General features: G+C 60.0%; 47 protein-coding genes, 2 tRNA genes and 1 pseudogene (1 of these 50 running past the window's edge). 21 read left to right on the plus strand and 29 right to left on the minus strand.

The window, feature by feature from the left end:
• From RM533_RS10950 to RM533_RS10960, 3 genes and pseudogenes are all read right to left on the minus strand, one after another.
• Positions 1-766, minus strand: a pseudogene (locus RM533_RS10950) (hypothetical protein); the annotation flags it as partial.
• Positions 735-1,088, minus strand: a complete 354-nt coding sequence (locus RM533_RS10955; protein ID WP_311341273.1) for a nucleoside triphosphate pyrophosphohydrolase family protein — start codon at positions 1,086-1,088, stop codon at positions 735-737. The pseudogene RM533_RS10950 and the gene RM533_RS10955, both read right to left, overlap by 32 nt.
• Before the next feature lie 2 nt (positions 1,089-1,090).
• Positions 1,091-1,876, minus strand: coding sequence for a dCTP deaminase (locus tag RM533_RS10960; RefSeq protein WP_311341274.1), 786 nt, complete (start codon positions 1,874-1,876; stop codon positions 1,091-1,093).
• Between the two features lie 404 nt (positions 1,877-2,280).
• On the opposite strand from RM533_RS10960, the gene RM533_RS10965 reads away from it, so the two are divergent.
• Positions 2,281-2,571: a hypothetical protein gene (locus RM533_RS10965; protein WP_311341275.1), complete on the plus strand. Its 291-nt coding sequence runs from the start codon at positions 2,281-2,283 to the stop codon at positions 2,569-2,571.
• 26 nt (positions 2,572-2,597) lie between these two features.
• Here the strand turns inward: RM533_RS10965 and RM533_RS10970 are convergent, their stop codons facing one another.
• Positions 2,598-3,092 carry a hypothetical protein gene (locus tag RM533_RS10970; RefSeq protein WP_311341276.1) on the minus strand — a complete coding sequence of 165 codons (495 nt, stop codon included), beginning with the start codon at positions 3,090-3,092 and terminating at the stop codon, positions 2,598-2,600.
• Positions 3,093-3,525: 433 nt separating this feature from the next.
• On the opposite strand from RM533_RS10970, the gene RM533_RS10975 reads away from it, so the two are divergent.
• Genes RM533_RS10975 through mobF form a run of 5 tightly spaced genes read left to right on the plus strand, consistent with a single transcriptional unit; the run spans position 3,526 to position 9,416 of the window.
• Positions 3,526-3,717 (plus strand): helix-turn-helix transcriptional regulator, encoded by a 192-nt coding sequence (locus RM533_RS10975; protein ID WP_087910441.1) that lies wholly within the window; start codon positions 3,526-3,528, stop codon positions 3,715-3,717.
• Positions 3,718-3,760: 43 nt separating this feature from the next.
• On the plus strand, positions 3,761-4,276 hold the full coding sequence (locus RM533_RS10980) for a hypothetical protein (RefSeq protein ID WP_311341277.1): 516 nt from the start codon (positions 3,761-3,763) through the stop codon (positions 4,274-4,276).
• A gap of 21 nt (positions 4,277-4,297) precedes the next feature.
• Positions 4,298-4,852 (plus strand): hypothetical protein, encoded by a 555-nt coding sequence (locus RM533_RS10985; protein ID WP_311341278.1) that lies wholly within the window; start codon positions 4,298-4,300, stop codon positions 4,850-4,852.
• Positions 4,849-6,669 carry a type IV secretion system DNA-binding domain-containing protein gene (locus RM533_RS10990; protein ID WP_311341279.1) on the plus strand — a complete coding sequence of 607 codons (1,821 nt, stop codon included), beginning with the start codon at positions 4,849-4,851 and terminating at the stop codon, positions 6,667-6,669. The genes RM533_RS10985 and RM533_RS10990 overlap by 4 nt, the downstream gene beginning before the upstream one ends.
• Positions 6,669-9,416: a MobF family relaxase gene (gene mobF, locus RM533_RS10995; protein ID WP_311341280.1), complete on the plus strand. Its 2,748-nt coding sequence runs from the start codon at positions 6,669-6,671 to the stop codon at positions 9,414-9,416. The genes RM533_RS10990 and mobF overlap by 1 nt, the downstream gene beginning before the upstream one ends.
• A 16-nt stretch (positions 9,417-9,432) precedes the next feature.
• Here mobF and RM533_RS11000 read toward each other — a convergent pair whose 3' ends face one another.
• The 3 genes from RM533_RS11000 to dcm are packed head-to-tail and all read right to left on the minus strand — an operon-like array spanning position 9,433 to position 12,429.
• Entirely contained in the window at positions 9,433-10,752 is a 1,320-nt protein-coding gene (locus tag RM533_RS11000; protein WP_311341281.1) for an MvaI/BcnI family restriction endonuclease, read from the minus strand.
• On the minus strand, positions 10,753-11,205 hold the full coding sequence (locus RM533_RS11005; RefSeq protein ID WP_311341282.1) for a very short patch repair endonuclease: 453 nt from the start codon (positions 11,203-11,205) through the stop codon (positions 10,753-10,755).
• Between the two features lie 3 nt (positions 11,206-11,208).
• Positions 11,209-12,429, minus strand: coding sequence for a DNA (cytosine-5-)-methyltransferase (gene dcm / locus RM533_RS11010; RefSeq protein ID WP_311341283.1), 1,221 nt, complete (start codon positions 12,427-12,429; stop codon positions 11,209-11,211).
• 650 nt (positions 12,430-13,079) lie between these two features.
• Between dcm and RM533_RS11015 the strand changes: the two genes are divergently transcribed.
• The 5 genes from RM533_RS11015 to RM533_RS11035 all read left to right on the plus strand — a co-directional run bounded on the left by RM533_RS11015 (position 13,080) and on the right by RM533_RS11035 (position 19,547).
• Positions 13,080-13,268 (plus strand): hypothetical protein, encoded by a 189-nt coding sequence (locus RM533_RS11015; RefSeq protein ID WP_311341284.1) that lies wholly within the window; start codon positions 13,080-13,082, stop codon positions 13,266-13,268.
• Complete coding sequence (locus tag RM533_RS11020) at positions 13,265-13,648, plus strand: DUF3768 domain-containing protein (protein ID WP_311341285.1); 384 nt, start codon at positions 13,265-13,267, stop codon at positions 13,646-13,648. The genes RM533_RS11015 and RM533_RS11020 overlap by 4 nt, the downstream gene beginning before the upstream one ends.
• Before the next feature lie 300 nt (positions 13,649-13,948).
• Entirely contained in the window at positions 13,949-14,173 is a 225-nt protein-coding gene (locus RM533_RS11025; protein ID WP_311341286.1) for a hypothetical protein, read from the plus strand.
• Positions 14,174-14,544: 371 nt separating this feature from the next.
• Positions 14,545-18,228, plus strand: coding sequence for an ORC-CDC6 family AAA ATPase (locus RM533_RS11030; RefSeq protein ID WP_311341287.1), 3,684 nt, complete (start codon positions 14,545-14,547; stop codon positions 18,226-18,228).
• Positions 18,229-18,269: 41 nt separating this feature from the next.
• Positions 18,270-19,547 carry a DNA cytosine methyltransferase gene (locus RM533_RS11035; RefSeq protein WP_311341288.1) on the plus strand — a complete coding sequence of 426 codons (1,278 nt, stop codon included), beginning with the start codon at positions 18,270-18,272 and terminating at the stop codon, positions 19,545-19,547.
• 99 nt (positions 19,548-19,646) lie between these two features.
• Here RM533_RS11035 and RM533_RS11040 read toward each other — a convergent pair whose 3' ends face one another.
• The 6 genes from RM533_RS11040 to RM533_RS11065 all read right to left on the minus strand — a co-directional run bounded on the left by RM533_RS11040 (position 19,647) and on the right by RM533_RS11065 (position 27,018).
• Positions 19,647-20,837, minus strand: a complete 1,191-nt coding sequence (locus RM533_RS11040; RefSeq protein WP_432265065.1) for a tyrosine-type recombinase/integrase — start codon at positions 20,835-20,837, stop codon at positions 19,647-19,649.
• Between the two features lie 176 nt (positions 20,838-21,013).
• Positions 21,014-21,100, minus strand: a tRNA-Leu gene (locus tag RM533_RS11045).
• Positions 21,101-21,262: 162 nt separating this feature from the next.
• Positions 21,263-23,875: a methionine synthase gene (gene metH, locus RM533_RS11050; protein WP_311341290.1), complete on the minus strand. Its 2,613-nt coding sequence runs from the start codon at positions 23,873-23,875 to the stop codon at positions 21,263-21,265.
• Between the two features lie 16 nt (positions 23,876-23,891).
• A complete protein-coding gene (locus tag RM533_RS11055; protein ID WP_311341291.1) occupies positions 23,892-24,953 on the minus strand; it encodes a homocysteine S-methyltransferase family protein in 1,062 nt (353 codons plus the stop codon).
• Complete coding sequence (gene metF / locus RM533_RS11060; RefSeq protein ID WP_311341292.1) at positions 24,950-25,888, minus strand: methylenetetrahydrofolate reductase; 939 nt, start codon at positions 25,886-25,888, stop codon at positions 24,950-24,952. The genes RM533_RS11055 and metF overlap by 4 nt, the downstream gene beginning before the upstream one ends.
• A complete protein-coding gene (locus RM533_RS11065) occupies positions 25,885-27,018 on the minus strand; it encodes an ArsR/SmtB family transcription factor (protein ID WP_311341293.1) in 1,134 nt (377 codons plus the stop codon). Before RM533_RS11065 ends, metF begins: the two co-directional genes overlap by 4 nt.
• Positions 27,019-27,123: 105 nt before the next feature.
• Here RM533_RS11065 and RM533_RS11070 point away from each other — a divergent pair, with 105 nt between their 5' ends.
• Both RM533_RS11070 and RM533_RS11075 read left to right on the plus strand, forming a co-directional pair.
• Positions 27,124-27,429 carry a hypothetical protein gene (locus tag RM533_RS11070; RefSeq protein WP_311341294.1) on the plus strand — a complete coding sequence of 102 codons (306 nt, stop codon included), beginning with the start codon at positions 27,124-27,126 and terminating at the stop codon, positions 27,427-27,429.
• 25 nt (positions 27,430-27,454) lie between these two features.
• On the plus strand, positions 27,455-27,679 hold the full coding sequence (locus tag RM533_RS11075; protein ID WP_311341295.1) for a hypothetical protein: 225 nt from the start codon (positions 27,455-27,457) through the stop codon (positions 27,677-27,679).
• A 13-nt stretch (positions 27,680-27,692) separates the two neighbouring features.
• Here RM533_RS11075 and arfB read toward each other — a convergent pair whose 3' ends face one another.
• The 5 genes from arfB to RM533_RS11100 form a co-directional block, all read right to left on the minus strand.
• Entirely contained in the window at positions 27,693-28,109 is a 417-nt protein-coding gene (arfB, locus tag RM533_RS11080; RefSeq protein WP_311341296.1) for an alternative ribosome rescue aminoacyl-tRNA hydrolase ArfB, read from the minus strand.
• Complete coding sequence (locus RM533_RS11085) at positions 28,109-28,792, minus strand: RluA family pseudouridine synthase (RefSeq protein WP_311341297.1); 684 nt, start codon at positions 28,790-28,792, stop codon at positions 28,109-28,111. Before RM533_RS11085 ends, arfB begins: the two co-directional genes overlap by 1 nt.
• On the minus strand, positions 28,789-29,991 hold the full coding sequence (locus RM533_RS11090; RefSeq protein ID WP_311341298.1) for a pyridoxal phosphate-dependent aminotransferase: 1,203 nt from the start codon (positions 29,989-29,991) through the stop codon (positions 28,789-28,791). The genes RM533_RS11085 and RM533_RS11090 overlap by 4 nt, the downstream gene beginning before the upstream one ends.
• Complete coding sequence (pabB, locus tag RM533_RS11095) at positions 29,988-31,802, minus strand: aminodeoxychorismate synthase component I (protein ID WP_311341299.1); 1,815 nt, start codon at positions 31,800-31,802, stop codon at positions 29,988-29,990. The genes RM533_RS11090 and pabB overlap by 4 nt, the downstream gene beginning before the upstream one ends.
• A gap of 111 nt (positions 31,803-31,913) precedes the next feature.
• Complete coding sequence (locus RM533_RS11100) at positions 31,914-33,719, minus strand: aminopeptidase P family protein (protein ID WP_311341300.1); 1,806 nt, start codon at positions 33,717-33,719, stop codon at positions 31,914-31,916.
• Between the two features lie 232 nt (positions 33,720-33,951).
• Between RM533_RS11100 and RM533_RS11105 the strand changes: the two genes are divergently transcribed.
• Complete coding sequence (locus RM533_RS11105; RefSeq protein ID WP_311341340.1) at positions 33,952-36,039, plus strand: S9 family peptidase; 2,088 nt, start codon at positions 33,952-33,954, stop codon at positions 36,037-36,039.
• A gap of 60 nt (positions 36,040-36,099) precedes the next feature.
• On the opposite strand, the gene RM533_RS11110 is transcribed toward RM533_RS11105, so the two are convergent.
• The 7 genes from RM533_RS11110 to RM533_RS11140 form a co-directional block, all read right to left on the minus strand.
• A complete protein-coding gene (locus RM533_RS11110) occupies positions 36,100-37,866 on the minus strand; it encodes a GGDEF domain-containing protein (RefSeq protein ID WP_311341301.1) in 1,767 nt (588 codons plus the stop codon).
• A 66-nt stretch (positions 37,867-37,932) separates the two neighbouring features.
• Entirely contained in the window at positions 37,933-39,048 is a 1,116-nt protein-coding gene (gene ald / locus RM533_RS11115) for an alanine dehydrogenase (RefSeq protein ID WP_311341302.1), read from the minus strand.
• Positions 39,049-39,263: 215 nt separating this feature from the next.
• Positions 39,264-39,671: a DUF2382 domain-containing protein gene (locus RM533_RS11120; RefSeq protein WP_311341303.1), complete on the minus strand. Its 408-nt coding sequence runs from the start codon at positions 39,669-39,671 to the stop codon at positions 39,264-39,266.
• Between the two features lie 76 nt (positions 39,672-39,747).
• On the minus strand, positions 39,748-40,407 hold the full coding sequence (locus RM533_RS11125; RefSeq protein WP_311341304.1) for a DUF2382 domain-containing protein: 660 nt from the start codon (positions 40,405-40,407) through the stop codon (positions 39,748-39,750).
• 46 nt (positions 40,408-40,453) lie between these two features.
• Positions 40,454-40,912, minus strand: a complete 459-nt coding sequence (locus RM533_RS11130; RefSeq protein ID WP_311341305.1) for a hypothetical protein — start codon at positions 40,910-40,912, stop codon at positions 40,454-40,456.
• 269 nt (positions 40,913-41,181) lie between these two features.
• Complete coding sequence (locus RM533_RS11135) at positions 41,182-43,554, minus strand: FtsK/SpoIIIE family DNA translocase (protein ID WP_311341306.1); 2,373 nt, start codon at positions 43,552-43,554, stop codon at positions 41,182-41,184.
• A gap of 103 nt (positions 43,555-43,657) precedes the next feature.
• Positions 43,658-44,215, minus strand: coding sequence for a thiamine phosphate synthase (locus RM533_RS11140; protein WP_311341307.1), 558 nt, complete (start codon positions 44,213-44,215; stop codon positions 43,658-43,660).
• Positions 44,216-44,270: 55 nt separating this feature from the next.
• Here RM533_RS11140 and RM533_RS11145 point away from each other — a divergent pair, with 55 nt between their 5' ends.
• Entirely contained in the window at positions 44,271-44,972 is a 702-nt protein-coding gene (locus tag RM533_RS11145; protein ID WP_432265064.1) for a YggS family pyridoxal phosphate-dependent enzyme, read from the plus strand.
• A gap of 93 nt (positions 44,973-45,065) precedes the next feature.
• The gene (locus RM533_RS11150) at positions 45,066-45,374 is read left to right on the plus strand and encodes a GNAT family N-acetyltransferase (RefSeq protein ID WP_311341309.1); all 309 of its coding nucleotides are present in this window, start codon (positions 45,066-45,068) and stop codon (positions 45,372-45,374) included.
• A 35-nt stretch (positions 45,375-45,409) separates the two neighbouring features.
• On the opposite strand, the gene RM533_RS11155 is transcribed toward RM533_RS11150, so the two are convergent.
• Positions 45,410-45,484 (minus strand) — tRNA-Thr (locus tag RM533_RS11155).
• 113 nt (positions 45,485-45,597) lie between these two features.
• Here RM533_RS11155 and RM533_RS11160 point away from each other — a divergent pair.
• The 3 genes from RM533_RS11160 (at position 45,598) to RM533_RS11170 (ending at position 49,026) form a co-directional block, all read left to right on the plus strand.
• Positions 45,598-45,879, plus strand: a complete 282-nt coding sequence (locus tag RM533_RS11160; RefSeq protein WP_311341310.1) for a hypothetical protein — start codon at positions 45,598-45,600, stop codon at positions 45,877-45,879.
• Positions 45,880-46,056: 177 nt separating this feature from the next.
• The gene (locus RM533_RS11165; RefSeq protein ID WP_311341311.1) at positions 46,057-47,952 is read left to right on the plus strand and encodes a M1 family metallopeptidase; all 1,896 of its coding nucleotides are present in this window, start codon (positions 46,057-46,059) and stop codon (positions 47,950-47,952) included.
• Positions 47,953-48,009: 57 nt separating this feature from the next.
• On the plus strand, positions 48,010-49,026 hold the full coding sequence (locus RM533_RS11170) for a serine hydrolase (RefSeq protein ID WP_311341312.1): 1,017 nt from the start codon (positions 48,010-48,012) through the stop codon (positions 49,024-49,026).
• A 208-nt stretch (positions 49,027-49,234) separates the two neighbouring features.
• Here the strand turns inward: RM533_RS11170 and RM533_RS11175 are convergent, their stop codons facing one another.
• Entirely contained in the window at positions 49,235-49,504 is a 270-nt protein-coding gene (locus tag RM533_RS11175) for a hypothetical protein (RefSeq protein WP_311341313.1), read from the minus strand.
• Between the two features lie 255 nt (positions 49,505-49,759).
• On the opposite strand from RM533_RS11175, the gene polA reads away from it, so the two are divergent.
• Positions 49,760-52,642 (plus strand): DNA polymerase I, encoded by a 2,883-nt coding sequence (gene polA / locus RM533_RS11180; protein ID WP_311341314.1) that lies wholly within the window; start codon positions 49,760-49,762, stop codon positions 52,640-52,642.
• An 81-nt stretch (positions 52,643-52,723) separates the two neighbouring features.
• Here the strand turns inward: polA and RM533_RS11185 are convergent, their stop codons facing one another.
• Together RM533_RS11185 and RM533_RS11190 are read right to left on the minus strand one after the other, a co-directional pair.
• A complete protein-coding gene (locus RM533_RS11185) occupies positions 52,724-55,036 on the minus strand; it encodes a CDC48 family AAA ATPase (protein ID WP_311341315.1) in 2,313 nt (770 codons plus the stop codon).
• A gap of 392 nt (positions 55,037-55,428) precedes the next feature.
• A complete protein-coding gene (locus RM533_RS11190; RefSeq protein ID WP_311341316.1) occupies positions 55,429-55,896 on the minus strand; it encodes a COG3650 family protein in 468 nt (155 codons plus the stop codon).
• A gap of 167 nt (positions 55,897-56,063) precedes the next feature.
• Here RM533_RS11190 and RM533_RS11195 point away from each other — a divergent pair, with 167 nt between their 5' ends.
• A protein-coding gene (locus RM533_RS11195) for a M28 family peptidase (protein WP_311341341.1) crosses the window boundary here: on the plus strand, positions 56,064-57,671 show its 5' portion. Its footprint extends 84 nt past the window's final position; the window shows 1,608 of its 1,692 coding nt (coding positions 1-1,608); it begins with the start codon at positions 56,064-56,066; the stop codon falls past the right edge of the window.

The raw sequence follows: 57,671 nt of genomic DNA on the forward strand, positions 1-57,671 counted from the left end.
TGCTTTCAGCTAGTCTTCCTGCGACTACGTCTTCACGAGAAGGATAGATCAACCGCTTATTGATATTGTAAAATCCGGATGAGAGATCGACAAGATCGAAGGGCAGCTCAGCTAATGTGTCCTGCAGTTTCTCGGAGCCATTTCCATCAAAATCTATATTTCCCGTTCGCATCGAAATGCGAAGGGAAGTTTCTACACCTTGGTCGCGCAGGCCTTCGGAAATGCGAGCCAAACCCTCGCGAACTCGTTCTGCTTGTGAGCAAATTCGTTCGTCGATTAGCAGGCTCAGCAGGTATCCATGGGCAGCGTGAAATTGAATGTGCGCGAAGCCATGATCGACGGCAAGATTGGCGGCGGAGTTGAAGGAACTGAGCACGCCCTCAACCCCAGCAATACCAAAGTCGCGCACAAGGACTTTCGCCCGAGGTATCACCCGGTCGCCGTCAGCCGAAAGGAAATTGCGAGAGCCCTCGTATCCATCCCACGCAGTCGCGAGCTGTATACCCGGAAGGGTCCCCTTCTCGCATATCGCGTAGGCAAGTTCAGACCAAACAGGTTCTGGTCCAAGAAAAGCCGTCGATCGATTGCTCCCGTGGCCATTTGGCACCACGACGTTTCCAACTATCGCGCAATAAAGGCGCGCAGAACTGCGTTGGCGGTAGAAATCGATATATCGAGCATCAGGCTCCCCATCGGAGACGAAACCCGTATTAACTCCTAGAAAGTAAACGCGTTTAGCGTTCCAATGAGCGGTATCGACCGTCATTTTCGTCCATCTTTGAGAGAATGTCCTTTTCCAGATCGCCGCCAAGCCCTGCTGACAAACGCATGAGGTAAATCGCAGCGTCGGCGAGCTCCTCGCGCATGTGAAGGGCGGCCGCTTCGAGGCTCGGGCCGTCATACTTCGCGTTATCTAGCCCTAATCCTACTTTCTTCAGCTCGTTTGCAAACTCTCCGACCTCACCGACAAGACCCACGAGATCATGCGTCAATTGCTCATATTGCTGACGCTCCGTCTCAAAGCGAACAAGAAAGCCGCGTCGCTCATCTGCGCTGATTTGCCTCTCGATGATAGCAGAAAGGTCCATACTCAGGCTCCTCTGACGTGTTTAATCAACTGCGTCCCGATGGCGATTACGGCAGTGCCAATGAGACTGGCAATTATCCCAATTAGGCCCTCGATCACCTTCTCATTCACCAGAAAAATCAAAAGCGCGTTCAAAACTATCGCGACAAATAATCCGATGTTTGTCCAGAACTGGGTTGCTTCCATCTGCCTGATTACAGCTGCGGTTGCGGCAGGTAGAAGGTCGAGCGCTTCTTCCTTCTCCGGCTTCACGCGAGGGTCGCTGGCCACTTCACCGTGCGTTTTCTGTAGATGTGTTTTGATTGGCCAAATTTCCATCTGAAAGCCATGTTGCCCTTCATAAAGTCGCGTGGCTTCGCTTGTCAGCTCACTGAACTCCGCCTTGGCGATCGGTTCGCCTTGAGGAAGCTCGATATATTTATCGCTTATGTTTTGTGTGACAATTCCCAGCCGGCCTTTGAAGCCTGGGTCTGCGTATGTCGCGACAGGGCTTAGGCCGACTGCGAACAACGACCCTTTGCTGACTACACGAACAGCAATATCAGCTGGAGTGTCAAGCTCCTCCTCAGTGATCAAAACCACGCGATGGCCCGGCTTGATCAAAACCTTTTGTCCCGCCTGCAGTTTGAAGCGTTTGCTTCCTTCAGTCAGGTCATAATAGACGTCCCCCAAACGAAGCTCATAGGACGATCCGTCCAGCATATCTGTATTTGGGTTCCTGATCAGATTTCCCTGCTTAAACTCTTCTTCGAGCTCTTTGTCGCTTAGCGTTGTCATGATGCCCCCCAAGTGGTCTGTAAGACCAATTCAGCCTGTCTTCGCATTAGGACCTCGAAAGTTACGATAAAAGAGCCTAGGTGCGATTGGCACTTTGCATTCGAGGTATGTCCTCAAGCATGGCTCTCCGGCAACGTGGATGCGTCTACCCAACGTTTTCGTTTGAATGGTGATCTCCGGCTTGGGCCGTATGGCATCGCGCGGATCTCGCGTTCGACCTCGACACACGCGTCATAGCGCGTGCGAATGATCATGAGTGGGCGTTTCTGCAAGACAGAGAATGACTGGATGAAAGCCATCGCTGAGATTTATCCCGCAAATTTCCAGTTTTCGATATATGCGGGATAAATGCCCGTTGGCTCCACATTTCATCGACCAACCTTGCTTTGTCGATCCACGCGGATGCATCCTGCTCAGTGAGGGTTGATGAGGTCAGAGCTTCGATGAGCAAACTAACCGCAAAGGTGCTGGCAACAGTGAACGGTCCCTATCGGACCAGGCAATCCGCTGAACAGCTCGCAGCGCTAATTGCAGACCCTTCAAGCGCGCAGATACGTAATGCCGCTGCTTTTGCTTTCTTCTCGGAGATTGCACCGGCAGATCAATTGGCCTTTATCGCAGAAATGGATGTCGATGAGGCCAAGGTGAAGGCAGTCGCACGTCGCTTTGCGGACATGGCCGGGTACCCGTTACCTCTGGCACCCTGAAAGCCAGGGACAACTGAATTCGGGATTCACACAGTCCCAATATCAGCCCATTCAAGAACCAGCTTGTCACCTTTTACACGGGGCAAGGCCTTGCGTGGAATGAGCTTCCCGCGCACCTCGAAGTCGGAAGTTATCTTGACCAGAAACACCATGCTGAAGTTCCGTTTGAGGTTCAGCGTAACCCGGTCATTGCTCTTGAATGGCGTGATTGTCTTGACCTCGACCAGGTCATTGCCGAGCCGTCCGTCAGATCCTTGAGCGTAGTTGCGGTGCAGCCTTATGCCATGCGTGATCGCCCCGTAGAGTTCTCCGATATCGCCATACACCTGTAGGTGCTTGCCCGTGTGCATGTGATACTGCTCTGCGGTGCAGATCAGATCCTCGAATATCGAGACCAGCGACAGATCGGCATTGGGATATTTTGCCCGCCATTCCTTGTACTGGATTTGCTCATTGATCTCATCCCAGCTGATCCATTCGCCATCATCCCAGATGGCATTGTCCGGCCCAAGTTGCTGCATCCCAAATCCGCTAACGTGTAAAGATTTTCGCGTTTTCTTTGCATGTCCGCATCAACGTGCAAAGCGAAAGCGCGTTTGCTTGTCACATCGGCTCAAGCTGCGATTCGCGTGAAAACCGGTCTCCCGCTGCACCAGAACAGTAGAATCGGTCCTGCATTGGCCCGGAGCGGACACCAGCGGGAAAAATTCTTTCAGTCCCGGACTGTCCATAGCGATCCAACATCGTCCACCCGCCAATGCGGAACGGCATTTGTTCTATTTTTGTTCTTTCCTACATCATTGCGATTCGCATAGCGTTGCTCGCGTCACCGAAGCTTGGTGGCGCTGAGTTGAACGTCTTATCGCACGGTTCGCAACGGCAATTTGAAGGACAACCCATCGTCGTGGGGGAACACGGCTTCGGTGACAGAACCTTGAAGCAAAGGAATCTGTCGTGCCGAATACTGAACTACTCACCTGCCATGAGGTCATGCGCCTGACTGGCATTCGCAGCCGGACAACGATCTGGCGACGCATCCGCCGGGGTGCCTTTCCTCATCCGATAGACATTGGCGGCGGACGTATCCGCTGGCGTTCCACTGACATCGAGGAGTGGATCGAGGCCCTCCCCCTGCGCAGCTATTGACCCCCACCACGGCGGGCAATGGCCCGCAGAAAGCATCTCCCCCATGTCTATCCTTTCCCTGATCAACGCTGCCCTGCAGAAGCATGGCTGGCTGATCGCCCGCCTTCCGAGCGACGAAGAAGAGCGTACCGCAAAATTCGTCGAGCTACTTATTGAAGACAATGCCGATGGGCGCGCCCGCCGCCACACATTACAGCCCTGGCTCTGGTACGAGCGCCCGGTCCGCGAGCGGTTTGAGGGGCAAGATTGTTGTCTCACCGTCGAGGGACCGATCTACCGGAGCAGAGACGGAACCGGGTATCCCCTTGGCAGCCAGCTTCGCACCGAATTCGGGTGGCTGGATCTCACGCCAGAAGAGACCAACCAGCTTGCAGATGAAGTTCGGTCTGCCATCGATCTGGTCCTTTACAGCTGGTTTACACACCCGGATATGGCGGGTCGCCAATTGCCCCGCCGCCCGTCGCGCGACCGCTACTACGACGATCATGTAGCCAAAAATCTGATCCTGTCTGCGACGCCTCCAACGGCAAGCATGGAGCAAGACGCCCATGCCAAGTGACTTGAGAAAGACTGGAGAAATATGGGGCCACGATACTGCGTATCGGACCCGCAATTTTCATACACACCCCACGCACGGGTGCATCAAGGATTTCTGCGGTTTCTGGAGCGCGCGGATAGCGCGCTCGCTCAGGCAATGCGTTCAGACCGTCGCAATTCTGCCATTTCCGGAGCGCGCTTCGAGCGCGCCCGGGAGGTGGTGATGGCGAGCTACATCAAGCGCACCATCCGCCTCAATCCTTCGCAGGCTCGCTCGCTGTCCAGCATCGCCGACCGGCGTGGAGTGTCGGAGTATGCGATGCTCCTGAAGGTGATCGACGCGGGCTTCCTTTCGGTCCTGCACGGCACCGAAAAGGAGACCGATCTAGCCGAACTGGCGCGCGAGATCGGAGCCATATCGGAGCGACTGGCCGAGGCTGAACGGGTGCTCGACCGCACCCTTTTCACTGCCTGTGCGGCCTACGCTTACGCCCGCCATGCAGCGCTGGGGACGAAGAAGTCCGACGAGACAATTGCAGCCGAAGCGCGCGCCGCTTTCGAGCGCCAGCGCTCGCTTGCCCTGGAGATCGAGCCATGAATTCCAACGTTGATTTTGTCACCCGGGCGCACGCCTTATGGCGAGTGCGCATGGCGCACTGGCAGCAGCGCTTCGGCTTCTTTGCCAAGCTCCTTCTCTTCGGCTGCCTCGCAGGAGCGATCATCACCCCGCTGCTCCGGCTTGGTCCAGAAGAGATAGCTGCTGTGGGTCACTTCATTGGAGCAAAGGTACTCTCATTGCTGGGGGAGTTCGCCAGCAAAGACTTCGAGATGAGAATCACCGTCAACGGCGAAAGGCTGATCGTCCCCGCTTCCGTTATTGCCAGCGATTCCGCAACTGCCGCGAACTTCTTCTGGACTGTGAAGCAGGTGATTGGAGGTGCGCTCGCGGGGCTGGCCCTCGGTATTTTCCTGTCGTTTGTGGTCAAACGATCGATGTTTGAGCAGGGCAAGGATACCCTCGCCGACCGGGTGATCGGCGGCACGCGCCTGGCCGATGAGGAGGATGTCGCTGCGCAAACGACATTGCTTTGTGGCAGGAACGCATTGCGCATTGGGCCGGTCCCCGTTCCACGCCGGATCGAGACCCGTCACTTCGCCTTTCTTGGCACCACCGGCAGCGGCAAGACCACTGCCCTTCGCCAGATGCTCGACGGTATCGAGAGGCGCGGCGAAGCGGCGCTGGTCTACGACACATCGGGCGAGTTCATCGCCCACTATTACAACCCCGCGCGCGGCGACATCATCCTCAATCCCTTCGATGCGCGCTGCACCTTCTGGTCGCCCTTTGACGAGATATCGCACCCCGCCGATGCCGACCGCATAGCCCGCCAGCTCGTGTCCGAAACCGGCAGTCAGGATGACGATGTCTGGCTGGAGACGAGCCGCATTCTGGTCGCCAACATGATGCGCTCGCTGTGGGCTGAGAAGAACTGCAGCCTCGAAGCCCTGCTCGAAGCCTTGCAGGTCAAGAGCAAGGAAGAGTTGAAGGACTGGCTCGGCCATACTTCGTCAGCCCGCACTTTTGCCGACGACGCTGACCGCGCGACCGGCAGCGTGCTCTTCATGCTCGCCAAGGCAGCAAACCTGATCCAGTTTCTGAAGGTCGAAGATGAAGGTGACGACCGCTTCACCTTCCGCGAATTCATCACCAGCCTGGACAAATGCGAGGGCGCGAGACCGTGGATCTTCGTCCCTCGCAAGGAGGATTATTTCGAGGCGGCCAAGCCGCTCATGGCTTGCTGGCTCGAATGCGCCGCGAGCGCCGTCCTGGGCCTGTCGCCATCGCCAGACAGGCGCATCTGGTTCGTGCTCGACGAGCTGGCCGACCTTCCAAAGGTCGAGAACCTTGCCCGGCTTTTGCCCGAAGGTCGCAAGTTCGGTGCGGCGATCGTGCTCACCTTCCAGGCGCTCGGGCAGATGCGCCATCGCTATGGCGCGAACATCGCCGAGGCCATGCTCGCCTGCTGCAACACCAAGCTGTTCCTGCAAACCGTCGACCAGGAAACCCGCAAATGGGCGAGCGAGACCATCGGCCAGTGCGAGATCGAAATGCGCGTTGCCACCGACACGCTGTCGATTGGCAGCGAGGTGCCGCGCACGACTATTGCCACCCAACGACAATTCCGTCCCGCCGTCCTTGAAAGTGAACTGCGGCTCAGTCCGCATCAGGGCTATCTGCTGCTTCCCGATGGTCTGCCGGTCGCGCGTATCGGTCTGACCGCTGATCATATCACCCGGCGCGGCGAGCCTCGTCAGCCCGGTTACGTGCCAGGCGATCCGGCGGGCACTCTGTGGAGCCGGGTCAGCGAAATCGCGAAAGGAGCCGAGCCCGACGTGAAGCCGGGACCAGTATAGTGGTCGCATCGGTCTCGGCTCTCTCAAATGCCGGTCAGGCGGCGAGCTATTACGAAGCCGACGATTACTATGCTGAAGGCGGCATGGCTCCGTCCGAATGGTTTGGCGAGGCGGCGGAGAAGCTGGGCCTGTCCGGCGAAGTCGACCGCGAGAAGTTCGCCGAATTGCTCGAAGGAAGGATGGCCGGACAGCAACTCGGCACCACCCGTGATGGCAAGGTCGAACACCGGCCAGGCTGGGACATCACCCTTTCCGCGCCCAAATCGGTCTCGATCATGGCCGAGGTCGCTGGCGACAAGCGGCTCGTCAAGGCCCATGGCGCAGCGGTGAAACTGGCGCTCGCCCATGTCGAGAAGCACATGGCGGCAACCCGGATCAGGCAGGGTGGCGAAGTCCGGCGCGAGGCGACCGGCAATCTCGCCATCGCCACTTTCCGCCATGCCACAAGTCGGGCACAAGACCCGCAGCTGCACACCCATGCCGTCGTGATCAACGCCACGCAGGACAGGGATAGCAACTGGCGCAGCCTTGAGCCGCGGGCCTTCTACCAGTTGCAAAAGGAGATCGGCGCGATCTACCGGCAGGAGCTGGCGCATGGTGTTGCGGTGCTGGGCTATCGGATCGAGGAGAAGAAAGACTCGCTATTCGAGATTGCTGGCGTTCCGGACAAGGCCATCGATGCACTGAGCCAGCGCACCGCTGCGATCAATGCCCGGCTTGCCGAGCGCGGCACGAGCCGCGCGGAGGCGAGCGCCGCCGAAAAGCAGATCGCGGCGCTCGATACGCGGGAAGCCAAGAGCCATGCCGATCATCGCACCTTGCGCGCCGACTGGCGAGCAACAGCCGATGCCAACGGATTCGATAAGGCAGCGCAGGAAAAGCTGGTCGGCGAAGCGAGGGAGCGGGTCAAAAGCAGCGAAGCAACCGCCAACTTTGAATTGCTGGCGCGGCAGGCAGTGACATGGGCCGCTGCCAAGCTGTCCGAGCGCGAAGCAGTCTTCTCGGCCAGCACCCTCGCGCGGGAGGCAGGGGGTTTTGCTTTCGGCAAGGCCGGGCACGGCGCAATTAGCGCGGCAATTGCCGAGGCCGGAGAGCGCGGCGAGCTTGTCCCGCGCACCTTCCTCGACCGGCGCGGTGCGGAGTTTGCCGGGTTCACGACGCCTCAGGCCATCGCAACCGAGCGCACGATGCTGCGCCTTGCCGAAGCCGGGCGCGGCATGACCCAATCACTCGCAAGTCCGGTGACCGCAGCGCGAACCATCGAGCGCGCAGCGCGCCAATCGGCGCGATCCGGCCATGTCTGGACCGAAGAACAGAAGCGCGCGACCGCAGACTTGCTCACCTCACGCGACCGCATCGCTGCTGTCCAGGGCTATGCCGGGACCGCCAAGACCACGACCGTGCTTGCAACCTACGCCCGCGAGGCGCGGAGACACGGGCTTGCGGTTACAGCGCTTGCGCCAACCGCATCGGCGGCGACCGTGCTCGGGGAAGCGCTCGGCCTGCGCGGTGACACCGTGGCGCGACATTTGCTCGCACCCGAGGCGAAAACAGTGGGAAAGGATGCTGTCTGGATCGTCGATGAAGCCTCGATGCTCTCGGCGCACGACATGGCGAAACTCATGACCCGCGCCGACAAGGCAGGAGCCAGGCTCGTGCTGGTCGGTGATGTCAAGCAATTGGGATCGGTCGGTGCAGGTGCTGCCTTCGCGCAGTTGCAGCAGACGGGCATGGCGACCGCGAAACTTGCCGAGGTGGTCCGGCAGACCAATGCCGACACCCGCGAAGCCGTCATGGCCTCGATCGAAGGCCATGCGGGCAAGGCGCTGGCCGCGCTGGAACGCGGCGGCGGCAAGGTGATCGAAGGCCCAACGCCGGAGGAGCGCCTTGGCGCGATGGCTCGGCACTATATGGCCTTGTCGCCAGCAGAGCGTGCCCGAACGCTCGTAATCGAACCATCGCGCGAGGGCCGGGACAGGCTCACCGGCATAATCCGCGCAAAGCTGTTCGAGCGCCGCGAGCTGTCGGCAGAGGCGCTGCGGTTCGATGCGCTCGAAGCGAAAGGTCTAACCCGTGCAGAAGCGCGCGAGGCAGCAAGCTATGCCGTCGGCGATGTCGTCCGGTTCAGCCGGGATTATGCCGCCAAGGGCGTGCGCCGGGGCGAAAGCCTTGCGATTGTAGGTATCAATCCCGAGCGCGGGCGCATCGTTCTGGAAGGTCGCGGAGGCCGTTCGCTGGATTGGCAGCCCCGGCAGTGGGGTGCAGGCAAAGCCGAAGTGTTCGAACCGAAACCGATGGAGCTTCGCACCGGCGACCGCGTGCAGTTCACCTGCAATGACCGCAAGGCTGGGCGGGTCAACGGTCTTGGCGGTACCGTCAGCCGTATCGATTCCGACCGTGGCCGGGCAACGGTGAAGCTTGCCAATGGACGCGATCAAAAGCTCGATCTCTCCGATCCCCGCGACGCTCATTTGCGTCATGCCTATGTCCAGACAGCCCACGCCGCCCAGGGCCAGACCGCCGAGCGTGTCCTGATCCACGCGGACAGCCGCTCAACTAATCTGGTCGACCAGAAGATGCTCTATGTCGCGCTGTCGCGCGCCAAAGCCGAGGCCGTCGTTGTCACCGACGACAAGGACCGGCTCGTTCGCGCGATCTGTGAGCGTGCGGGCGAGAAGCAGACGGCCATGACCGCGAGCACTCCCGAGGCCGGAAAGTCGAAATCGATGGGCGCCGGACTGGGCTGATTTGCTGCTATGCAGCTTACAGACTGACCTTTTCAGACCGCCTGTAGAGTACGGTGAGGTCGTTGTGCGAAACGCGAAACTGGCTCCGGCGCTTGATCTCAGGTGTCATTGTAGACGCGTTCACCAGCTTGATGGCGGGATCGTAGTAGACCTGTCCTCTGGCAAAGGACTGGAGAAACATCAGGAAGTCTGTTTCCTCACACAGAAGGACCTCAGGACCGTAGCAATATTCGGGAGGCGGGGTGCGAAAGAGTGATGGCACATAGGCCGCCTGTGCATGTTTACGGTTCCAGTGCGCCATCATCCCCTTGAAGCTCCAGGTCGCTGCGACCTCATCCCGGTCGCTGATCAGAACGAGCTCTCCATCGAGATCGGTGATCTTCCCGGTTATCTCATCATAGCCCGTCAGCGTCATCCGCAGGCCGGTCAGCAAATGGTGCTTACGCTGGCAGTCGTACCGGCCACCAAAGTTGATGCGATCAGCTTTCCCGGACTGATCGGGATAGCCGAAGCGCCGCATGAAAGCATCGACACCCTCTGTGCGGTAAATGCCCCCGGTGGGCTCAGGCGTCATCAGCGTGACCGGCGATTTCGCCTTGAACGACAGGAAGTCGCGCACGCCGTATTGTTTTACTTCCCAGCCCAGATAGTCCGGCTCTGCATAGCCGTTGGGAGTGACACCAAGTTCGGCCTCAAGCGTATAGCCACCGCCATTGCGGGCAGCATAGGGAGCCTTGGTTCCGTCAGCCGCCAGCTTCTGCGATGCGATCCAGTTCAGCCGGTATATCCGGCGCAGTTCGTCAAGCAGCTGTTCGCGGGGGTCCCTCGCATCATCAAGCGAAAGGGGAAGTTCGAGGAATACGCCGATCATCGGCCATTCGCGGGCGACCAGTTCTCTCGCTACCGGGTCATCGCCAGATACCGCATAGCCCACGACTGAACCGGTGCGCGTGATGCCAAAGAACAGCACGCGGCCTTCATCCCTTACCCGCATGATATCCGATGGTGCTGCCTTGCAGCCCAGAAGAAAGCCCGACATGCGAACTTCGGGATATTTGGGATAGAGGATCAGGCCCGTGTTGGGGGCATGGTGAAGCCCGTCCCCGTTCACCCAGTAGAAGTCGACAGATGCCTTGGCACGGTCGCGCACGGCCCGGGCGACTTCGGTATCATCGCTGTAGATCTCGCCATGCGGAATGATGTTCAGAGCCGAGAAGTCACCGCCCAGATAGACCTGGTTTTTTGAATTGTCGTTTGGCGCGAGACGCTTTGCATAGATACGGGTTGCGCCGTGATGGCGAAGGAGGTCCAGCAATTGTGCAAGTGATCCGGCCAACTAATTGCCCCTGAGCGTGATCGATGGTTCAGCCGATCTTACCCACATGGCAAGTGCCTGCATAGTTTCAGCAAAATCAGGCTTCGTCCTGCCCTTTAGCGCGCATTCCCAGACTACGCCGATGCGCCATCCATCGGTCCGAAGTGCTGTGGCAGCCTTTTTATCGTTGGCGACATTGCGCCCGATCTTGTCCGCCCAGAATTCCTGCCGTGTCGCGGGCATCCTGAAGAGGTGACAATCATGCCCGTGCCAGAAGCAGCCATGGACGAAGATCACCGCCTTGTGACGCGGGAAAACGAGGTCGGGCTTGCCTGGCAATTCCTTCGCGTGAAGCCGGAATCTCAGACCGACCGCATGCAAAGCCTGGCGGACCTGAAGTTCCGGCTTCGTGTTTGCACCTCTGATCGCCGCCATATTCCGGCTGCGCGTGGCAACGTCGTGAACGTCAGCCATTCGTCAGGCCGCTTTGCTTCCCCTGACAGGCTCGACCAGAGCCTGAATATGGGGCTGCATAACGCTGGCTACGGCCTCAAAAACCGGCACTGCCACCGAGTTGCCGAACTGCTTGTAGGCCTGCGTGTCCGATACGGGGATGCGGAAATCGTCGCCATAGCCCATAAGCCGCGCGCACTCGCGGGGCGTCAGGCGTCGCGGATTGCTTTTCGGCCCCTGACTGACAAGGATTTCCGACCCGTCCTTGTAATACCGGGCTGAAAGCGTGCGCGCGACATCATCGGGTGTCACCAAACCAAAACCAAAGCCATTGCCCGCAGCTTTGTGCTTTGCGGCATAGCCCTGGAGATACTGCCAGAGCTTGTCGGTCAGCGTATACTTCCCGTTCACGACAGCATCCGGGCCAAGGGTGTACGGAGCCTCGGCTTTCTCCGAGCCGTCTTCCGGATGAAGGATGCTGCTCAGTCGTACTTTTCCTTTTGGCGGGAGTTTCAGGTCGTCCCAGCTGAACGGAACGGCTTCGCGGAAACCGACAATCACGATCCGCTCACGGTGCTGCGGCACGAAGTGCTGCGCATCGATCACCTGATGCCAGACCTTATAGCCAAGTTCCTCGGTCAGCGTTCGCAGGATGACATCGAAGGTGCGGCCCTTGTCGTGGCTTTTGAGGTTCTTCACGTTCTCCAGAAGGAACGCCGCAGGCCGCTTTGCCCTAATGATGCGGGCTACATCAAAGAAGAGTGTGCCCTGCGTTTCATCGAGGAAACCGTGCTTGCGACCCAGCGAGTTCTTTTTGGAAACACCGGCGATCGAAAACGGCTGACACGGGAAACCCGCCAGCAGCACATCGTGATCCGGAATCTCGTCAGTCCCGATGGCCGTAATGTCGCCATGCGGGGGATGATTGTCCCGGAAGTTCGCAGCGTAGGTTTCCTGGGCGAACTTGTTCCATTCGGAGGTGAACACACAGTGCCCGCCGATGGCATCGAAGCCCTTCCGGATTCCGCCGATCCCCGCGAAGAGATCGATGAAGTTGAACCGGCTGCCTGTCTGGACAGGGCCGACAGAAGCCATAGAGTGCAGCACTCTGACAGCTGCCTCTCTTGGCTTTCCGTCCCCCGCTTCCCAACGCTGCACGTGACGGACGCTATAGCCGGTCATTCGGGCAACATCGTCGAGAGACAGACCGGCGCGGACGCGGAGAGCAGCAAATTCGTTGAGCATGTTACCTCTGGGACAATTTACGACACAGTGTCGTTTTTAATCCCAGATGGCAACCCTGCGAAGCAATTTTGTTCGCAATTTGTTCGATGCGTGTCTGCCGAATCTGTGGAGCATTTTCAAGCTGGTTTTGAATGCTCGCTGTGAGTGCGTTGGAGTAGAGCCTTAAGGGGCTGCCCTTGCGGGCGACCTGCTCTATCCGCTGGCGCGAACCGGGCCTGTAGTCCCGTCCCGTCGGGGTGACGATCAGGAGCAGTTCGAATCGGAGCGGGAATTCCCGATGGACGCGCTCTGTCCCGCGCATTCTGCGCTCCTGAGGGCGCGGCATTCCTGAGCTAACCCGCAGGCACTCTTGCCTCTCTCATTGCCGGAGGCCCGCTGGCGCACTGATCGCGCGCGCAGGACCTCCGTCGGCTTCGCGCCGTTGCAAGGGTGCCGTTCTTGCTGGATCGCGGGGCGATCCCTGGCAGGAACACCAAAGGCTTTGCCCTCTCGTTCCCGAAACCGGAAATAGACGCCCCCGTGTGGCGGGCTGTGCCCGCTGGCCCGCGCCAGGGCATCGATTCCGGTTTTCCCTCCCCCTCCCATCCTCGCCGGAAGGCAGGCCGCATGCCGCGTGTCGGATGCGGCTTTCAGCCGAAGGAGGGCAGAAAATGGGCGACCTGATCTTGAACTACCGAGCTTGCGGGGCCGAGTGCCGCGAGGAGTGGTTGCGGATGCTGGCCAACGAGAACGGCTTGCCGTTCGGGACGGTGCAGCGTCTGGCCGAGGAACTGGGCGAGCGCGAGGATTTCGGCGAGCTGGTCGATATTTGTGAGCTTGGCGTGAGGGTGGTGCAATGACTGCTGGCAGTCTTTCCCGCAGCGAGCAGATAGCACAGCTCAATGACCGGGCGCGGCAGGCGATGGGCCTTGCGTGCGTTGCTGTAGCAACCGAAGGCTTCCGGGCCTTGTCAGATGAAGATCAGTCGCGTGTGCGCGAACTGGTCGAGACGTTTGACACCTTCACACCGGACAACGACCCTTACGGCGAACGTGATTTCGGGGCAATCTATCAGGATTGCGATGGCCGTTGGACGACCACGCGACCGGCGCGGCCTGCCGATACCGTGTTCTGGAAGATCGATGCCTACGACCGTGACTTGCGGTTCGGCAGCGAGGACCCGGCCGATCCTGCCGTTACGCGGCGGGTGCTGACGATGATGCTGGCATCGGAATACTGAAAAACGAGAAGCGCGCCGCAGGATGCGGTGTGCTTCTCATCCATTCCTTGGCGCTTGTTTGAACTGCAAACCGAATTCGACCGGTGTCCAGTCTGGTTTCGCGCGGTGCAGCACGTGCGAGAATTCGCCTCGCTATGTCGGCTTCGTTTTGGGCACCCTGACTGGCCGCACTCGGATCGCCTTCAATGTCCGGCCCGCGCCGGTTCGCTCCGCTCACCCGTGTTGGACATGAACCCTTTCCTTGGCCGTGCGGCCTTCCCGTTTGGTGCAACGAGCCACCAGATACGAAAGGAATTCATCATGGCACGCAGCAATACCGCACCCGTGCAGGAGACCAATCCGCCGGACTTCCTCGCCTGGCATGTCGCGAATAAGGGCAACAAGGCATTCTGGACTCGCATCGGAGCCGCGTGGTTCCATCGCGATCGTAAAGGCCTCTCGCTTCAGCTGGAAGTGGTCCCGATCAATGGCCGGATCGTCCTGAGAACGCCGCTGGACGACGAGAAGAAGGAACCGGGCGCTTAGCGCCCGGCCTTCGGCGCGAAGGGCGGCGATATGCCTATAGCCGTCAATAAGAAATTAAATATGGAAGGCGGAAAGCATGCGAGTCTACTGAGTACAGCAGCGTGTTTTGTCCTGCAGCGGGCAACCTCTTAATATATTCGCGCCTCATCGAACGAAACAATTCAGCCAGCATAACCTCTCCGGTCGCACCTGTATTCTGATCTTCCTTGTTCGACTTGGTTCGATAATGAGCCACGGCCAACGACTCGTGTCCGTTCGCCGCAAGAAAGGATTGAGCACGCAACCACGCGAAAACATTGAAGCTTCGATCAACAATGACCAAAAGGAGGCTGCCGGCGTAACGGAAGCGCCTATCGGCGTGGAGGTAGTCAGTGTCTGAGATCGGGAAATTTTGTTGTTTCACCTGCCCTGACTACAATCAGGAGATAAGACGCATCGACGCGGCCTGTCCTGATTGCGGCCGGACTTATGACTTTCCCTTGGTCTCATCACCTGTGCAAATTGGGAACTTCGACGTCGTGCAGCCTCTCGGCCGGGGCTTTTACGCCGCGACATTCATCGCCAAACCAAGAACCGGCCTGAACAGGGCGCTCCGAGTTCTTAAAGTGTCACCCGTGGCGATGTACACGAAGTTCGGGAAGGACTTTGCTGCCGAGGCTGAACGCCACGCAGCAGTGGCGGATGGGGCAGACCATGTTGTCGCGGTAGACGACATATTTGACGTCGACATCGATTTCTCTGGTTTAAGCCTGCCCTGCCACGTTGCGGTCTTGCAGTTTGCCGATGGCGACACGTTAAACCGGTACCTTTCGGGTGCACGCCCATTAACTGCGGCGGAAGCAGCACAGATCGCCTGCGACCTCTTCCGGATGAAGGAGGAGTTTGAGCAGAAGCTAGTCAACCACAATGACCTTCATGCATCGAATATCATCATCGAGACGCTTCCGCCTGGACGCCGGCGCGCGGACGCGATCGAACCAGCCATCCGAGCCGTAGCGATCGACCTCGGTTCTGCGGCCGGAGACCGCCGGTCGGGCGAGGGCTACACCGGTGACCTCCACTGGATCGGACGGCACATTCATGCGATGGCTGACCGGTTGCTGGCTGGCGGCGATACAGCACCCGACCTAGACAAGCGAGTGGGTCTGAAACTGCACGGAATCGCGCAAGGCTTAGCTGCAGCGACCGTCAATCAGCGGACGCCGTCAGCTGCCGACGTCATTGCGGAGATTAGAGAACAGTATCATCGCACGGCGGAGGCTTGGCGTCCGTGGCGAAATCAGACGGTACTGCGGACGTTTGCGGAATCCTACAACGCCCAGACGCTTAACGCGTGGTATGTGCCACAGCTAATCGTTGATCCCGATGGCGCCTGGCTGAAGAAGGTCAGCTCGCCCGGCCCTCTTGTAATGACCGGAATGAGAGGGTGCGGAAAGACGATGCTGCTGCATTCACTGCAGTTTCATGCTCGCGCTACAGTTCTTCCGAAGGAAGAGGATGCCGACGCACTCAAGAGGGTGACAGAGGACGGTTACATCGGACTCTTTGTTTCCGCGCAACGACTTATTCCGGTTGACCCAAAAGCCGACCGGCCTTCGACTGAGGAACTCTTTGCAAGACTTCTGGTCGCCTATGCAGTGCAGGCAGCGCGCGCTATGGCGCACCTGCAGGACCTTGATGGTCACGCCTTGGCACTTAATGCAGGATTAGGCCTGCTTCACGCGGTGTCCGAATCTCTCACACCACGACCAAGTCTACCGCAGCCATCGACCGTAGAGCAGCTCGAACGTTGCCTCAGTGATCTGCTAATTCGCGTAAGCCGCAGCGACTCAGGACTTCGGCTAGCTACGAACCCGAATACGGCTTTCCCACTACTTGCAGAGGCAATCCGGCGGGCTGCTCCAATCTGGAACGAGTCCCAAATTCTCTTCCTACTGGATGACGTCTCAACGCGCTACCTAGATCCTGATCGCATCGAGGATCTGCTCTCCGCACTGCTTTTCCAGCATCCCCTCTGTGCTTTCAAGCTGACGTCGGAGGCGCAGACCATTTTTCTGAGTCTTAAGTCCCCGGGCCAGGTGCATCCGGCTGCAGCAGGCCGGGACTTCACCACATTCGATCTAGGTGCGGAGGTTCAAACTCGGCTCAAGGCTCGAAGCGGCAAAACGTTCGTTACACAAATCCTCGATGCGCGCGCACGGCTTTTTCCAGGGCACCCCGGGCAAAGTTCCGCAGATGTCCTCGGAGATACTGATCTCGAATCCATTGCGCGAACTATCGCCGAAACGCAGACCCGATCCCGCGAACGCAAACGCCTGTATCACGGCCTTCGGGCACTGGCAGGTGTCTGCGTCGGAGACATCGGTGCCGTGATCCAAATCTATCAGGAAATCCTAACGGGCAGGAAGCTCGCGCTTCCCGTTCAGCCGGAACGGCAACACGAGGTCTTCCAAGATTTCTGTGCGCGCCACCTATACAGCCTCGACCGCCGCGGTAGCGATTTGAAACTGGTCGCACTGCAGTTTGCCGAGGCATCCCACCAACTGTTGATGGAGTCCGGTCGAGGGAAGCCCACTGGCCGAATCCGCCAGTATACTTCTCTGTACGTCCGGGTGACAGCAGGGAAGATGCAGGAGCAAATGAGCAGGCTGCGTGAGCTGGTGGACGCTGGTGTCTTTGTGTTCACCGGAGGCACCGCTCGAACCAAAACGCATGATTCGGACCCGGTTCAGCAGTTCAAACTTACGTTCAGGAAAATCTACGGCCTCGCGAACTTCATTGGCCTTTCCGACCGGGACAGATTCGAGCTCTCCGGCGAGGATCTCGAACGATGGCTCGAAGAACCGGGTTCAGGAAAGGAGGTGCTACTACGCAATCTTTCCACAGCTGGTCCAGAAAGCAGCAGCGACCAAGCGGAATCGGAGGAAGAGCCGCAAGTAGAAGAACCGCGACATCTCTCGGCCCATCTCGCAGAGGAAGTTTCATTAGGCCGACAGATGAACTTCTTGGAAAGCCTCCCGGATAGTCCTGTCGCGCCAGCTGACGACGTAGTCCCCATAATTCTTCCGCCAGCGCCAGCCGTCCGGGAGATTGATACGGATGGACTTGCCAATCTGCAGGTGGACGATCTCATAACCGGCCTAGGATTCGAGGACAGGACCCGCGAGTCTTTGTCTCGCACACTAGCGATCATGCGACCGTCGCGCATAATTGCCATAGCTTATGAGAATCCGGGACATGGTGACACCATGCGCGAGATGGCATCCGATTACGGAATTGACCTTGAGGAAGTCTCATATTCCGCGTTTGTCGCGGGATCCGGCCCGTCCTTGGCTGGTCGTACACTGGTCGATGTCACCGGCCTCGCAAAACCAGCGCTTTTTAGTGCGGTTCGGGCAGGGCTTCGTTCTCCACACGGTCTGGTCGTAGCCTACACGGGTGCCGCGGAATATTATCCCCTCGAGGATGACCTGCGCGTAGTCCTAGAGGCATATGGAGCCTCGGACCATCATCTGCTGCTGACCGAACTGCGGAACGTGCTGACGGGTGAGAGTGGGCCCTATCAATCCGTGCCTCTCCTTGAGGCTGAAACAGACGGAACGAGACTTCGTGCATTGTCAGCATTCGCATCACCTCGTCATGAACGGCTGCTGCACCTTGCCGCTGAAAGAGAATATGACGCGGTCCAAATCATTACGGATGCGGCGGCAACATCTCGCGCGCAAGTTGGCGGGATTGCAGCGCGAGTTGCGCTGGAGGATACTCCAGGTGGAATTGTCGTATCCGCCGATGCTGGAAATCTTGCCGAGCTCGTGGAGATACTCGCCCGCCAGCATGAGGGCTGGTTTGTGCATGGCGGCCTTGATTATGAGATAGGTTTAACAGGCAACAAGATGCAGGCGACCGCTGCGGCCATCGTAGCTGCGGCGTTGCCCGTCAGCCAAGTGTGGTACGTAAAGCCGGAGGCTTTCGACCAACCGCGTTTTACCAAGGGTGTCACTGCCACCCGCTACTACATAGTGGAGCGTAGCCTAAACCCAACCAGTGCCCTATGATGCTCGACAAAGCCCATAATTTCCACCAATGTTAGGGGTTCGTGTCGTTAACGGTCGGACAAGGGGGTAGTACGATTGGAAAGCGGGAACTTCCTGCACTGAGGTGTGTCGATCTGTTTGCTGGCGCTGGTGGTTTTTCCCTAGCCGCGCAGCAGGCAGGTTTTGAGGTGTCGCTAGCGATCGAACATGATCGCCATGCTGCCGCTACCTATCGCCGAAACTTGGTGCGTGGCCGTCGGGCCACGAGGCTCATCGAGGCTGATATCCGGAAGCTCGATCCTTGCCTCCTTGCCCGGCAGACACTGAAAAGGCGTGGTCCAGTTCACCTGATGTTGGGCGGCCCGCCTTGTCAGGGCTTCTCAAGTCATCGTCTGAAGGATGCCGGGGTGAGCGATCAGCGCAACGACCTCATCCACACCTATTTTGACTTCGTCAGAGCTTTCGAGCCGCGCGCTTTCCTTATGGAAAATGTGCCTGGAATGCTGTGGCCGCGGCACGATGCGGCCCTCGCCCGCTTCTACGACGAGGGTAGGGCTGCCGGATACCGTATGCTGGAGCCAATAGTGCTCGACGCCCGCAACCACGGTGTCCCCCAACGTCGCCGCCGCGTGTTCATCCTAGGTGTCACGCCGGATGCCGTACAGAGAGACCTTTCGTGGCCACCTCTGCCGACCCATGCTCCAAATGGGGAAAATGGCCTTTTGCCTTGGCGAGATTGCAACACTGCCTTTTTACCCGCCGCTGCAGGTGATCCGAACGATCTGCACATGAACCACAGCGCCGAGCTCGTCGCCGCGTTCGCCCGTACACCCGCCAACGGCGGAAGCCGCCATCAGTCAGGGCGTGTGCTGGAGTGTCACCAAGGTCATGACGGGCATAACGATGTCTATGGGCGAATCGATCCGGCAAAGCCCGCGCCCACGATGACCACTGCGTGTATTAATCCGTCGAAAGGTCGCTTTGTTCATCCAGTGGAGAATCACGGTATTACACTCCGGCAGGCAGCCAGAATCCAGACTTTTCCAGATTCATTCATCTTTACTGGCGGGCTGATCGCTGCTGGTAGCCAGATCGGCAACGCCGTTCCTGTAAATCTGGGTCGAGTGCTACTTGAGCATCTGAGGACGCAGATCAAATTTACTGCGAGTAAGCCGCATCCGGAAAATTTGTCGGGCTGTCGATCCGTCACGGACAAGGCTGACGGATTGTCATTCGGAAAGATTGCAGAAGTGCAGCTGCCACCCTTTGTTGGACCCATTGGGCCGGCTGATAATCAGCAAAAAGATGTCGAATACGAGACCGCTCCCGCCGCCGGTTGAACGGACGTAAGATCTTGGGCTCAGTATATTGTAAGACAAGCGACGGCTAAGCAGGGTCAAATCAGGTACCCGCTAATCAACGCGGCAGTAGCGGCTTATCTAACCTTCTCGAAGCCTGTCCAGATTATCGCTCCACCACTGAGCCATCTTGACGCGCTCATCCCAGTAGTTCCCGCGATTATAGACGCCCCGGATTGCATTGCTGTCGCCATGGGCGAGCGCCCGCTCGATGGCATCTGGATGCCACAAGCCGCTTTCGTTGAGCATCGTGGATGCCGTTGAACGCAAACCGTGCGCCGTCACTTCGTCCTTGGTGAAACCCATGCGGCGGAAGGCCGCGTTAATCGTGTTCTCGCTCATGGGCCGTTGCCGGGTGTGAAAGGCCGGAAAAATGTATCCCTTCCCGCCGGAAATCGACTTGAGCTCACGAAACAGTTCCAAGACCTGTCGAGACAACGGCACCACATGCGTGCGGCGAGCCTTCATCTTGCCTTCCGGAATCGTCCAGGTGGCTTTGTCCCAGTCGATCTCCTCCCATTCACCGTGACGGAGTTCGCCTGGCCGCACGAAAATGTGAGGCGCGATTTGCAACGCGAGCTTCGTAACCGGGTAACATTCGTAACCATCGATCGCGCGGAGCAGTTGACCCAGCTTCTCAGGTTCGAGGATCGCCGCGTAATGCCGGGCCTTTGGCGAAACAAGCGCGCCTTTCAGGATTGAGGTCGGATCAGTCTCGCAAAGTCCCATGGCCGCTCCGAACCGGAATACCCGGCTTGCAAACGACCGGCACTTCTTCGCCGTCTCCAGATTGCCTTTCGCCTCCAGCTTCTTGAGCGCCGCCAGCATCAGCTGCGGATCAACATCATTGAGCGGCATGTTTCCTACGGCAGGCTTGAGCAGATCAAGAAACCAGCGTGCCTTTCGAAGTGTCGCCTCGGCCCGCCCCTCCCGGACCATCTTTTCCTCGATGTAGGTCTGCGCCACAGATGCGAACGTGTTTTCTGCACCGAGTTTGATCTGCGCTTTCTCACGTTTGCGTTCCCGCATCGGGTCGATGCCATCCGCTATTGCCAAGCGCGCGCGATCCCTTTCGTGACGCGCCTGCGCCAGGCCGACTTCCGGGAAAGCGCCAATCGGCATCTTCTTTTCCCTGCCGCCGAAGCGATACTTGAGATGCCAGAGCTTTGAGCCATTCGGCTTCACGAGGAGGTACAGGCCTCTCTCATCGCCCTTCTTGTAAGGCTTTTCCTGCGGCTTGAACCCGCGAACCTGCTGAGTCGTCAGAGGCATCTGGGGGCCTCGCTCAGATTCGCGAACATACATTCGCCAAAATGAGCCCCCATTGAGGCCCCCAGTCGATGCAAAACACAGTGGAACAAAATGGGACTCCAATCACCAGGACCGGAGAAAAAATGGCAGAAATCCGCCATTTATGCAATATGCTTGGACATCGCTGAACGCTGAAATGGTGCCCAGAAGAGGACTCGAACCTCCACGCCCTTGCGAGCGCCAGCACCTGAAGCTGGTGCGTCTACCAATTCCGCCATCTGGGCACAGATTTCAAATGCGGCTTTGCGGCCAACCTTTGAGGTAGGATGCAGCCGTTAGCCAAGGAGCAGGCGTGTTGTCAATGCCCACGCGGAGATCTTAGTCACGCCGTCATGCTTTAATCCGGTTTTCATGTTGGCAGTCTGTTAAATGAAAGTTGAATCGCATCAATCCAGATTGGGGCGCAGCCAGCGTTCTGCCGTTGGCAGATCCACTCCACGCCGGCCTGCATAATCCTCCAGCTGATCAGGACCAACGCGCGCAACGCCGAAATACTGGCTTTCGGGGTGCGCGAAGTAGAACCCGCTTACCGCCGCGGTGGGCAGCATGGCCTGGCTTTCTGTAAGCGTGACACCGATCCGCTCCTGTGCCTGCAACAGATTGAACAGGATAGGCTTCAAACTGTGGTCGGGGCAGGCGGGATACCCCGGCGCCGGGCGGATTCCACGATATTGCTCTTTTATCAGCGCTTCATTGGTCAGTTGCTCGCCGGGTGCATAACCCCACAGGGTGGTGCGCACGTGCTGGTGCAGCCGCTCGGCAAAAGCTTCTGCGAACCGGTCGGCAAGGGCTTTGAGCAGGATATCGGAATAATCGTCATGATCCGCCTTGAAGCGCGCGATGTGCGGTTCGATACCATGGATTGCAACCGCAAAACCGCCGAGCCAGTCACCTGCCGGATCGATAAAATCGGCCAGACAGAAATTGGCCCGGTCACGCGATTTCTTCACCTGCTGGCGCAGGAACGGAATGCGCGTGCCGTCGTCGAGCAGCACGTCATCGCCGTCACGCCGGCATGGCCAGAAGCTGCAGACACCTCTTGCGGTAAACCATTTCTCATCGATTATGCTGCGCAACATGGCTTGTGCATCATCGAACAGCGCGCGGGCGCTTTCACCGACAATTTCGTCCTGCAGAATGGCAGGATAGGTGCCGGCAAGCTCCCAGGCACGGAAAAACGGCACCCAGTCGAATGTCTCGACCAGATCCGCCAGATCCCACTCATCGAACACGTGCAGGCCCGGGTCGGCAGGGGCGGGGGCCTTGTCTGCCATGTCCGCCGCAAAAGCGTTCTCCCGTGCCTCTGCCAGCGGCAGCAAGGCGCTCTGCCCCTTGTTGGCGCGCGTCGTGCGGATTTTTTCATACTCGCCCGCCGTGTCCGCGACGAACGGGTCGCGCTGCGTATCCGACAGCAATTGCGAGGCGACGCCGACTGCCCGGCTGGCGTCGAGGACATGGATCACTGGCCCTTGATAGGCAGGATCGATGCGCAAGGCGGTATGGACCTTGCTGGTGGTGGCCCCGCCGATCAGCAGGGGCATGGTCATTTCGGCTCGCGCCATTTCCTCGGCCACGGTTACCATCTCGTCCAATGATGGCGTGATAAGCCCCGACAGACCGATCATGTCGGCGTCGGCTTCCACTGCCTTGGCCAGAATGTCGGACCAGGGCACCATCACCCCCATGTCGATCACCTCGTAGCCATTGCATTGCAGGACCACGCCGACGATGTTCTTGCCAATGTCATGCACGTCGCCCTTGACGGTCGCCATGATGATCCGCCCCTTGGCGCGTGCACCCGGCTGCTTTTCCGCCTCGATATAAGGGATGAGGTGGGCGACGGCCTTTTTCATCACGCGGGCCGATTTCACCACTTGCGGCAGGAACATCTTGCCGCTGCCGAACAAATCGCCAACAACATTCATGCCGTCCATCAACGGGCCTTCGATGACCTCGATCGGGCGCCCGCCGGCCTCTGCCGTTGCCGTTCGCAGCAATTCGGTGTCGTCGACGACATGCGCGTCGATCCCCTTGACCAATGCATGTTCAAGCCGTTTCGCCACCGGCCAGCCGCGCCATTCCGCCGCCTGCTTTTCCGCCTCGGGCGAAGTGCCCTTGTAACTTTCGGCAAGCGCGATCAGTCGCTCGGTCGCGGACAAATCGCCGTCCACCGGGCGGTTGAGGATCACATCCTCGCATGCATCGCGCAGCACCGGATCAATCTGATCATACACGTCGAGCTGCCCGGCATTGACGATCGCCATGTCGAGCCCGGCCGGAATGGCGTGATAGAGGAACACCGAATGCATCGCGCGGCGCACGGTTTCATTGCCGCGGAAACTGAACGACAGATTGGACAGGCCGCCGCTGATGTGGACATGCGGGCAGGTCGCCTTGATCTCTTTCACCGCCTCCAGGAAATCGAGCGCATAGCGGTCATGCTCCTCGATCCCGGTCGCCACGGCGAAGATGTTGGGATCAAAGATGATGTCCTCGGCCGGAAAGCCGTTTCGGGTCAGCAGCGCATAGGCCCGCTGGCAGATTTCAACCTTCCGAGCGCGGGTGTCGGCCTGTCCCACCTCGTCGAATGCCATGACGACGACCGCCGCGCCATAATCCATGCAGATCCGCGCCTGCTCCAGGAACTGCTCCTCGCCTTCCTTCATGGAAATGGAATTGACGATCGGCTTTCCCGACACGCATTTCAGCCCCGCCTCGATGACGGCGAACTTGGAACTGTCGATCATCACCGGCACCCGCGCGATGTCCGGTTCCGCCGCGATGAGCTTCAGGAAGACCGTCATGGCCTCGACCGCGTCGAGCAGACCTTCATCCATGTTGACGTCAATGATCTGCGCGCCATTCTCCACCTGGCTGCGGGCGACTTCGACCGCGGCGGTGTAATCGCCGGCAAGGACCAGCTTCTTGAACCGGGCGGAGCCGGTGACATTGGTGCGTTCGCCGATATTGACAAAGCGCGAACTGTTTATCTGTGACATTGTCTTCTATTCCGGCTCAGGCAGCCATGATGAAGGGTTCAAGCCCCGCCAGCCGTGTTTCGACCGCAAGCTTGGGAAGAGGGCGGGGCCGCAGGTCGCGTACTGCTTCTGCCATGGCGGCAATGTGTTCAGGCCCCGAACCGCAGCATCCACCAAGCACGTTGACCTGCCCTGCTTCTGCCCATTCGCGCACGAACCCCGCAGTGGCATGCGGTGGTTCATCATATTCGCCAAGCTCGTTGGGCAGCCCGGCATTGGGATAGACCATGATGGCAGTGTCCGCGATTTCAGCCAGTGTCCTCACGTGCGGGCGCAACTGCGTCGCGCCGAAGCTGCAATTGAGGCCCACGGTCAGCGGTCGGGCATGGCGCACCGCATACCAGAACGCCTCGACCGTATGGCCCGACAGATTGCGCCCGGAAAGATCCGTCAGCGTCATCGACAGCATGATCGGGATTTCGCGAGCCAGCCTGCGTTCCACCTGCCGCACGGCCATTATGCCGGCCTTCGCATTGAGCGTATCGAAGATCGTCTCGATGAGGATAAAATCCGCGCCGCCTTCAATCAGCGCCGTCGCCTGCTCGGCGTAGACATCGACGAGGAAGTCGAAGTCGATCTCGCGAAAACCGGGATCGTTCACGTCCGGGGATAGGGACAGCGTCTTGTTCGTCGGACCGATCGCGCCGGCCACGAAACGCGGGCGTCCATCACGGGCAGAAAACTCATCTGCAACGCGGCGGGCAAGCTGTGCGCTGGCGTGATTGATCGCCTCGATCAGATGTTCCGCGGCGTAATCGGCCTGGCTGATGCGGTTGGCGCTGAAGGTGTTGGTGCTGGCAATATCGGCGCCGGCATCGAAATAGGCGCGGTGGATGGCTTCAGGCACTTCGGGGCGCGTCAGGGCGAGAATGTCATTGTTGCCCTTGGCATCGTGGGAAAGCCCAAGGTCGCCCATGTAATCGGCCTCGACCAGCTTGCGGTTCTGGATCTGCGTGCCGAAAGCGCCATCCATGATGAGAATGCGCTGCGCTGCTTCGCTTTCGAATGCGGCACGGGCGGCGGAAGGGGCGATGCTCATGCTGCCTGCTCCTGCGCGGCGCGAGCGAGCGGCCGGCGCCCAAGCATATGACAGATGGCATAGCTCAGATCGGCACGATTAAGCGTGTAGAAATGAAAGTCGCGCACCCCGCCTGCATACAGCCTGCGGCAGAACTCGGCTGCAATGGTGGCGGCGACCAGCTTGCGCTCGGCTGGCCGCTCGTCGAGCCCTTCGAACAGATGATCCATCCAGGCCGGGATATCCGCACCGCACAGCGCGGCAAATTTGCGGGTCTGCGCCACGTTGGACACCGGCAGGATGCCGGGCACGAGCGGCGTGTCGATCCCCGCTGCGGCAAGCCGGTCGCGAAATGACAGGAACGCCTCTGGACGAAAGAAGAATTGGGTAATCGCCCGATCCGCCCCTGCATCAAGCTTGCGTTTCAGATTGTCCATGTCGCTTTGCGCACTGTGCGCCTCGGGATGGATTTCGGGATAAGCGGCAACGGATATCTCGAAGGGTGCAATGGCTTTCAATGCCTGCACAAGTTCAGCCGCGCTGGCATGGCCCTGCGGATGCGGCTGGAACCGGCCACCCGGTGTGGTGGGGTCGCCGCGAAGGGCCACGATGTGGCGTACGCCCGCTTCCCAGTATTGTTCGGCGACCTGGCGGATTTCATCCTTGCTGGCTTCGACGCAGGTCAGATGTGCGGCCGCGGGCAATTGCGCATCCGTAATGATCCGCGCGACCGTTGCGTGGGTGCGTTCGCGCGTCGATCCACCCGCGCCATAAGTCACCGACACAAATTCGGGCGACAGGGGAGCGAGTTTTTCAACCGCTTCCCACAATTGCTGTTCCATCCTTTCAGTCTTGGGCGGAAAGAATTCGAACGAGACAGCAATATCGCCCGGAAGCGAGGCGAACAGCGGCGCTCCGTCAGGCGCGATCCGGTCGATGTCGATGGATTGGGTCATCTTGCGGCAGCTTTCCTGTCATCTTCGCCCATAGGCGCAATGGTGTGCACCGTAGGGCGGCGCGTGGCGATCCAGATACGGACGGTAAGTTCATGGCCGGCAAGCGCACTGTCGGCATCCGGGCAAAAACCCGCGTTCGTCAGCAGCGTCTGCATCTGTGCATCAGTGAAGCCCAATCGGGCGTGCGCGTGACGTTCCCGCAGTTCCTCCCGCGAGTGGGCAGCAAAATCGACAATGGCTATGCGCCCGCCGGTGCGGGTGACACGGGCAGCCTCGGCAAGCACCGTTTCGGGATCCTGCGCATAATGCAGCACCAGATGCAGGAGCACGGTGTCGAACCGCATCGGGGTGAACGGCAGCGCCCGAAAGTCGCCCTGCAGCAAGGCCAGCCGCGATGGCGGCACCTGCTGCAGGCGGACGCGGGCGATGCGCAGCATCTCCGGGCTCTTGTCGATTGCGGCCACGTGAGCGGAGGAGGGCAGGAAAAGTTCTGCCATGCGACCTGTTCCAGTGCCGATATCGAGCAGGTCGCCAAGCGGCGTGGTGCCTGCTGCGCGCTCTGTCACGCACAGCAGGCGCGCAAGCTCCGCTTCTACAGCGCCTTCGGCAATATGGAGGCTGCGCAGGCTGTCCCATTCGGCCGCATGATGCGCAAAATACCGCGCTGCGCTGGTTTCCCGCGTTGCGCGAACCGTGTTCAAACGGTCGCGATCTGTCTTGCAATCGAACGCAAACTGGCTGTCTTCGCGCTCTGCCGCTGCCAGCAGGCGATCGACTGCGCGCAACATCGCAGGTGTATCATGGAGCGATGCGGCCGGCGGGATGCCATCATGAGCATCTTGCCGGGCACCGGCCCGATCGGCGCCCGATTGATCGCCCGACGAACTGGTAGTGGGCCGCTCGTGCATGCCTGTGTTCAGCCGGCTGCGCAGGAAGACCCAATTGCCTTCCTTGCGCTTTGCCACCAGACCCGCTTCAGTCAGGATACGGATGTGCCGGGAAATGCGTGGCTGGCTTTGCTCCAGCACTTCGGCGATCTCCCCGACCGCCAGTTCCATGCGCGACAGCAGCCGCAAAAGCCGCAGCCGGGTCGGGTCGTCAAGCGCACGAAGAAGTTCGGCCAGTGTCATGGTGCAAACGCATATAAAGGATTCTTTATATGTTGGCAATCATTGCGACGACAGGCCGAACCGATTAGGGGCGCCTCTGAAGCATGTTCCACAAAGGATCAGATGATGACAAAGAAACTTGCCCTTGCCGCGGTTGCCAGCCTGTCCTTGTTTGCCGTTACGGCCTGCGGGTCCTCAGATGATGCAAATGCTCCGGCAGAGGCCGATACGGTTGAAATGCCGGCCGAAGAGGTGATGATGCAGCCGGGCATGGATGCCGATCCGGTTGTCGAGCCAACGCTGAACCAGGAAATGGGCACTTCTGCAGTCGATGACGGCGTTGTGCCACCTGCTCCTGCAGAGACCATGGCGGATGACGCGGCCGCTGCTGCAGATGATCTTACCGCTGCCATGAACGAGGATGTGGAATAATCCGCATCAGCCTGGTTCCTGGCGCGTGAAGCGTTCGCAGCACATCGCCGGTCGCCGGAGTCTGGCATTGGTCGCACCCTTCCTGGCCGCAGCGGTTCTGACAGGCTGCGGCGGGCGGGATGCGTCGCCTGCCATCTCGGCAGAGGATGAGGCTCAATTTCTCGCCGACGCTGCCGAAATGCTGCCGCAAGAGCGGGATGAGGACGCACAAGCAGACAGAGGCGGCGCGAATCAGCCGCAGGGCGAATAGGTATCGGTGCGGATCAGTCCCAGCGTGTGACGCGCCCGCGGGCGGCCTTGATGACGCCGCGCTCCTTCTTGCCCTTGATTCGCTGCACCTTGCCGATCCGGTTCACACGCGTCTTGGCGCGGCGTCGCGGCAAGGTCTGCGCTTCTTCGAGAAGTGCGCTCAATCGCGCGCGCGCATCGGCGCGGTTCGCCTCCTGCGTGCGGTGGCGGCGTGCATCGATCAACAGTTCGCCGCCTTGTGTAAGCCGGCTGCCGGCAAGCGTCTTCAAACGGGCGAACACTGGCGGTGGCAGCCGCAGCGCATAGATATTCACGCGCAACTGGACTGCGGTAGCCACCTTGTTCACATTCTGACCGCCCGGGCCGGAAGCGGCGATGAAGCGTTCCTGTGCCAGCGCATGCGCCCGATCGAGCAGGGTGTCGTCTTCCATCACCAGGCAGGCGGTGGCGCAGCAAAGCCGAGCCGGGCAAAATCAGCAGGGAAAGGCGCCAGCGCGGCTATATCGGGTTTGCCGTCCCGCTTCACGCGCAGCGCACTTGCATGCAGCATCGTGCGCGCTGCGCGCTGATCGGTGCTCCCCAGACTGGCGCCATAAACCGGATCGCCCAACAAGGCCGAACCGAGGCCGTGTTCGGCATGCACACGGATCTGATGCGTGCGCCCTGTTTCCGGGCGAAACTCCACCAGCGTCAAACCATCCTTGACGGCAAGCCGGCGCCAGACCGTCCGGGCAGGCTTGCCGCTTTTGGCCACGATCATGCGCCATCCTGCGCGTTCGCTGCTGATCTTGGCAAGTGACAGCATGATGTCACCGCTGTCCTCCTCCAGATGTCCTGCAACGATGCCCAGATATATCTTCTCGACCTGCCGCTCTTCGAAGGCGCGGGAAAAGCGCCGCAAAGCCTTCGGATTGCGCGCCAGCAGCAGACAGCCCGAGGTGTCGGTATCAAGCCTGTGCACCGCCACCGGCGCGCGGACAAAGCCCAGCCTCAGCAGGTCGAGCCGATCTGCCAATGACGCGCCGCCCGCGCGCGGCCTGTCCACGGGCAGACCGGCTGGCTTGTCGATGACGAGCGCTTCGCCGTCCTCGAACAGGATGTCAGGTCCACTCATGGCTGCTCCAGCGCAGATGCGATACGGGCAAGCGCTTCGTCCATAAGCGCTTCGTCGGCGGCAAAGCTTATGCGAAAGCCCGACAGCCCGCAATGCGCCGCGCCAAAGGCGGACGCCGGCACCACCGCCACGCCATGGTCGAGCAGGTGGAGGGCCAACGCCTGATCATCAGACCAGCGTCGGCCTGCACCCACATGCAGCGCAGCATCAACGAGGCAATAGAATGCGCCTGCAGGAGCCGGCGTGGCAAGTCCGTCTGTCGCGTTCACCTGCTGCACCACGCGGTCACGACGGCGGTGGTAAATGTCGCGCCATTCCCGCAGGAAGTCCTGCGAGCCTTCGAAAGCTGCCACTGCGCCTGCCTGACTGATGGAGCACGGGTTGCCGCTTGAGTGGGACTGCAGGCTTTCCATCGCCCGGATCAGCCATTCCGGTCCGGCGGCTACACCTATGCGAAACCCGGTCATCGCATGGCTTTTGGACACGCCCGATACGGTCAGGATCCGGTCTGCGAGGTCAGGGCGCAACGCGGCAAGGGTTGCGTGCGGCATTTCATCGTAGCGCCAGGGCGCATAGATATCGTCGCTCATCACCAGCAGCCGGGGATGGTCTTCAATGATTTTTGCCAGCATCGACAGATCCTGCGTGCTGTAAACCGCGCCGGTCGGATTTGCGGGGCTGTTCAGGAGAAGCCACCGGCTGCGCGGGGTAATCGCGCGTGCCAATTGCTCAGGATCGATCCGGAAGCCATCCTGAGCACCAGTTCGCATTGGCACGACTCTGCCGCCGGCAAAAGCGACAATTTCAGGGTAGCTGACCCACCAGGGTGCAGGGATCAGCACTTCGTCACCAGGATCGAGTGTTGCCATGAGGGCATGGAAAATTGCCTGCTTGCCGCCGGCGCTGACCGTGACATTGTCGTAACCTGTGGCAATGCCAAGGTCGCGGCGAAAATGAAGCATGGCTGCGCGCTTCATCGCTGCAGTGCCGCCAACAGGCGTATAATTGGTCTGTCCTTGATCAAGCGCCTGCTTGACCGCAGCCACAACATGCGCCGGAGTGGCAAGGTCAGGCTCGCCTACCGACAGTGAAACGACATCGCGGCCCGCTTGGCGCAACTGCGTGGCCCGATCGGTCATCGCGGCAGTTGGCGATGGCGCGATGCGGCCAATGGCGGTGGAAAGCAGAGGCGGGTTCATATCAGACGAGCCTTCATCACGCCGCGCAACGCGTTGGCAAGAAAAAACCCCTGGGCAAGATCGGCTGCGGTCAGCTCCGCTTCCTGGGCTATGCCTTCGTCGAGCAATTGCTGACGCATGACTCCCGGCAACAGGCCCAGCGTCGCGGGCGGGGTAAGCAGCCTGCCGCCGCGCTCGACAAAGATGTTGGTAAAGCTGCCTTCAGTCAGCAGGCCGTCTTCCCGCACCAGCGCGGCTTCTGTTGCGCCTGCCGCCTGCGCCGCTTGTCTGGCATCGTCGTAGAAATCACGCAGCGTCGTCTTGTGTGCCAGACGCCAGTCACCGGGCGACACGCCAAGCGGCTGAAGGCAGACAGGCACCGGCTCCTGCAGCACGGCAGGCATGCTTGCAGGTTCGATCTGCCAACGACCGGTTGTGTCAAGCAGGAGGCGCAGGCGCGTCCGCTCCTCGCAATGATCTGAAAAGTCCAGCAAAGCACGGCGCAGGGCCGGCATGTCGCAGGCAAAACCAAGCTGATCAGCGCTTCTGCTCAGCCGCGCCAGATGCAGGTCGAGCAGCGCAATACCGTGCGCAGGATCGACGAACATCGTCTCGATGAGACTGAACGCCGGCGTCGCTTGTGCGGCGAACAGGCCCTTCACGAGGCATTCGTCCCATTCATCACCGGCTTGCGAATCGTTCACGATCGCAGACCCCACGCCGAGTGTGGCGCACCCGTTGGATTGGAGCAGAAGCGTACGGATCGCCACGTTGAACGCAGCATTGCCGCCAGGCTCGAGATAGCCGATTGCTCCGCAGTAGACGCCACGCGGTTGCGGTTCTGCTGCTGCGATCAATTGCATAGCGCGGATCTTGGGCGCGCCGGTCACTGAACCACAAGGAAACAACGCACCTAGGATCTCAAGAGCACCTGTCCCCTTGTCGAGCTGCGCTTCGATGGTGGTGACCAGCTGGTGCACGGTGGGATAGGTTTCCACCGCGAAAGCCTTTTCGACCCTCACGCTGCCTGCTTTGGCGACACGGCTGATGTCGTTGCGCATGAGATCGGTGATCATCAGGTTTTCCGCGCGATCCTTGCCGCTGCTGGCTAGCTGCGCGGCAAGCTGTGCATCAAGCAGCGGATCCGTGCCGCGCGGTCGGGTGCCTTTCATCGGGCGCAATGTTACCTGCCCCTCGGATAGCGCAAAGAACAGCTCGGGCGAAAAGCTGAGCACCCAATCCTCACCATCGAACAGGATGGCGCCATGACCTGCTGCAGCACGCGGCCGCAGCAGGGCGTAAAGGCAAAGCGCGTCGCCCAGCCAGCGACCTTGCAGCGCAAAGGTGTAATTGACTTGGTAGATGTCGCCAGCAACAATCCGCTCCTGCAATTCGGCAAATCTATGGGCGTAGCGTGCCTGGGTCAGGTTTGGCAGCAGCGGTGACAGCATTGGCGGACCGTCTGCCATGTTGGCTTGCCTGTCGAGCCAGCCGGGCACGTCATCTCCCGCAATGGCTTCGAAGCTGTCAAAGACTCCCACCCGGATCAGCGGCCCGGCCTGACCGATGGCCGCAGGAAGGCTCGCCTCCAGCGCGGCGCCGAGTTCATAGCCGAACATGCCGGCGACATGGCAGCCATCCTCCAGTGCTGCTGCGATCTGCGCCAAGGCAGCGGGAACCTCGGCATTGGTGGCCGCCATGATGGTGCATCGCGGCTGCCGGTAGAGCCGCGCCATTGCTGCGCCAGCTGGTTTGCTGCCAACCGGTTCGTGCCGACTGGATTGCGCCGTTCGTGGCCGGGCATCGTCAATGAGGATGAAAGGCTCAGTCACACTGTGGTTCGATGCCCTGCCCGCAGGTGGCGAGCGAATGAAGGTGATGCATTCATTGCCGCCAATCCTGCATTTGCGACAGTTCAGCGCGGCTGGGGCAGCTTGTTCAGCTCAGACCCGCGCGCATTGCAGCTCTACCCAGGCGAGATCGGCGCCATCAAGTTTCTGCCGGGCAATCGCCAAGGTGCGGGCGTGGTAGCTGTTGAACCACTCCCGCTCCTGCGCGGACAAGAGGGCGGTATCGACCAGCTTGCGGTCGATCGGCACGAACGTAAGCGTATCGAAACCCAGCATGTCGAGCTCCGCGCCTGCAATCTCCCGCTTTACCGTCAGCACGAGATTTTCGATGCGGATGCCGTATTCACCTGCTTTGTAATAGCCCGGCTCGTTCGACAGGATCATGCCGGCATGCAGTTCCTGATCGGTTCCGGCCTGCCCACCGCGCGGCTTAGCGATGCGTTGCGGTCCTTCGTGCACGCCCAGATAGCTGCCGACGCCATGGCCGGTGCCATGTGCATAATCCAGACCCGCCTGCCAGAGGAACTGCCGGGCAAAGCTATCGAGTTGCGCGCCGCTGGTGCCTTGCGGAAACAGTGCAGTGTCGATCGCGATATGCCCTTTGAGCACACGGGTGAAGCGGTCCTTCACCAAGGCAGGAGGAGCATCGGGGCCGATCCAGATCGTGCGGGTGATGTCGGTGGTGCCGCCCGGATATTGTCCGCCGCTGTCCACCAGATAGACGCTGTTGGGCTCAAGCCTGCGATTGGTTTCCTGCGTCACCCGGTAGTGCGGGCTTGCGCCGTTCGGGCCAGCGCCGGAAATGGTTTCGAACGACATATCTTTCAGATCGCCGCTCGCCGCCCGCTCTTCATAGAGCCGGGCAGCGGCCGACAATTCGTCGATGCTGCCTTTGGGTGCCTCTTCGTCGAGCCAGCGCAAGAAGCGTGAAACTGCCTGCGTGTCACGTGCCTGCGCATCGCGATGCCCTTGCACTTCAGCAGGGTTTTTCAAGGCTTTTGGCAGCATGACAGGATCGGCAAGGGCAACAGGAGTGGCACCTGCCTCTTCGAGTGCAGCAAAGATAGCCGCAACGCCGCTGTCGGGATCGACCGCGACACGCTTGCCACCGAGTTCGGCAAGTCCCGCCTCGAACTCGTCCCGGTCGCGTAGCGTGACCTGATTGCCCAGATGGTCGCGCAGATCACCGCTGACCTTGGCGGGCGCGATGAACAATTGCGCGGTCCCGTCATCGCGGACGATCGCATAGGACAATGCCACCGGGGTATGCGCAACATCGCTGCCACGAATGTTCAGCAGCCAGGCAATGCTGTCCAGCGCTGCCACGACACCGGCTTCACAGCGGTTTTCCTTCAGCGCCCTGGCAAAGGCTTCGCGCTTGTCTGCCGATGCCTGTCCGGACAGGCTGTTGTCGTAAGTCTCTGCCTTTGCGGCGCTAGGTTGTGGTCGGTCCTGCCAGACAGCGTCGAGAGGGTTGCTGTCGACGGCAACCAGTTCTGCGCCTGCCTCGGCCAGCGCCGTGCCCACCTTGTCAGCCCAGCTGCGCGTATGGAGCCATGGGTCAAAGCCGATGCGTGCGCCCTTGCCTGCATTTTTGGCCAGCCAGCGGGCGTGATCTGTTGCCGGTACGCTTTCATAATCCCACAGGCGTCCGTCGACCTGATCGCGCACCTGCAGCGTATAACGGCCATCCACGAACATGGTCGCCTTGTTCTGGAGGACAATGGCGCTGCCCGCAGATCCGGCAAAACCGGTCAGCCAGGCCAGCCGCTGTGCATAATCGCCGACATATTCGCTCATGTGCTCATCGCTGATCGGTACGACAAAACCGTCGAGATCGCAGCGCTTCAGCTCTTCGCGTAGGGCTGAAAGGCGGGCTTCGTGGGTTTGCATCAGCATTGTGACATTACCTTGGCTTTAGTTCGCTCGCGCGCCTTGCAGGCAGGCCTGCGCGGCCATAGATGCACCAACATAGGCGAGATGGTCCGCGCTTTCCAGCACCCTGCCGATCTTGCCGCATCTGCCGATTCTGACAGAAAGACCCGCCTTGACCCATCAGCCCGCCGATCCGACACCAGCCGACGCGAATCCGGCCAATCCAGCGCCAGCCAGTCCGACTCTGGCCAATCCGCTGCACGAAGCTGCTCCGCCCGAGGCGCCGATTGCAGAGAAGCGCCGCGCAAGCGTAACGCATCACGGCATCGAGGTAACCGATGATTATGCCTGGCTGCGCGACGCAGGCTACCCCAAGGTCACCGACCCGCAGATCCTTGATCATCTCAAGGCGGAGAACCGCTGGTTCGAAACGCGGATGAAGTCAGCAGAGCCATTGGTCGCCACCTTGTTCGACGAGATGCGGGCCCGCATCAAGGAAGCGGATGCTTCCGTGCCGCAGAAGGACGGCAATTGGTATTACTGGGTCGAATATACAGAGGGCGCGCAATACAAGCAATGGTGGCGCAAGCCCGCTGCAAGTGGCCGTGACGGTGATGCGGGCAAGAAGCTTGTCCTGGATGAGGAGGCTCTGGCCAGCGGACACGATTATTTCCGCCTCGGCGCCTTCAGCGTCAGCCAGGATGGCACAATGCTTGCGTATGCAGTCGATACCGACGGGTCAGAGCGATATGAGGCGCGCTTTCTCGATCTGGATTCGGGTGAGGCTTTGCCAGACACCATCGCCGGCACATTGGGCAGCCTTGTCTGGGTCAAGGGCGATACAGGCATCGTCTACTCGCTCGCCAACGAGAACTGGCGGACCGACAATGCCCGGCTCCACTGGCTCGGACGCCCGGCGACAGAAGATGTCGAGCTGCTTCACGAGGATGATGAGGGGTTCCGCGTCGGCGCGGGCCTTTCTGCAAATGAGGACTGGTTGATCATCGCCACCAGCGATCATGAAACCAGCGAAGTGTACCTGCTGCCCACCGCCGATCCGCTGGCCACACCCACGCTGGTGCGGGCGCGGGAAAAGGGAGTGGAATATGACGTGGACGTGCGCGGTGACACGATCTTTGTTCACACCAATGATCAACATGAGAACTTCCGGCTGGCAACAGCGCCGCTTCACGATCCGGCAGACTGGTCCACGCTGATTGCGGGATCGGACGAATTCTATCTCACCGGCTTTGCCCTGTTTCGCGATTACTACGTGGTGGAGGGTCGCCGGGCCGGGCTCGACCGGATTGCGATCCACTCCTACGACGATGCCGGACAGGTGCAGGATATCGCCTTCCCGGAGGCAAGCTTTGTCGCCAGTCTGGGCGACAATCCCGAGTGGGCGACCGACACGCTTCGCCTTTCGTACAATTCCATGGTGACGCCGGGCACGGTCTATGATTACCACATTGCGGATCAGCGGCTTGAGGTGCTGAAGGTTCAGGAGATACCGTCAGGGTACGATCCTGCGCTCTACCGGACGGAACGCGTGATGATTGCCGCACGTGACGGGACTAAGGTGCCCGTTTCGTTGCTGATGCGGGCGGACATGCCGCGCGACGGTTCCGCACCGCTGCATCTCTATGGCTACGGCGCTTACGGCATGGCCATTCCGCCCGGCTTTTCGACAACGCGACTCAGTCTGGTTGATCGCGGCTTTGTCTATGCGATCGCGCATATTCGGGGCGGCGATGATCTTGGCCGGCGCTGGTATCTCGATGGCAAGCTCGACAAACGGACCAATGCGTTTGCCGATTTCGTCGATGTGGCAAAGGGGCTCATCGCGCTTGGCTATGGCGCAATGGGCCGGGTCACTGCGTCAGGAGGTTCGGCAGGAGGCGAACTGATGGGCGCAGTGGTCAATACCGATCCCGACATCTGGGGCGCGGTGGTGGCGCATGTCCCTTTTGTCGACGTGTTGAACACCATGCTCGATGCATCCTTGCCGCTGACGCCGGGTGAATGGCCGGAATGGGGCAATCCGATCGAGGATCGCGCCGCTTTCGAGCTGATCCGCAGTTATAGCCCCTATGATAACGTGCAGGAGCAGGATTACCCGCCGATGCTGGTGACAGCAGGGCTCAACGATCCGCGCGTTACCTACTGGGAGCCGGCTAAATGGGTGGCGCGGCTGCGCGAGATGAAAACCGACGATAATGATCTGCTGCTCAAGGTCAATATGGGCGCAGGCCATGGTGGCAAATCGGGCCGGTTTGATTCGCTGCGCGAGGTGGCAGAGGAATATGCCTTCATCCTGTGCCAGATGGACATGGCGTCCGGTTGAGCGGCTGCTTTTCACACGTGCCTGGCCACACGTGCCAGGGACGCAGCCGCTGGACAGGTTTCAGCTGGCGATCGGCTGATCCTCCTGACGTCGTCCGCGTGCCAGGCCTGAATTGCGGCGGTCCATCAGCATGCCTGCGGGAAGGGCTGTGGTGGCAGTTCCGCAAACCAGCCGGTCGCGGCCGTTATTCTTTGCCTGATACATCAATCGGTCGGCATGCGCATAAAGTTGGCGCATGGACAGCGCATGCAAACCGGAGCTTTCGACCAGGCCCATGCTTGCGGTGACAAGGCTGGTGAGACCCGGCACGTTTTTTTCCATAGCAGCGGGAATGGCGGCGCGCATCTGTTCTGCTCGTTCACAGGCATCCTTGCCACGGAACAGCACGATGAACTCCTCCCCTCCCATGCGGAAGGCGAGTGCGTCGCTGCTGTCTGACAGAACCGTTGCAACCTCTTGCAGGACGCGGTCGCCAAGGTCGTGGCCGTTCTCGTCATTCACTTTCTTGAAGTTGTCGAGGTCAATCACGGCCAGGGCGTCGTAACCGGCTGCGCGCAGTTCGTCGAACCGCCGGTCGAGAGCGCGACGGTTGAAAATTCCTGTAAGTTCATCACGATCCACCAGCGTTGACAGCAGGCCGACGCGTTTGGTCATGCCATCCCGCTCCTGCCTCAACCGGTTGAAGCGATCGACCACGCCTATGGCGGTAATCATCACCTCCAGCATCAAGGTTATGTTGAACAGTTGATCCAGCCAGATGGTGGCTGTGTAGCCGGTCACGCCACGCATGATCCGTTCCATGCCCATGATCATGACAGGCGTCCATGCTGCAATCTGGAACCATACCGCTCGTGATCGACGTCGCACTGCCTGTGCAAAGACAATGAGATAGACAACGACCATGGGAAAGAAGCCGATGTAGTAAATCCGCTTTACGTAAGGTCGCAGCGGTTCCACCGGCAGACAGGCGATGGTGACCAATGTAAAAGTGAACGCGATGGTCCAGAACAGCAGGCGGCGCACCGCCGGAGAAATCGCACCCGCCTCAAGATAGGAGAGCGTAAAGGCTGCTGACGCCACCAGCGGGACGAGAAAGATGAAGGGGATGACGAACGCCAGTGTCCGCAGGTCAAGCGGGACGAACAGGTTCACCAGACCGCTTGAAAAAAGCAGGTAGCCAAGCATGCCCAGCATGATGACGATGTGCCACAGGATGAACTTTTGTCGCAGCACCATGTAAAAAGCCGCATTGTAGAACAGTGGTACCAGGAGCAGGCCGCACATTGCCGCGTTTGCCAGCATGACCGTCCATGACCAGCCAAGGTCCCGATGATCCGCAGTGCCACTGGTCTGCAGCACGGCTTGCGCGCCAATCCCTGTGTTCCATGGCCGCTCGATCGCCACCAGCAATGTCGTGACGGTGCCAAGATCGGGAAGGGCTATGGCAAACCGTGGGCCGTTGGCGAACAACTCGATGTCGTCCATTACATAACTGCGAACGAGGAAGCCGCCACTGGCCTGTTCCGCAATCAGCCAGATGCGGTCGAACTTGCCGATCTGCGTTACAAGATGCGTAGCATTCGGCGCGCCGGCAAGATCATCTCTGTCGAACCGCAGCCAGCTGGTTGTGTGGTCGGCGTTGGGAGTACCCAGGCCGCACTGCCAGTCAGCGGCGCTTGGCGGCGTCGGTATCGCCTGCGCAGGTGCGTCGGTGTAACTGCGGCATGATGGCGCAACCGATGCAGCATGTGCCGGGGCGTGAGTAAGCCAGAAGCAAGCAAATCCAAGGCAGATCAGCAGCAATGTGGGAAGATGTCGCCAATTCATGCATGGAGTAGTGCACGACAAGTTTTGCTTTTGCGTGAACGACCACATCTTCGTGAGCGCTGATGATCAGGAAATTGCCTGGTCCACCGGCAGGTGTTCATAACCAAGTTCGTCTGCGACTGCCCGGTAGGTGACGTGCCCGTCATGAACGTTCAGGCCGGCAGCAAGATGCGGATCTGCCCGCAAGGCCGCTTTCCAGCCCAGTTGTGCAATCGTCAACGCATGCGGCAAGGTGACATTGTTGAGCGCGTAAGTGCTGGTGCGTGCGACGGCACCCGGCATGTTGGCGACGCAATAATGCACGATGCCATCGACCACAAAGGTCGGCTCGGCATGGGTGGTGGGATGGCTCGTCTCAAAGCAGCCGCCTTGATCGATTGCGACATCGACGAGCACAGCGCCTGGCTTCATCGAAGAAAACATCTCGCGCGTGACCAGCTTGGGAGCAGAAGCCCCCGGGATCAGTACCGCGCCGGTCACCAGATCTGCCTGACAGACGGAATCGAAAATATTTGCCTTGTTTGCAAACCGTGTCTTGGCGCGACTTTCAAAATGCGTACCGAGCCGTTCAAGCTGTTCGGGGTCGACGTCCAGGATCGTTACGTCGGCGCCAAGCCCCACGGCCATCTGCGCCGCATTGAACCCCACCACGCCCCCGCCGATAATCGCAACCTTGCCCGGCATGACACCCGGCACACCGCCCAGAAGCACGCCACGTCCGCCGTGCGCTTTTTCAAGCGCGGTCGCGCCGGCCTGAATGGACATGCGGCCTGCAACCTGGCTCATCGGTCGCAGCAGGGGCAGCGAATTGCCTTGTCCGGTGACTGTTTCATACGCGATTGCGGTGACGCCGGATTTCACCAGGTCGGCTGTCTGCTCCGGGTCCGGTGCAAGGTGCAGATAGGTATAAAGTACCTGACCGCGCCGCAGCTTTGCGCGTTCGACCGCCAGCGGCTCCTTCACCTTTACCACCAGCTCGCATTCGCCAAACACCGGGTCTGGTCCCGGAGCGATCCTGGCTCCTGCTGCAACATAGGCCTCATCGGACGCACCGATACCGAGCCCCGCGCCTGCCTCAACCAGCACGTCATGCCCATGCGCTACCAGCTCGCCTGCACTTTCAGGTGTCAGGCCGACACGATATTCATGGTTCTTGATTTCACGAACAGTTCCAATTTTCACGCTGCCAGTCTCCTGCCTTCAATTTTCATGCTGCACTGATCGTTCTGTTGTGCCGGCACTATTATCATGCCTGTGGCTGCGGCGGTGTAATGCTGTCGACCGGTCTGCATCAGAAAACCGGTTACGAGCCCCTCTTGCCCAGATCTCCGCAAACGTCTTCAGAGCGGATTGATTTCAAGACCTCGCGGTTCATGGCCAATGCCGCAGTGCATCGTTCAGGACGGCTTGTCATCGATATCCACTTCCATGCGGCGGATTGTCACATCCTGTTCAAAGGTTGTTGTAGAAGCCGAACGCCGCATGTGAACCTCTTCACGCAGGACAAGCTCCTTTGTTACGGTGACGCGTTCCTCGACTACGGGAATGATTGTGACCTCGCCATCTTCTCGTATCTGCGGAACCGTTTCTATTACCCGGTTTATCGGCACGCGTTCTACCGTAACGGTTTCCTGTCGCAGCTCTTCGCGTACCGCGACGTTATTTGTCACCGGGCGCGTAGTTACTGTTACGGTCGCGCCGTCAATGACCTGCCGATCGAGCACGAGGCGCTCCTCGACCACGGGAATGGCCACTTCCTCTACGATTTCGCGCGATGATCTGTTCTGCGTCTTGTCGTGTTCCATGATCTTTATCCCATCTGCCAAAACAAGAAGGGCCGGATGCGCGTTGCACCCGGCCCGACCAACTCAGGTGACTGCCTTAGCGGCGCCTGCCATCCTTGGTGACGTCCACATCGACCTCGGTCTTGCGGACCTCTTCTTCGACATGCTCGACCCGATCGGCAGCGGTCTTCTTGACCACCACTTCGTCGGTGACCACGGTTTCCTTGCCGATTACGACTTCTTCATCACGCTCGGTCATGGAAACAGAGCCGCCCTTCAGCAGTGCCTCGGCTTCTGCGCCGGAGACGGCGCGGTTGACAGGACGGCGATCGACGCTGACAGTCTCGTCGCGAAGATGGACATCCTTGGCGACCGTTTCGCCGACAACACGTGTCCGCACGTTGATTGTCTTGCCAGTATCCGCGACGCGCTTGCCGACAACGACGCGCTCTTCAACGACCGGCACCACTTCTTCGACCACTGCTGCGCCGCCTGTTTCGGCATGCGCGCGCGCAGCTTCGCCGTAGACCACGGCGTTGTCATGAATCTCGAGCGGCTCAACTGCACAAACGCGACCGTCTTCAAGGCGAATTGCCGCGACCCGGTTGTGATCAGGATCGACCAGCAGGTCCTTGATGATGCCGAACTTTTCGCCAGTCGTGCTCACGAGTGGGCGGCCCCGGATGTCCTGCGATTCATGCTCGAGTTCATAATGATCGAGCGTATCAAGTTTTTCGTAACGGGTGTCATGTCGCATAGTGTGTTCCTTTTATTGATAATTGAAATGCGTGTCGAACGCCAGATCAGTTGAGCATCTCGATGCTGTCGGCAAAGATGTACCGATCAGTGCCAGCGGGGATCTGTGCAGTCACGCCAGCAGGCAGCGGCGCATCTGCAGCGCGAACTTCACCTTCCATGTTCAGCATCGAACCGGGATTAATGTCATACTCGCCTTCGGTTGCGTCACCGGGGGTTGGAACCTGATTGAATACAACAAGCATGTTCTGTCCGTTGACATCGGCGTTGAACGCCATGTCGCCGGCGAGCGATGTTACCCGCACATTGTCGAGATCGACCCGTTCGCCGACGGCGAGCATGGCAGGTGCCATGGCTTCTGTGGCGACTACATCATTGTCTGCGGTCGCAACGACGTCATCGTCATCGGAAAAGATCCACCAGGCAAGCAACGCAAGTACGATAATTGCAAGGATGATCCAGAGCCACGACATGCTGGATTTTTTTTCTACCGGGATTTCGGCCATTCTATTCCCCCTTGATCGTTTCGGTTACAGTGAATGTTCATCAAATTGCTGAACCTGCGATTTGTTCCGGGATGCGTCGCGGCCAAGAAGCACGCGTCCTGCGCGATTGGTCTCGATAGCCGGTCGGCTCGAAGACGGGGTAAAGCGAGGATTCACCTGCCTGATCGGATCAGGTCTCGAGCATTGCTGACCGAGCTTGCTGCACGGCTCTGGAGCATCGGGGGAGCAGCGAGCGGCCCGCTGCGGCTAACGGGCAGCAGGCGCAGCAATCAGAGCGGCTGACCGTCCCGATCGCGATAGATTTCCCGCCTGCCGACATGATTGGCAGGACCGACAAGCCCGTCCTTTTCCATGCGTTCGATCCATTTGGATGCCGTGTTGTAGCCAACGCCCATCTGCCGCTGGATCCAGCTGGCCGAGGCTTTCTGCGCCTCAAAAACCATCTGGCACACCTGCATGTATTTGCGGTCCTCAGGGTTGTCGGAGGCATTTTCAAGATCATCGAAGCCGAAGCCGCCATCTTCCGGCTCTTCGGTGACGGAATCGACGTATTCGGGCGAACCCTGCGTGCGCCAATAATCAGCGACAGCCTCAACCTCCTCGTCCGAGACAAAGGGGCCGTGAACGCGGGTGATGGGCTTGGAATTGGCGCGATAAAGCATGTCGCCCTTGCCCAGCAATTGCTCTGCACCCTGTTCGCCAAGGATGGTGCGGCTATCGATACGACTGGTGACGTGGAAACTGATCCGGGTCGGCATGTTCGCCTTGATGACGCCGGTGATGACATCGACCGAAGGGCGCTGCGTCGCCATGATGAGGTGGATGCCCGCCGCACGCGATTTTTGCGACAGGCGCTGGATCAACACCTCGATCTCCTTGCCGACGGTAATCATGAGATCGGCAAGTTCATCGACGATCAGCACGATCTGCGGCAGCACTTCATAATCGAGCTGTTCTTCCTCGAACAATTCTTCGCCGGTTTCGGGATCGAAACCGGTCTGCACCCGGCGGCCGAGCGGCTTGCCTTTGGCGGTGGCGGATTTCACCCGATCATTGAAGCCAGTGATATTGCGCGCGCCGATGCTGCTCATCATGCGATAGCGCCGCTCCATCTCTTCTACCGCCCATTTCAATGCGCGCACCGCCTTGGCAGGTTCGGTGACGACGGGGGAAAGAAGATGCGGGATATCGTCGTAGCTCTTGAGCTCCAGCACCTTGGGGTCGATCAGGATCAGCCGGCATTCCGCTGGCGTCAGGCGGTATAGCAAGGACAGCAGGATGCAATTGAGCCCCACCGATTTGCCTGAACCCGTCGTGCCTGCCACCAGAAGATGCGGCATCGCTGCAAGATCAGCGACAATGGGATCGCCGGCAATGTCCTTCCCCAGAATGATCGGCAGAATGCCTGAATGATCGGCAAAGGCGGCAGACGTGATGAGTTCGCGCAAGGCGACCATCTGCCGGTCTGCATTGGGAAGTTCGATGCCCATCACGGTCTTGCCCGGGATGGGGGACACACGGGCGGAGATTGCGCTCATGTTGCGGGCGATGTCATCGGCAAGGCCAACGACCCGCGCAGCCTTGATGCCGGGCGCAGGTTCAAGTTCATACATGGTGACCACCGGGCCTGTCTTGACAGCGGTGATCTCTCCCTTGACGTTAAAGTCCTCCAGCACGTTTTCAAGCAGCCGGGCGTTGCGTTCAAGCGCCATCCGGTCGAGTTTGGGCGCGTTGTGTTCTGGAGCCGGTAACAGCAATTCAGCGCTGGGCAGCGTGAAAGTCGAGTTGAAGAAATCGCCTTGGGTAGGTTGCGTCCGAGCCTGTGCGGGCTGCGGCGGTGCCGAAGGATCGCTGATGATGGGTGCGCGGCGGGGCGGACTGGTCAGATCATCAGAACCTGCCATGGTGTCGGCCAACTCTTCAGGCAGCATGCGACCTGCCGCGACAGGTGGTTTTCGTGGCTTGGATGAGGCTGCGTTGGATGCACTGCGGCTGGCCACGTCATCGGGAAGATCCCGCCTGCGCTTCAGCAATGATGGCATGGCCAGCAAGCCTGCCCATTCGATTGCGAATACCCGCGCGACCAGCACGGCACCTGAAAGGAGGCACAGCAAGGCCACGCCGGTGATGATCCACTCTTGATATTGAGTGCCGCCAAGCTGCGCGAGCCGGCGAACCAGGCCGGCACCGCCCATCCCGGCAAGCCCCCCCATACCGGCGGGCAATCCGCCGAAAGGGCGTTCGAACACCAGCGCAAGCACGGTAGCAAGGAGGACCATGGCAGCGGCGAGCAGGACAAGCGGACGCCACCAGCGTGGCGACATACCTGTCTGATCATCAGCAATCTGCCACAACCGACGCGAAAACACATAAAGGAGCGGCAGCAGCAGAACCGCAATCGGCCCCACAAGAAACAGCAGCCGTTCGGCCGCATAGGCGCCGGGTCGTCCCATCCAATTGGCAATTTGCCCATCAGCCGCAGTGCTGGGCGATGGGTCTGTCTGGGCGTAGCTGACCAGGGCAAGCGCAAGGAACACGACGAGGGCAAGCAAAAGCACCGCGCCAATGATCTCGGCAGCGCGGCCGACGCTGCGTTGCAAAATCGCGCGCCAGTCCGGCGTGGTGTCGCCAATTGTCGCCATGAACCCCAATCCGAATTGAACAAAAGCAGCACGGATTATGCGCGGCCCGTGCCACCCGCGTCAAGCTGGCGTCCTGTGTGGACCCATCTTGGTTAAAAAATCTTTATGACACGCTTGGACAGCGCCCCAGCCCATCGATTGCCGCCCATTCGACTGACCCCATGCGCCTTGCCCGCGCACGTGTCATTCCGCCCAGCATTGCGACTTTCAAGGGTACCTGCCGGGCGAGCAGGAGCGCACGCACTGGCCCCAGCACCTTGGCACCCGGATGCGTCCGCGTGGGGTAGACCGGTGACAGCAGCGCAAGGTCAGCGGCTGTCCGAACGCCCGCGGCAAGCTGCGCCAGCGAGTGAGCGGTGGCGAGACGCAGGAAACCGCGCTCGCTGGAACGCCGCAAGGCAATGCGGGCAGGCGCGCCATATACCCCATCTGCGCGCCATTTACGGGCGACGGCCGGTGCATCTGCAAGCACGATGACGTGTCTGTGGGCATGGGCAAGCAGGCGCAGCGCATCGAAGCGCTTCCGCCGGGCCTCCGGCGCAAGATGATAATGCCGGAAGATAAGGCCGCACCCGCTTGGCAGGCGCCGCAGGAGCTGCGCCAGCTGGTCATCGTTGCGATCATCGGAAACCAGCCAGAGACCCGGCACCGGTCTTTGCATATTCGCATTTCCTCGCGCCGCAGGGTTTCGCATCGTGTTCGGCGCGCTATAGCACATGGTCATGTCGAGCCAAGCTGCGCCTCCACCCCCTCTCACGCCTCCTGCCACACCGCTGGTCGCGGTCGAGAGCCGGATTGCTGCTGCGGCTGCACTGGCGGGCCGGGGCGCAGATGCAGTCACATTGATTGCAATTTCAAAGACGCAGGATGCAGCGGCAATCCGCCCGCTGCTGGAGCAGGGGCATCGCGTGTTCGGGGAAAATCGCGTGCAGGAGGCGCAGGGCAAATGGCCCGCGCTTCGTCGCGAGTTTGATGATGTTTCAGTGCATCTGGTCGGCCAATTGCAATCGAACAAGGCCGACGACGCCGTGGCGCTGTTCGACTGCATCCATTCTGTGGATCGGCCAAGCCTGGTTTCCGCTTTGGGCAAGGCGATGTCCAATGCGGGGCGGGCCGTCCCATGCTTTGTCCAGGTGAATATCGGCGCTGAAGAGCAGAAGGGCGGCTGTGCCATCGTGGACGTGCCCGACCTGCTGCGTCTGGCCGCAGAAGCGGGGGTGCCGGTGGCAGGACTGATGTGCCTACCGCCGCAGGGCCAAGAGCCGGCGCCGTTCTTTGCGCTGCTGGCAAAGCTCGCTTCACAACATGGTCTTGCCGCCCTGTCGATGGGGATGAGCTCGGATTTCGAAGTCGCGGTGCAGCTTGGTGCAACGCATGTGCGTGTCGGCACCGCTCTGTTCGGCAGCCGGGACTCCTGACTCCTTGCTCCTGAAGCTCGTCGCAAGACCCTGACCGGCGCCCGGAACACGGCCGCCGCCTGCTTCGTTGTGCAGGGAAAGGAGCAAAAATCAATGACACAGGATGATCAGGCGTCGGTGGAAATAAGCCACGAAACCGAAGCACAAGGTGGCTCGTATATCGCGCATGTTTCCGGTGCGGATGCCATGGGTCGGATGACCTACAAGATTAAAGGCGATCAGATCCGCGTCGTCGAACACACGCTGGTGCCGCCACAGATTGGTGGGCGCGGCGTCGCGGCACGCCTGGTTGATGCAATTGTCGCTGATGCAAAAGAGCAAGGGTTCAGGATCGATCCGCAATGCAGCTATGTGGAAGCTGCTTTTCGCAAGCATCCCGAATGGGCGGACATCCGCGCCTGAGGCGGTAAACCGGAAGATCATCAAGGCCGCAAGTCTGGTGCTGCTGGGGAGGATTGAACTCCCGACCTCGTCATTACCAATGACGCGCTCTACCACTGAGCTACAGCAGCACTATACCGGATACGGGGCCAAATGCGGCGCCGGATGTGGCGCGCTATTGCTGTGAGCTGGTCTGTTGTCAAGGCGCTTGCAGTCAGCGGACGCGCTTGCCATCATCGCGAACATGAACAGCAAGCCTGACGAGAGTTCGCCGCTCGAACCTGAGCGATCCTGCAACACGTTTGCCTCTGCTGGCCACGCAGGAGGTGTGAGCGCGGCAGGATCAAAGCCCAAAGCAGACCCGCCACCCACCCGCGCCGAACGGCTGGCACAACAATTGCGTGCCAATCTGAAGCGGCGCAAGGCGCAGGCACGATCACTGGAGCAAGAGCCGGTAACAGACCCCTTCGGCAGCAAGAAGCCCACAGCTTTGCCTGGCGGCTGGTCAGCAGCGGACAATCCTTGACGCGCCCGCACATTAGTCAGCCATGACGTTTACGTATCTGTAAGAGGTTCAGGGAATGCATGAACAGGCGAGGCAGATATTGTCCCACGCGAGGCCTTTTTCCACCGTCTTTCATGTCGCCGGCAACCTGGCCAGACTGACGCCCGTTTCAACCGTTGATCTAATCGGAACTTACGCATGATCCGCAAAGCCTTGTTTGCCACCGCTGCCGCGCTGGTGCTTTCGCCCGCTGTTGCAACCGCACAGGATGCAGCGCCTGCGCCCGTCCTCACATCGGCGGAGGCACTGGATGCGTGGACCTATGCACAGCCTGCAGACGCGCGTGTCACGCATGTCGCGCTGGATCTCGTGACCGATTTTGCGCAACAGCGGATTTACGGCACTGCAACACTCAATATCGATGCAAGAGCGGCCGTCGACCAGATCGTGCTTGACGATGCGGGGCTGCAAATCCGTTCCATCACCGATGCTGCCGGGCAGCCATTGACGTATGAGCTCGGCGGCGGCCGGGATGCAGAAGGCGTGGAGCTTGGCCGACCGCTGATTGTGAATATCGGCAGCGCGCGCCGGATTGTCATCGACTATGTCTCCGCGCCGAATGCCAGTGCGCTGCAATGGCTTGCGCCCGAAGCGACCGCAGGCGGCGAAAAGCCGTTTCTCTTCAGTCAGGGCCAGCCGATCAGCAACCGCAGCTGGATTCCGACCCAAGACAGTCCCGGCATCCGTCAAAGCTGGGAAGCTCGAATTACCGCGCCTGCCGATCTCGTCCCGGTTATGAGCGGCGTGCGCCAGCCAGATGCGCAGACTGATTGGGGCAATGGCTGGACCTCTCATCGCTTTGTCATGGAGCGTTCGGTGCCGCCATATCTGATTGCGCTGGCAGTGGGGGATTTGGCGCATCGCGAACTTGGCCCGAGATCCGGGGTCTGGGCAGAACCCTCGATGGTGGACGCTGCCGCGCAGGAATTTGGCGACGTGGAGCAGATGATCGATGCAGCAGAGGCGCTTTACGGCCCTTACCGCTGGGGACGTTATGACATGCTGGTCCTGCCGCCATCATTTCCCTACGGCGGCATGGAAAATCCGGTCATGACATTCCTCACGCCGACTTTGCTGACCGGGGACAGGTCCAACACCGATGTCGTTGCGCATGAACTTGCCCACAGCTGGTCCGGCAATCTGGTCACCAATGCAAGCTGGCGGGACAGCTGGCTCAACGAAGGGTTCACCACCTATTTCGAAAGCCGGCTGATGGAGGCGCTGTACGGCCCGGAACGCGCGGCGATGTATCTCGATCTGGATTATGACGCCATGCTCGAGAACATTGCGGCAGCAGGCGGCATGGACGCTGCATCGACTCGCCTGCATGGCGAGCCGGGCGAGACATCCGGACAGCTTGACTACTTCAAGGGCGCGACATTCCTGCGCACGGTGGAGCAGGCGGTCGGCCGTGAACGGTTCGATGAATGGCTGCGCTCCTATTTCGATCGGTTTGCCTTTCAACCGCAGACAAGCGAAGGACTGCTAAAGGATCTGCGCGCCAACCTGCTGAGCGAAGCAGAAATGAACAGGATCGGCGTGCGCGACTGGATCTATGGCGCCGGACTGCCCGCCAATGCGGTGCGCCCCACTTCAAAAACGCTCGCGATGGTCGATGCACAGCTTGACGCCTATAATGCAGGCGGGGCGGCGGCGCAGGTCGAGACCGCTGGCTGGGCGACGCAGCAATGGCTGCGTTTCCTGCGCGGGGTGGACCGTCGGCAAAGCGCCACACGGCTGGCTGAGCTGGACCAGGCACTGCACCTGTCCGACAGCACCAACGCCTATGTGCAGTCCGCCTGGTTCGAGCTTGCCATCGCCAACCGCTACGCTCCCATGGTTCCGCAGTTGACGCGCTACCTTGATACGGTGGGACGCATGCTGCTGATTCGGCCGCTCTACAAAGGGTTGATGGAGCAGGGTGCATGGGGCGCGCAGATTGCCCGCGACGCCTTTGCGAAGGCGCGCCCCGGTTATCATCCAATCACCGCGTCCATGGTTGAAGCCCTGATCGAGGATACAGCCGGGGGTTGAGTGCAGCTGAAAATACGGTAGAGTTTTGTTCACCCTTTCAGCTTTACGGTGTCGCTCATGAATCGAACCGCTCCATCAAGCGCCCGCGCTGCGCTTTGCCTCCTTGCCGGACTTGGCCTCATCGGCGCTGCGCCCCAGGGTCATGCACAAAGCTTTGAAGAGTTCATCTCCGGAGACAACGGAGCCATTCTCGATGGCCGCGAGAAAATCCGGTCGATGCCGCCGGTGCTTCGCCAGCAGCTCGTCTCGATTGCCGCGGCGGATCGCGGTCGGATCGGTGTGGCTGCGCTTGATCTTACCACCGGTGCAAGCGTGTCCATACTCGGGGAGCAGGCGTTCCCGATGGCGAGCACATCCAAAATCGCTATTGCGGCAACTTTTCTGGCCGGTGTGGACGCTGGGCGATACAGATTGCAGGACCGCTACCCCTTGCAGATCCCGGTGGCTTCCCGGCCGTTCGACGGACCTGTGGCACCGGTGAAGCCCGGCATGCAGGTGGCGGCAGAACGGCTGATCGAGCTCATGATCACGCGCAGCGATAATTCGGCGACTGACGCCATGCTGAAAGCGGTGGGCGGTCCCAAGGCGGTTACCGAATGGCTGCGCAATGCAGGGCTGTCGCGTCAGCGGATCGACCGGGATATCGCGACGCTGGTCCGCGACGACGGAGAGTTCGACCCGGTAACAGTTGTCGATGAACGCGATAGCACTCCACCTGAAGAGATGGTGGCGCTTATCGCCGGCCTTTATCAGGGCAAATGGTTGTCACCCGAAAGCCGTGACTTGCTGGTTAACACCATGACCCGCACCGTCACCGGAAGTCGCCGCATCAAGGCCGGTCTGCCCAGCGGCTCGCGGTTCGGGCACAAAACGGGCACTTTGAACAACACGGCAAGTGATGTCGGTTTTGTCGAACTGCCGGATGGTCGCGTCATTGTAATGGCAATTTACGTGACCGGGCAGGGAGGACGGCCGCAGCGCGACCAGCGGATCGCACAGATCACGCGCGTCCTGTACGATGGATTTACCGAGTCGCGGTTTGCGGCGCTTGCAACAGCGCAGACGCAAAACTGACGGATCTATATTGCTGCGCGTGTAGCAAGGTTAAGATCAAACTGCTGGTAAATACCTTGTTTGGCAGTGGCCTGTAACGTCATGCCCGATGAAGATACTGGCACCAGACGCCTGGCGCACGGCTGAGAAACAAATTCAGCAAATTCGCACAAAAAACAGGCGCAGGATCATCGATCCCGCGCCTGCTTTCATGAACTGGTCAAGAAGATCAGTCGACCTGAGCTTCGGTAACCGTCTCGCCCTGAAGGTCTGCTTCTGCTTCTGCAGCAGCGGCATCAACATCGGAAACCATACCGTCAACGCCGGTTTCCATGTCGGTGGCCATGCCGTCCATCGTGCCCATGGTGTCGGCAGGAACGGTTTCAACGGTTGCAGGATCGACCAGGGTCGCGTCTGCGGTTTCGTCAACCGGCTCGGAGCAGGCGGTCAGCGACAGGGCAGCAGCAGCAACGGCACCGGCAAAAATGAACTTGCGCATAAATATGCATCCTTGATCGAATTGGGGCATTTCAGAGATCATGAGGATCAACCGAATGCGAGGCGCCATCCGGCATCCTCTGCAGCGGGAATACGACTGCGCAGCAGCCATTGCAAGCGAATAAACGCAACCTTGCATTCTGTGGCTACAACAGGATTGTGGCGAAACTAGGACAGACGAACTTTTTTTGTCATTTTGCCAATTTGCGCGTGTGCCAAGCATGACCTCCCCTTTCGCAGGTGATACGACGGCGTAATGCAAACTCCCGCAAAAGCGCCGCATCTCTATCTTGTGGATGGATCAGCCTATATCTTTCGAGCCTATCATCGGCTTCCTCCGCTTACCAACCCGGATGGGGTGCCGGTCGGCGCGGTTTATGGTTACACGACGATGCTGTGGAAGCTCGCACAGGATCTGGACGAAGCGGACGGACCGACTCATCTGGCGGTGATTCTCGACAAGGCGTCGCATTCGTTTCGCAACGATCTTTATCCCGAATACAAGGCGCATCGTCCGCCGCCGCCCGAGGATCTGACGCCGCAATTCCCGCTGATCCGCGATGCCACCCGCGCGTTTTCGCTGCCCTGCATCGAGGAAGACAATCTTGAAGCGGACGATCTGATCGCGTCCTATGCCCGTGCCGCGACTCGCAAGGGCTGGGATGTGACCATTGTTTCATCAGACAAGGATCTGATGCAATTGGTGGGCCGATGCGCGCAAGGGGAGGACGGCGCGACAGGTGGCTGCATAGACATGCTCGACACGATGAAGAATGCGCGCATCGAAACCGCCGATGTCGTGGCAAAGTTCGGCGTGCCCCCGGACCAATTGGGTGATGTGCTGGCATTGATGGGCGATGCAGTCGACAACGTGCCGGGTGTAAAGGGAATCGGGCTCAAAACCGCGCAGAAGCTGATCGGCGAACATGGCGATCTGGAAAATGTGTTGCAGGCCGCACCCGACATGAAGAAGTCAAAGATGCGCGACAATCTTGTTGAACATGCGCAGATGGCCCGATTGTCCCGACAGCTGGTGACGCTAAAGGAAGATTGCGTGCTTCCTGTGCCGCTGGACGACTTGCGGCTTGATGGTATCGCCGCACAGCCTCTGGCCGAGTTCCTGACTGCACACGGCTTCACCAGCCTGCTCAAGCGGCTCGACGCTGGCATTGGCAGTCCTGAACGCACCAATGACCTCAACCCGCGCAAGCGTTCAGGCCCGGCGGGCAATGACGCAGCAGATAGCACGGTGAGTGGCGCAGGCGAGCGTGCGGGACTGCCGCTTTGGCCGGCGCCCGATCTTGACTCGTATGAGTGCGTCACCACCATTGAACGCCTTGATGACTGGATTTCGCGCGCTTTTGCCGCAAGGTGCGTCGCAGTTGATACAGAGACCAGCGCGCTTGACGCCATGCAGGCCGATCTGGTGGGGGTCAGTCTTGCGCTTGGGCCCAATGATGCCTGCTATATCCCGCTTGGGCATGGCGATGATGACATGTTTGCGCAAAAGCCAGACCAGATCGGCGTGTCACCGGCGTTCGCGAGGTTGAAACCGCTGCTGGAAAGCGATGCGGTGCTCAAGATCGGGCAGAACATCAAATATGACATCAACGTGCTTGCGCGCCATGGTATCGCGGTTGCGCCTGTCGATGACACGATGATCCTGTCTTTTGCGCTGGATGCGGGGCGCGGTGGTGGCGGCATCGGCAATGCGCATGGCATGGATTCGCTGGCGGAGACGCATCTTGGCCACACCACGCTGACTTTCAAGGAGGTCTGCGGCACCGGCAAGAAGCAGATCGGTTTTGCCTCCGTGCCGCTCGACAAGGCGACGCGCTACGCAGCAGAGGATGCCGATGTGACGTGGCGGTTGCAGCATGTGCTGCGACAGCGCCTCCCTGATGAAGGAGGCACACGCATCTATGAGGATGTTGACCGCCCGCTCATTCCGGTGGTTGCACGCATGGAACGCGAAGGCATCAAGGTGGACCGCGACCGGCTCGCCGCGCTTTCCGCCGAGTTCGGCGAGCAGTGCGTCACTCTTGAAAAAGATATTCACGCGCTCGCAGGCGAAGAGTTCGCCGTCGGCAGCCCGAAGCAATTGGGCGACATCCTGTTCGGCCGCATGGGGCTGGATGGCGGACGCAAAGGCAAGAGCGGGCAGTTTTCCACAGATCAGGCGGTGCTGGAAACGCTGGCGGGGCAGGGCGTTGAAATGGCCGCGCGCGTGCTGGACTGGCGGCAATTATCAAAGCTGCGCTCCACCTACACAGAGGCGCTGCAGCAGGCGATCAACCCGCAGACCGGCCGCGTTCACACCAGCTACAGCCTGGTGGGCGCGCAGACCGGGCGCCTGTCATCGACCGACCCGAACCTGCAGAACATCCCCATCCGGTCGGACGCTGGCCGCCGCATCCGCGAGGCGTTCATCGCTGAACCTGGCAATGTGCTGCTGTCGGCCGATTATAGCCAGATCGAACTGCGCCTTGCTGCTCATATGGCTGATGTAGAGCCATTGAAGGAGGCGTTCAGGCAAGGGGCGGACATTCACAGCCGAACCGCGCTCGAATTGTTCGGCACCGCTGACCGGGAGACGCGCGCGCAGGCCAAAACCATAAATTTTGCCATTCTGTATGGCATCTCGCGTTGGGGGTTGGCCGGTCGATTGCAGGTAACTCCCGACGAAGCCCAGGCGATGATCGACCGTTATTTCGCACGTTTCCCCGGCATCCAGCACTATATCGCACGCACCTTGGAGCAGGTCCGGTCGCACGGATATTCAGAAACGCTGTTCGGGCGAAAAACGTATTTCCCGCGCATCAATGCCAAGAACCAGGCGGAGAGGCAGGGGAGCGAGCGCGCAGCGATCAATGCGCCCATTCAGGGCACCAGCGCCGACATCATCAAGCGCGCCATGGTGCGCATGTTGCCGGCCCTACGCGATGCCGGGCTGCACGATGTGCGCATGTTGCTGCAGGTGCATGACGAGCTGGTGTTCGAACTGCCGGCAGGGGATGTGGAGGCAGCAGGACCCGTTATCGCCGAAATCATGGCAGGTGCTGCTGGTCCCTCGGTGCAACTTGACGTGCCGCTTGGCATCGAGACTGGCGCTGGTCCAAGCTGGGGCGACGCGCACTGATCCTCGAACCTGACGGACCTATTGTAATGCAGGAGCATGAGCAGGGCCGCGCTGTCAGGCACAGCCCTGCAATTGACACACTCAGCTCGGCTCGTGCTTGCTTTCGCGGGTCGGCGTCAACATTCCCGGCGTGATGAAGCCGATGACCCCGGTGTCTGCCGCGCGGCGTTTGAGCTCGCCTCGCATCTTGGCATATTCCTCCTCCATCTTTTCCGTCACCGTCGCGCGGGAATCCTTCAGCGCCTCCTGAAAATCGGCGTTGGTCACTTCACCGACTTCGCTGCCGTCGCGGCGGATGGCGTTCAACCCGGCCCGGCGCACGACATCTTCCAGATCCGCGCCGGTGAAGCGCTGCGTCTCTTTTGCTACCGCCGCCAAATCGACGTCGCTGGTCATTGGCATGTCAGAGGCGTGGATTTTCAGGATGTGCAGGCGACCGGCCATATCGGGCGTGCCCACATAAACCAGCTCGTCAAAGCGGCCCGGGCGCAGCAGCGCAGGGTCAACCAGCGTGGGCCGGTTGGTGGCGCCGATCACGACCACGGATTGCAGTTCTTCCAGCCCGTCCATCTCGGCGAGGATCGTATTGACGACGCGGCTTGTCACCTGCGGCTCGCCCCCGCCAGAGCCGCGAGCGGGAACGAGGCTGTCGATCTCGTCGATGAAGACGATGCAGGGCGCGACCTGACGGGCACGGGCGAACAGGCGGGAAATCTGCTGTTCGCTTTCGCCAAACCATTTCGACAGCAGGTCCGAGGATTTCATCGAGATGAAATTGGCCTCCGCTTCCTTGGCAACCGCCTTGGCGAGCAGGGTCTTGCCCGTGCCGGGAGGCCCGTAAAGCAGGAACCCCTTGGCCGGGCGGATGCCAAGCCGCTTGAACGCCTGCGGGTTCTTGAGCGGCAGCTCCACGCCTTCGCGCAGCTTGTCGGTCGCTTCGTCCAGGCCGCCGATGTCGGACCAGCCGACAGTGGGCGCCTGCACCATCACCTCACGCATGGCGGACGGCTGAATGCGTTTGAGCGCGTCCATGAAGTCGGTGCGGGTGACGCACAGATTGTCGAGGACTTCGGGCGGGATCGTCTGCGCATCGAGATCAAGCTGCGGCATGATCCGGCGCACCGCTTCGATCGCGGCCTCACGTGCCAGCGCGGCAAGGTCGGCACCGACAAAGCCATGCGTCATGCGGGCAAGCTCGCGCAGATCGACATTTTCGCCCAGCGGCATGCCCCGGGTGTGGATGACAATGATCTCCTCCCGCCCGGTCTGGTCAGGCACGCCGACGATGATCTCGCGATCAAAGCGGCCCGGCCGGCGCAATGCTTCGTCCAGGGCATCCGGCCTATTGGTGGCAGCGATCACGACCAGATTGGAGCGTGATTGCAAACCGTCCATCAGCGTCAGCAATTGTGCGACGAGCCGCTTTTCGGCTTCGCCGGGCGTATTGTTGCGCTTGGGCGCGATGGAGTCGAGTTCGTCGATGAAAACAATGGCGGGTGAGGATTTTTCCGCCTCCTCGAAGACTTCGCGCAGCCGTTTTTCGCTTTCGCCATAAGCCGACCCCATGATTTCAGGGCCGTTGATGGTGAAGAAATTGGCATCGCTTTCGTTCGCAACTGCCCGCGCCAGCCGGGTCTTGCCCGTGCCCGGCGGGCCATGCAGCAGCACGCCCTTGGGGGGATCGACGCCAAGGCGCGTGAACAGTTCAGGGTAGCGCAGCGGCAGTTCGACCATTTCGCGCAATTGCTGGATGGTATCTTCCATGCCGCCGACATCGTCGTAATTGACCTCGGCGCGATTGTCGCGCGGCTCCTCGAACTCGGCCTTCAGCTCCACCTCGGTGTTCTCGTCAATGTGGACGATACCCTTGGGTGTCGTGCTGACTACCGAGAGGCGGATCTGCGTCAGTGCAAATGCTGGCGCGTTGAACATGCGGGCGATTTCTGGCGGCATGTCCTGCACCCGCTTCTGCCCGCGGGTCGCAACCAGATCGCCGGCGGTCAGCGGACGCCCGAAGAAATTGCGCTTGAGTGCCTGGGCCGGACCCTGCAGCCGCATGTCCTTTTGCGCCGGCGCAAACACGACCCGGGTGGCAGGGCGCGATTCTGCCCGGCGGACCAGCACATGTTCGCCCGATCCGACCTCGGCATTGCCGCGTTCCAACCCATCGAGCCGAATGACGTTCAGCCCCTCATCTTCGGAATAGGGCAGCAGCACCCGCGCAGTGGTGGTCCGCTTGCCGGCGATCTCGATGATGTCGCCTTCGGTGACGCCCAGCGTCGCCATTGCATCACGCGGGATCCGGGCGATCCCATGCCCTGATTCTTCCTGCCGCGAGGCTGCCACCTGCAGCCTGACTTCCCGCGTATCGACCGGCACGTCCGCTTCTGCCATTGATCATCCCTTGTCCGTTGTTGCACGCCGCACTGATGCATCGGCATGGATCCAAGCAGAAAGGTGGGGTCTGGTTCCGGCCCTTGCAAAGGGAAAAGGGCATCGGCGTGCAGGAAAGCCGGTGAAAATTGCTGCGGATCTACCGATCAGGAGCTTGATGCGACCTGAAAAAAAGCCCGGTCGGATGATCCAACCGGGCTATGTGAGTTTTGGGAGAGGATGCCTGTAAGGCACGACCCAAATAGGTTCGTCGGTTATTGTTCGCAAGTGCGGAATGATCTCTTGAGGTTGCAGTTTTTGCAATCGAAATGCACCATCGTGATCGCCATTGATCCGGACAATCAAGAGAGTTTTGGTTCAGCGGCGTTTGCAAGAAGATATGCTGCGGCGCGTCATGCGCCGCTATCAAGCGACCAGGCACAGCCTTTGAACTGCTCCTCGCCAAGCTCAAGAATGACGGAGAATGGGTATTCCCGGTCCGACATGCCATCCGAACATGGTTCAGCCTTGCCGACAAGGCGCAACGTTCGGCCGTCCATTGTCCCTGCCAAGCCAGCTTCTCCAGCCAAATCAGCGGTGTGATGGACCTCGACGAGAACACCCTCCTGATCCTGTGGGGTGGTGTAGCGCAGCTTGCCATCTGCTACATGTACGGCCCAGAAAGGTTCGGTACCAACTGCGCGAAACCCGTCGGGCAGGACGGTAGGCACCACCGCTGCGGGACTGGTCGGGGTTGCCGCGCCAAGCGGGCTGATTGTCGCCTCGTTGGCGTCAGGTGCTGGCGCTTCGCTGGAAGGCGTTGCGGCAGTGCAGCCGCCCGTCACCAAAGCCAAGGCGGACAGGAGGGCAATTTTCTGCATTCTGGTTGCCTATCACATGGGCGATAAGATGGCGATAGTCATGCGGTTAGCTGCATGGGTTCAGTGGCTTGCGAACAGCATCATGCTCTGCCATGCAATGCGTCACCAATGACGGCAGACAAGCCGGCTCGCCGAAGGGCAGCCAGGCCGGTCCGGGGGAGAAGATGATGCGTCGATTGTTAACCGCCTTGTCCGTGTCGGCAGCCGTCATGCTGTCTGGATGTGCCACGATGAACGATGCACCTGCTGTGCAGGCGGCTGGACCCGCGTCGCAGATCCCGCCAATCCCGGTGGATGTGGTAAAGGATCTCACGCGCATCCTTTCGTCTGATGCGTTTGAGGGTCGCGCACCTGGCACCGAGGGTGAACGCAAGACGATCGCGCTGCTGGAGGAACAGTTCGCCGCCGCCGGATTGCAGCCTGGCAACAACGGCAGCTGGCTACAGGAAGTGCCGCTGGTGGAGGTCACCGGAAGCAATTTTCGCCCGCTCGTGGTCAACGGCGGCAAGGAGCCCCTCAGCTTTGCACAGGGCAGCGATTATGTTGCGGCCAGCTACCGGGTAACTCCGGCAACAGCGGTGCAGAACAGCGAGATTGTATTCGTCGGTTTCGGCATCAACGCGCCGGAAAAAGGGTGGAACGATTATGCTGGCGTGGATATGCGCGGCAAGACAGCGCTCATCCTCGTCAATGATCCCGATTATGCCATGGAAACGCTCGATGGGCCGTTTGGCGGGCGGGCGATGACCTATTACGGACGCTGGACCTACAAATATGAGGAAGCTGCCAGGCAGGGCGCGACAGCGGCGCTGATCGTGCATGAAACCTATCCCGCTGCCTATGGCTGGAATGTGGTTGAATCGAGCTGGACCGGACCGCAGGCATACGCGCAGACTGCCGATGATGGCGCAAGCCAGACGATGGCCAACGGCTGGCTGCAGCAGGAAGCAGCGGGTAAAATCCTTGCATCTGCCGGTATGGATCTTGCCAGCCTGTCCCAGGCAGCAAGGCAGAAGGGCTTTCGCGCGGTTCCGCTGGGCGTCAACGCCAGCTTCGGGTTTGATAACGAGATCCGCCGTTTTGCTTCGAACAATGTGATCGGTGTCCTGCCCGGATCGCAGCGGCCTGATGAATATGTTCTCTATACAGCCCATTGGGACCATCTTGGCCGATGCAAACCGGATGAAACAGGTGACGACATCTGCAACGGGGCGATTGACAATGCCACCGGTACGGCTGCTCTTGTGGCGCTTGCACAGGCGCATGCCAGGGCAGGACCTGCTGAGCGTACGCTTGCCTTCCTTGCAGTCACGGCCGAGGAATCGGGCTTGCTAGGCAGCGAATATTACAGCGCCAATCCGGTCTTCCCACTCGATCAGACGGTGGGCGGAGTAAACATGGATGCGCTGTCGCTTGCCGGTCCGGCCAGGAACGTCGTGGTCGTCGGAGGAGGCAAGTCGCAGCTCGATGACTATCTGGCCTCTGCGGTGAACACGCTTGGTCGGGTCACCACTCCTGAACCAACTCCTGAAAAAGGATCGTATTACCGGTCCGATCATTTCAGTCTGGCGAAGCGCGGCGTGCCCATGCTGTACGTCGACGGCGGCAATGATCTGATCGATGGCGGGGTAGAAGCAGGCGAAGCTGCTTCTGCCGATTATGTGACCAACCGCTATCATGGACCCAAGGATGAATTCGATCCCAGCTGGAACTGGAGCGGCGTGGAGCAGGATCTGAAACTTTACTATACGCTCGGCCGGTCGCTTTCCGATGCG

It is taken from the genome of Croceicoccus esteveae (genome assembly GCF_031846435.1).
Classification (GTDB): domain Bacteria; phylum Pseudomonadota; class Alphaproteobacteria; order Sphingomonadales; family Sphingomonadaceae; genus Croceicoccus; species Croceicoccus esteveae.

What these genes read in the sequence shown, in the direction of transcription:
- RM533_RS10955 (WP_311341273.1), bottom strand. Translation starts at nt 1,088, where the DNA reads ATGGACCTTTCTGCTATCATCGAGAGGCAAATCAGCGCAGATGAGCGA.
- RM533_RS10970 (WP_311341276.1), bottom strand. Translation starts at nt 3,092, where the DNA reads ATGCAGCAACTTGGGCCGGACAATGCCATCTGGGATGATGGCGAATGG.
- RM533_RS10980 (WP_311341277.1), top strand. Translation starts at nt 3,761, where the DNA reads ATGTCTATCCTTTCCCTGATCAACGCTGCCCTGCAGAAGCATGGCTGG.
- RM533_RS10985 (WP_311341278.1), top strand. Translation starts at nt 4,298, where the DNA reads ATGGGGCCACGATACTGCGTATCGGACCCGCAATTTTCATACACACCC.
- RM533_RS10990 (WP_311341279.1), top strand. Translation starts at nt 4,849, where the DNA reads ATGAATTCCAACGTTGATTTTGTCACCCGGGCGCACGCCTTATGGCGA.
- RM533_RS11005 (WP_311341282.1), bottom strand. Translation starts at nt 11,205, where the DNA reads ATGGCTGACGTTCACGACGTTGCCACGCGCAGCCGGAATATGGCGGCG.
- dcm (WP_311341283.1), bottom strand. Translation starts at nt 12,429, where the DNA reads ATGCTCAACGAATTTGCTGCTCTCCGCGTCCGCGCCGGTCTGTCTCTC.
- RM533_RS11015 (WP_311341284.1), top strand. Translation starts at nt 13,080, where the DNA reads ATGGGCGACCTGATCTTGAACTACCGAGCTTGCGGGGCCGAGTGCCGC.
- RM533_RS11020 (WP_311341285.1), top strand. Translation starts at nt 13,265, where the DNA reads ATGACTGCTGGCAGTCTTTCCCGCAGCGAGCAGATAGCACAGCTCAAT.
- RM533_RS11025 (WP_311341286.1), top strand. Translation starts at nt 13,949, where the DNA reads ATGGCACGCAGCAATACCGCACCCGTGCAGGAGACCAATCCGCCGGAC.
- RM533_RS11040 (WP_432265065.1), bottom strand. Translation starts at nt 20,837, where the DNA reads ATGCCTCTGACGACTCAGCAGGTTCGCGGGTTCAAGCCGCAGGAAAAG.
- metH (WP_311341290.1), bottom strand. Translation starts at nt 23,875, where the DNA reads ATGTCACAGATAAACAGTTCGCGCTTTGTCAATATCGGCGAACGCACC.
- RM533_RS11055 (WP_311341291.1), bottom strand. Translation starts at nt 24,953, where the DNA reads ATGAGCATCGCCCCTTCCGCCGCCCGTGCCGCATTCGAAAGCGAAGCA.
- metF (WP_311341292.1), bottom strand. Translation starts at nt 25,888, where the DNA reads ATGACCCAATCCATCGACATCGACCGGATCGCGCCTGACGGAGCGCCG.
- RM533_RS11065 (WP_311341293.1), bottom strand. Translation starts at nt 27,018, where the DNA reads ATGACACTGGCCGAACTTCTTCGTGCGCTTGACGACCCGACCCGGCTG.
- RM533_RS11070 (WP_311341294.1), top strand. Translation starts at nt 27,124, where the DNA reads ATGACAAAGAAACTTGCCCTTGCCGCGGTTGCCAGCCTGTCCTTGTTT.
- arfB (WP_311341296.1), bottom strand. Translation starts at nt 28,109, where the DNA reads ATGGAAGACGACACCCTGCTCGATCGGGCGCATGCGCTGGCACAGGAA.
- RM533_RS11085 (WP_311341297.1), bottom strand. Translation starts at nt 28,792, where the DNA reads ATGAGTGGACCTGACATCCTGTTCGAGGACGGCGAAGCGCTCGTCATC.
- RM533_RS11090 (WP_311341298.1), bottom strand. Translation starts at nt 29,991, where the DNA reads ATGAACCCGCCTCTGCTTTCCACCGCCATTGGCCGCATCGCGCCATCG.
- RM533_RS11100 (WP_311341300.1), bottom strand. Translation starts at nt 33,719, where the DNA reads ATGCTGATGCAAACCCACGAAGCCCGCCTTTCAGCCCTACGCGAAGAG.
- RM533_RS11110 (WP_311341301.1), bottom strand. Translation starts at nt 37,866, where the DNA reads ATGAATTGGCGACATCTTCCCACATTGCTGCTGATCTGCCTTGGATTT.
- RM533_RS11120 (WP_311341303.1), bottom strand. Translation starts at nt 39,671, where the DNA reads ATGGAACACGACAAGACGCAGAACAGATCATCGCGCGAAATCGTAGAG.
- RM533_RS11125 (WP_311341304.1), bottom strand. Translation starts at nt 40,407, where the DNA reads ATGCGACATGACACCCGTTACGAAAAACTTGATACGCTCGATCATTAT.
- RM533_RS11130 (WP_311341305.1), bottom strand. Translation starts at nt 40,912, where the DNA reads ATGGCCGAAATCCCGGTAGAAAAAAAATCCAGCATGTCGTGGCTCTGG.
- RM533_RS11135 (WP_311341306.1), bottom strand. Translation starts at nt 43,554, where the DNA reads ATGGCGACAATTGGCGACACCACGCCGGACTGGCGCGCGATTTTGCAA.
- RM533_RS11140 (WP_311341307.1), bottom strand. Translation starts at nt 44,215, where the DNA reads ATGCAAAGACCGGTGCCGGGTCTCTGGCTGGTTTCCGATGATCGCAAC.
- RM533_RS11145 (WP_432265064.1), top strand. Translation starts at nt 44,271, where the DNA reads ATGGTCATGTCGAGCCAAGCTGCGCCTCCACCCCCTCTCACGCCTCCT.
- RM533_RS11150 (WP_311341309.1), top strand. Translation starts at nt 45,066, where the DNA reads ATGACACAGGATGATCAGGCGTCGGTGGAAATAAGCCACGAAACCGAA.
- RM533_RS11160 (WP_311341310.1), top strand. Translation starts at nt 45,598, where the DNA reads ATGAACAGCAAGCCTGACGAGAGTTCGCCGCTCGAACCTGAGCGATCC.
- RM533_RS11165 (WP_311341311.1), top strand. Translation starts at nt 46,057, where the DNA reads ATGATCCGCAAAGCCTTGTTTGCCACCGCTGCCGCGCTGGTGCTTTCG.
- RM533_RS11170 (WP_311341312.1), top strand. Translation starts at nt 48,010, where the DNA reads ATGAATCGAACCGCTCCATCAAGCGCCCGCGCTGCGCTTTGCCTCCTT.
- RM533_RS11175 (WP_311341313.1), bottom strand. Translation starts at nt 49,504, where the DNA reads ATGCGCAAGTTCATTTTTGCCGGTGCCGTTGCTGCTGCTGCCCTGTCG.
- polA (WP_311341314.1), top strand. Translation starts at nt 49,760, where the DNA reads ATGCAAACTCCCGCAAAAGCGCCGCATCTCTATCTTGTGGATGGATCA.
- RM533_RS11185 (WP_311341315.1), bottom strand. Translation starts at nt 55,036, where the DNA reads ATGGCAGAAGCGGACGTGCCGGTCGATACGCGGGAAGTCAGGCTGCAG.
- RM533_RS11190 (WP_311341316.1), bottom strand. Translation starts at nt 55,896, where the DNA reads ATGCAGAAAATTGCCCTCCTGTCCGCCTTGGCTTTGGTGACGGGCGGC.